Source organism: Mesorhizobium sp. NZP2298, assembly GCF_013170825.1.
Taxonomy (GTDB): Bacteria; Pseudomonadota; Alphaproteobacteria; order Rhizobiales; family Rhizobiaceae; genus Mesorhizobium.
The window spans coordinates 2,946,120-3,000,122 of sequence record NZ_CP033365.1 but is presented as its reverse complement, the minus strand read 5'-3'; the positions used below and the strand labels follow the sequence as shown (position 1 = coordinate 3,000,122).

The 54,003-nt window shown below is 64.8% G+C and carries 55 protein-coding genes (2 of these 55 running past the window's edge); 22 read left to right on the top strand and 33 right to left on the bottom strand.

Translation table 11 applies throughout. The annotated features are described in order from the left end of the window. The 4 genes from EB231_RS14490 to EB231_RS14475 all read right to left on the bottom strand — a co-directional run. Nucleotides 1–434, bottom strand: partial view of a lysozyme inhibitor LprI family protein gene (locus EB231_RS14490; RefSeq protein ID WP_172349398.1) — the 5' portion only. It extends 34 nt beyond the left edge of the window; 434 of the gene's 468 nt are visible here — the first part of the coding sequence; it begins with the start codon at nucleotides 432–434; the stop codon falls past the left edge of the window. Nucleotides 435–475: 41 nt separating this feature from the next. After that, on the bottom strand, nucleotides 476–1,492 hold the full coding sequence (locus EB231_RS14485; protein ID WP_056571062.1) for an ABC transporter permease: 1,017 nt from the start codon (nucleotides 1,490–1,492) through the stop codon (nucleotides 476–478). Beyond that, the gene (locus EB231_RS14480) at nucleotides 1,489–3,087 is read right to left on the bottom strand and encodes a sugar ABC transporter ATP-binding protein (protein WP_172349397.1); all 1,599 of its coding nucleotides are present in this window, start codon (nucleotides 3,085–3,087) and stop codon (nucleotides 1,489–1,491) included. Before EB231_RS14480 ends, EB231_RS14485 begins: the two co-directional genes overlap by 4 nt. A 216-nt stretch (nucleotides 3,088–3,303) precedes the next feature. After that, nucleotides 3,304–4,251, bottom strand: a complete 948-nt coding sequence (locus EB231_RS14475) for a substrate-binding domain-containing protein (RefSeq protein ID WP_172349396.1) — start codon at nucleotides 4,249–4,251, stop codon at nucleotides 3,304–3,306. A gap of 330 nt (nucleotides 4,252–4,581) precedes the next feature. Between EB231_RS14475 and EB231_RS14470 the strand changes: the two genes are divergently transcribed. Beyond that, complete coding sequence (locus tag EB231_RS14470) at nucleotides 4,582–5,280, top strand: RibD family protein (protein ID WP_172349395.1); 699 nt, start codon at nucleotides 4,582–4,584, stop codon at nucleotides 5,278–5,280. 340 nt (nucleotides 5,281–5,620) lie between these two features. On the opposite strand, the gene EB231_RS14465 is transcribed toward EB231_RS14470, so the two are convergent. Beyond that, nucleotides 5,621–6,505, bottom strand: a complete 885-nt coding sequence (locus EB231_RS14465; protein ID WP_172349394.1) for an SDR family oxidoreductase — start codon at nucleotides 6,503–6,505, stop codon at nucleotides 5,621–5,623. A gap of 100 nt (nucleotides 6,506–6,605) precedes the next feature. Here EB231_RS14465 and EB231_RS14460 point away from each other — a divergent pair, with 100 nt between their 5' ends. Both EB231_RS14460 and EB231_RS14455 read left to right on the top strand, forming a co-directional pair. Next, entirely contained in the window at nucleotides 6,606–7,430 is an 825-nt protein-coding gene (locus EB231_RS14460; protein ID WP_172349393.1) for a helix-turn-helix transcriptional regulator, read from the top strand. Between the two features lie 254 nt (nucleotides 7,431–7,684). After that, nucleotides 7,685–8,110 (top strand): GFA family protein, encoded by a 426-nt coding sequence (locus EB231_RS14455; protein ID WP_172349392.1) that lies wholly within the window; start codon nucleotides 7,685–7,687, stop codon nucleotides 8,108–8,110. A 6-nt stretch (nucleotides 8,111–8,116) separates the two neighbouring features. On the opposite strand, the gene EB231_RS14450 is transcribed toward EB231_RS14455, so the two are convergent. From EB231_RS14450 to EB231_RS14440, 3 genes are all read right to left on the bottom strand, one after another. Continuing rightward, the gene (locus EB231_RS14450) at nucleotides 8,117–8,566 is read right to left on the bottom strand and encodes an SRPBCC family protein (protein WP_172349391.1); all 450 of its coding nucleotides are present in this window, start codon (nucleotides 8,564–8,566) and stop codon (nucleotides 8,117–8,119) included. Next, nucleotides 8,563–9,345, bottom strand: coding sequence for an IclR family transcriptional regulator (locus EB231_RS14445; RefSeq protein ID WP_172349390.1), 783 nt, complete (start codon nucleotides 9,343–9,345; stop codon nucleotides 8,563–8,565). The genes EB231_RS14450 and EB231_RS14445 overlap by 4 nt, the downstream gene beginning before the upstream one ends. A 76-nt stretch (nucleotides 9,346–9,421) precedes the next feature. After that, complete coding sequence (locus EB231_RS14440; RefSeq protein WP_206681919.1) at nucleotides 9,422–10,591, bottom strand: adenosylhomocysteinase; 1,170 nt, start codon at nucleotides 10,589–10,591, stop codon at nucleotides 9,422–9,424. A gap of 169 nt (nucleotides 10,592–10,760) precedes the next feature. On the opposite strand from EB231_RS14440, the gene EB231_RS14435 reads away from it, so the two are divergent. From EB231_RS14435 to EB231_RS14425, 3 genes are all read left to right on the top strand, one after another. Then, a complete protein-coding gene (locus tag EB231_RS14435; protein WP_172349389.1) occupies nucleotides 10,761–12,140 on the top strand; it encodes a sodium:solute symporter family protein in 1,380 nt (459 codons plus the stop codon). An 82-nt stretch (nucleotides 12,141–12,222) separates the two neighbouring features. After that, the gene (locus tag EB231_RS14430; RefSeq protein WP_056571043.1) at nucleotides 12,223–12,666 is read left to right on the top strand and encodes a cytidine deaminase; all 444 of its coding nucleotides are present in this window, start codon (nucleotides 12,223–12,225) and stop codon (nucleotides 12,664–12,666) included. 101 nt (nucleotides 12,667–12,767) lie between these two features. Then, on the top strand, nucleotides 12,768–13,424 hold the full coding sequence (locus EB231_RS14425; RefSeq protein ID WP_246740950.1) for a class I SAM-dependent methyltransferase: 657 nt from the start codon (nucleotides 12,768–12,770) through the stop codon (nucleotides 13,422–13,424). Here EB231_RS14425 and arsK read toward each other — a convergent pair. From arsK to EB231_RS14395, 6 genes are all read right to left on the bottom strand, one after another. Further along, complete coding sequence (gene arsK, locus EB231_RS14420) at nucleotides 13,388–14,677, bottom strand: arsenite efflux MFS transporter ArsK (protein ID WP_172349388.1); 1,290 nt, start codon at nucleotides 14,675–14,677, stop codon at nucleotides 13,388–13,390. The two genes, EB231_RS14425 and arsK, sit on opposite strands and share 37 nt — an antisense overlap. Then, a complete protein-coding gene (locus tag EB231_RS14415) occupies nucleotides 14,674–16,065 on the bottom strand; it encodes an FAD-dependent oxidoreductase (protein WP_172349387.1) in 1,392 nt (463 codons plus the stop codon). Before EB231_RS14415 ends, arsK begins: the two co-directional genes overlap by 4 nt. Before the next feature lie 42 nt (nucleotides 16,066–16,107). Continuing rightward, nucleotides 16,108–16,428 (bottom strand): ArsR/SmtB family transcription factor, encoded by a 321-nt coding sequence (locus EB231_RS14410; protein WP_172349386.1) that lies wholly within the window; start codon nucleotides 16,426–16,428, stop codon nucleotides 16,108–16,110. A gap of 65 nt (nucleotides 16,429–16,493) precedes the next feature. Next, on the bottom strand, nucleotides 16,494–16,916 hold the full coding sequence (gene arsC / locus EB231_RS14405; RefSeq protein ID WP_172349385.1) for an arsenate reductase (glutaredoxin): 423 nt from the start codon (nucleotides 16,914–16,916) through the stop codon (nucleotides 16,494–16,496). Nucleotides 16,917–17,151: 235 nt separating this feature from the next. After that, complete coding sequence (locus tag EB231_RS14400) at nucleotides 17,152–19,053, bottom strand: diguanylate cyclase (RefSeq protein ID WP_172349384.1); 1,902 nt, start codon at nucleotides 19,051–19,053, stop codon at nucleotides 17,152–17,154. Nucleotides 19,054–19,202: 149 nt separating this feature from the next. Further along, complete coding sequence (locus tag EB231_RS14395; protein WP_172349383.1) at nucleotides 19,203–20,108, bottom strand: LysR family transcriptional regulator; 906 nt, start codon at nucleotides 20,106–20,108, stop codon at nucleotides 19,203–19,205. A gap of 93 nt (nucleotides 20,109–20,201) precedes the next feature. On the opposite strand from EB231_RS14395, the gene EB231_RS14390 reads away from it, so the two are divergent. Next, complete coding sequence (locus tag EB231_RS14390) at nucleotides 20,202–21,086, top strand: aldo/keto reductase family oxidoreductase (RefSeq protein ID WP_172349382.1); 885 nt, start codon at nucleotides 20,202–20,204, stop codon at nucleotides 21,084–21,086. Between the two features lie 26 nt (nucleotides 21,087–21,112). Here the strand turns inward: EB231_RS14390 and EB231_RS14385 are convergent, their stop codons facing one another. Then, entirely contained in the window at nucleotides 21,113–21,448 is a 336-nt protein-coding gene (locus EB231_RS14385) for an ArsR/SmtB family transcription factor (protein WP_172349381.1), read from the bottom strand. A 223-nt stretch (nucleotides 21,449–21,671) separates the two neighbouring features. On the opposite strand from EB231_RS14385, the gene EB231_RS14380 reads away from it, so the two are divergent. The 4 genes from EB231_RS14380 to EB231_RS14365 all read left to right on the top strand — a co-directional run bounded on the left by EB231_RS14380 (nucleotide 21,672) and on the right by EB231_RS14365 (nucleotide 27,502). Next, nucleotides 21,672–22,979, top strand: coding sequence for an NAD(P)/FAD-dependent oxidoreductase (locus EB231_RS14380; protein WP_172349380.1), 1,308 nt, complete (start codon nucleotides 21,672–21,674; stop codon nucleotides 22,977–22,979). A 154-nt stretch (nucleotides 22,980–23,133) separates the two neighbouring features. Beyond that, a complete protein-coding gene (locus EB231_RS14375; RefSeq protein WP_140685429.1) occupies nucleotides 23,134–23,334 on the top strand; it encodes a YgaP family membrane protein in 201 nt (66 codons plus the stop codon). An 11-nt stretch (nucleotides 23,335–23,345) separates the two neighbouring features. Beyond that, nucleotides 23,346–24,308, top strand: coding sequence for an efflux RND transporter periplasmic adaptor subunit (locus EB231_RS14370; RefSeq protein ID WP_246740949.1), 963 nt, complete (start codon nucleotides 23,346–23,348; stop codon nucleotides 24,306–24,308). Then, a complete protein-coding gene (locus EB231_RS14365) occupies nucleotides 24,305–27,502 on the top strand; it encodes an efflux RND transporter permease subunit (RefSeq protein WP_172349378.1) in 3,198 nt (1,065 codons plus the stop codon). Before EB231_RS14370 ends, EB231_RS14365 begins: the two co-directional genes overlap by 4 nt. A 72-nt stretch (nucleotides 27,503–27,574) precedes the next feature. Here EB231_RS14365 and EB231_RS14360 read toward each other — a convergent pair whose 3' ends face one another. Continuing rightward, nucleotides 27,575–28,147, bottom strand: coding sequence for a hypothetical protein (locus EB231_RS14360; RefSeq protein ID WP_172349377.1), 573 nt, complete (start codon nucleotides 28,145–28,147; stop codon nucleotides 27,575–27,577). Here EB231_RS14360 and EB231_RS14355 point away from each other — a divergent pair. After that, nucleotides 28,146–28,754 (top strand): Crp/Fnr family transcriptional regulator, encoded by a 609-nt coding sequence (locus EB231_RS14355; RefSeq protein WP_172349376.1) that lies wholly within the window; start codon nucleotides 28,146–28,148, stop codon nucleotides 28,752–28,754. The two genes, EB231_RS14360 and EB231_RS14355, sit on opposite strands and share 2 nt — an antisense overlap. A gap of 172 nt (nucleotides 28,755–28,926) precedes the next feature. On the opposite strand, the gene EB231_RS14350 is transcribed toward EB231_RS14355, so the two are convergent. Beyond that, nucleotides 28,927–29,409 (bottom strand): hypothetical protein, encoded by a 483-nt coding sequence (locus tag EB231_RS14350; RefSeq protein WP_246740948.1) that lies wholly within the window; start codon nucleotides 29,407–29,409, stop codon nucleotides 28,927–28,929. 324 nt (nucleotides 29,410–29,733) lie between these two features. On the opposite strand from EB231_RS14350, the gene EB231_RS14345 reads away from it, so the two are divergent. The 5 genes from EB231_RS14345 (at nucleotide 29,734) to EB231_RS14325 (ending at nucleotide 35,259) form a co-directional block, all read left to right on the top strand. Next, entirely contained in the window at nucleotides 29,734–30,447 is a 714-nt protein-coding gene (locus EB231_RS14345) for an ABC transporter ATP-binding protein (protein ID WP_172349375.1), read from the top strand. Nucleotides 30,448–30,464: 17 nt separating this feature from the next. Next, nucleotides 30,465–32,807, top strand: coding sequence for an ABC transporter permease (locus EB231_RS14340; protein WP_172349374.1), 2,343 nt, complete (start codon nucleotides 30,465–30,467; stop codon nucleotides 32,805–32,807). Nucleotides 32,808–32,809: 2 nt separating this feature from the next. After that, complete coding sequence (locus tag EB231_RS14335; RefSeq protein WP_172349373.1) at nucleotides 32,810–33,997, top strand: efflux RND transporter periplasmic adaptor subunit; 1,188 nt, start codon at nucleotides 32,810–32,812, stop codon at nucleotides 33,995–33,997. Between the two features lie 165 nt (nucleotides 33,998–34,162). Beyond that, the gene (locus EB231_RS14330; protein WP_091584909.1) at nucleotides 34,163–34,567 is read left to right on the top strand and encodes an OsmC family protein; all 405 of its coding nucleotides are present in this window, start codon (nucleotides 34,163–34,165) and stop codon (nucleotides 34,565–34,567) included. After that, entirely contained in the window at nucleotides 34,564–35,259 is a 696-nt protein-coding gene (locus EB231_RS14325; RefSeq protein ID WP_172349372.1) for a VIT1/CCC1 transporter family protein, read from the top strand. Before EB231_RS14330 ends, EB231_RS14325 begins: the two co-directional genes overlap by 4 nt. A 24-nt stretch (nucleotides 35,260–35,283) precedes the next feature. On the opposite strand, the gene EB231_RS14320 is transcribed toward EB231_RS14325, so the two are convergent. From EB231_RS14320 to EB231_RS14310, 3 genes are all read right to left on the bottom strand, one after another. Further along, nucleotides 35,284–36,411 carry an AI-2E family transporter gene (locus tag EB231_RS14320; RefSeq protein ID WP_246740947.1) on the bottom strand — a complete coding sequence of 376 codons (1,128 nt, stop codon included), beginning with the start codon at nucleotides 36,409–36,411 and terminating at the stop codon, nucleotides 35,284–35,286. 46 nt (nucleotides 36,412–36,457) lie between these two features. Further along, the gene (locus EB231_RS14315; RefSeq protein WP_172349371.1) at nucleotides 36,458–39,019 is read right to left on the bottom strand and encodes a cation-translocating P-type ATPase; all 2,562 of its coding nucleotides are present in this window, start codon (nucleotides 39,017–39,019) and stop codon (nucleotides 36,458–36,460) included. A 102-nt stretch (nucleotides 39,020–39,121) separates the two neighbouring features. Continuing rightward, nucleotides 39,122–39,958 carry a universal stress protein gene (locus tag EB231_RS14310; RefSeq protein ID WP_172349370.1) on the bottom strand — a complete coding sequence of 279 codons (837 nt, stop codon included), beginning with the start codon at nucleotides 39,956–39,958 and terminating at the stop codon, nucleotides 39,122–39,124. Between the two features lie 345 nt (nucleotides 39,959–40,303). Between EB231_RS14310 and EB231_RS14305 the strand changes: the two genes are divergently transcribed. Then, on the top strand, nucleotides 40,304–41,059 hold the full coding sequence (locus EB231_RS14305) for a pseudouridine synthase (RefSeq protein ID WP_172349369.1): 756 nt from the start codon (nucleotides 40,304–40,306) through the stop codon (nucleotides 41,057–41,059). 25 nt (nucleotides 41,060–41,084) lie between these two features. Here the strand turns inward: EB231_RS14305 and EB231_RS14300 are convergent, their stop codons facing one another. Together EB231_RS14300 and EB231_RS14295 are read right to left on the bottom strand one after the other, a co-directional pair. After that, nucleotides 41,085–41,492 carry a hypothetical protein gene (locus EB231_RS14300; protein WP_172349368.1) on the bottom strand — a complete coding sequence of 136 codons (408 nt, stop codon included), beginning with the start codon at nucleotides 41,490–41,492 and terminating at the stop codon, nucleotides 41,085–41,087. 73 nt (nucleotides 41,493–41,565) lie between these two features. After that, the gene (locus EB231_RS14295) at nucleotides 41,566–41,979 is read right to left on the bottom strand and encodes a hypothetical protein (protein ID WP_172349367.1); all 414 of its coding nucleotides are present in this window, start codon (nucleotides 41,977–41,979) and stop codon (nucleotides 41,566–41,568) included. A 550-nt stretch (nucleotides 41,980–42,529) separates the two neighbouring features. On the opposite strand from EB231_RS14295, the gene EB231_RS14290 reads away from it, so the two are divergent. After that, nucleotides 42,530–42,931: a VOC family protein gene (locus tag EB231_RS14290; RefSeq protein ID WP_172349366.1), complete on the top strand. Its 402-nt coding sequence runs from the start codon at nucleotides 42,530–42,532 to the stop codon at nucleotides 42,929–42,931. Between the two features lie 32 nt (nucleotides 42,932–42,963). On the opposite strand, the gene EB231_RS14285 is transcribed toward EB231_RS14290, so the two are convergent. Next, the gene (locus tag EB231_RS14285; RefSeq protein ID WP_172349365.1) at nucleotides 42,964–43,287 is read right to left on the bottom strand and encodes a hypothetical protein; all 324 of its coding nucleotides are present in this window, start codon (nucleotides 43,285–43,287) and stop codon (nucleotides 42,964–42,966) included. Nucleotides 43,288–43,298: 11 nt separating this feature from the next. Continuing rightward, a complete protein-coding gene (locus EB231_RS14280; protein WP_172349364.1) occupies nucleotides 43,299–43,880 on the bottom strand; it encodes a histidine phosphatase family protein in 582 nt (193 codons plus the stop codon). Nucleotides 43,881–44,163: 283 nt separating this feature from the next. Here EB231_RS14280 and EB231_RS14275 point away from each other — a divergent pair, with 283 nt between their 5' ends. Both EB231_RS14275 and EB231_RS14270 read left to right on the top strand, forming a co-directional pair. Continuing rightward, nucleotides 44,164–45,696, top strand: a complete 1,533-nt coding sequence (locus tag EB231_RS14275) for an alkaline phosphatase family protein (RefSeq protein WP_172349363.1) — start codon at nucleotides 44,164–44,166, stop codon at nucleotides 45,694–45,696. Nucleotides 45,697–45,978: 282 nt separating this feature from the next. Beyond that, nucleotides 45,979–46,428: a universal stress protein gene (locus EB231_RS14270; protein WP_140774137.1), complete on the top strand. Its 450-nt coding sequence runs from the start codon at nucleotides 45,979–45,981 to the stop codon at nucleotides 46,426–46,428. Between the two features lie 18 nt (nucleotides 46,429–46,446). Here EB231_RS14270 and EB231_RS14265 read toward each other — a convergent pair whose 3' ends face one another. Further along, complete coding sequence (locus EB231_RS14265; RefSeq protein WP_172349362.1) at nucleotides 46,447–47,196, bottom strand: sulfite exporter TauE/SafE family protein; 750 nt, start codon at nucleotides 47,194–47,196, stop codon at nucleotides 46,447–46,449. A gap of 260 nt (nucleotides 47,197–47,456) precedes the next feature. Between EB231_RS14265 and EB231_RS14260 the strand changes: the two genes are divergently transcribed. Further along, nucleotides 47,457–48,332 carry a LysR substrate-binding domain-containing protein gene (locus EB231_RS14260; RefSeq protein ID WP_172349361.1) on the top strand — a complete coding sequence of 292 codons (876 nt, stop codon included), beginning with the start codon at nucleotides 47,457–47,459 and terminating at the stop codon, nucleotides 48,330–48,332. Between the two features lie 3 nt (nucleotides 48,333–48,335). Here EB231_RS14260 and EB231_RS14255 read toward each other — a convergent pair whose 3' ends face one another. From EB231_RS14255 to EB231_RS14220, 8 genes are all read right to left on the bottom strand, one after another. After that, the gene (locus EB231_RS14255; RefSeq protein WP_172349360.1) at nucleotides 48,336–48,740 is read right to left on the bottom strand and encodes a DUF6314 family protein; all 405 of its coding nucleotides are present in this window, start codon (nucleotides 48,738–48,740) and stop codon (nucleotides 48,336–48,338) included. A 263-nt stretch (nucleotides 48,741–49,003) separates the two neighbouring features. Continuing rightward, nucleotides 49,004–50,119, bottom strand: a complete 1,116-nt coding sequence (locus EB231_RS14250) for an alkene reductase (protein WP_172349359.1) — start codon at nucleotides 50,117–50,119, stop codon at nucleotides 49,004–49,006. A 44-nt stretch (nucleotides 50,120–50,163) separates the two neighbouring features. Further along, entirely contained in the window at nucleotides 50,164–50,454 is a 291-nt protein-coding gene (locus EB231_RS14245) for an ArsR/SmtB family transcription factor (protein WP_140774151.1), read from the bottom strand. Nucleotides 50,455–50,624: 170 nt separating this feature from the next. Continuing rightward, nucleotides 50,625–51,323, bottom strand: a complete 699-nt coding sequence (locus EB231_RS14240; RefSeq protein WP_172349358.1) for an RES family NAD+ phosphorylase — start codon at nucleotides 51,321–51,323, stop codon at nucleotides 50,625–50,627. After that, complete coding sequence (locus EB231_RS14235; RefSeq protein ID WP_140611808.1) at nucleotides 51,317–51,727, bottom strand: MbcA/ParS/Xre antitoxin family protein; 411 nt, start codon at nucleotides 51,725–51,727, stop codon at nucleotides 51,317–51,319. The genes EB231_RS14240 and EB231_RS14235 overlap by 7 nt, the downstream gene beginning before the upstream one ends. Before the next feature lie 186 nt (nucleotides 51,728–51,913). Further along, the gene (locus tag EB231_RS14230) at nucleotides 51,914–53,347 is read right to left on the bottom strand and encodes an aldehyde dehydrogenase family protein (protein WP_172349357.1); all 1,434 of its coding nucleotides are present in this window, start codon (nucleotides 53,345–53,347) and stop codon (nucleotides 51,914–51,916) included. Nucleotides 53,348–53,528: 181 nt separating this feature from the next. Then, a complete protein-coding gene (locus tag EB231_RS14225) occupies nucleotides 53,529–53,912 on the bottom strand; it encodes an ACT domain-containing protein (RefSeq protein WP_172349356.1) in 384 nt (127 codons plus the stop codon). Nucleotides 53,913–53,938: 26 nt separating this feature from the next. Further along, nucleotides 53,939–54,003, bottom strand: partial view of a GNAT family N-acetyltransferase gene (locus tag EB231_RS14220; RefSeq protein WP_206681935.1) — the end only. The gene runs 403 nt beyond the window's last position; 65 of the gene's 468 nt are visible here — the last part of the coding sequence; its start codon lies off the right edge, out of view; it ends in the stop codon at nucleotides 53,939–53,941.

The window sequence follows — 54,003 nt, the reverse complement described above, 5'->3', positions numbered from 1 at the left end:
ACTCTTGCCGCTGCATGTCTGGTCTTGCACGCGCCATAGTCCATTGAGGCCCTCGTGCCGTCATAGTCTGAAATGGTGTGGCAATCGAACTCGTTCCACGCACTCCACATCGATTGCGATTTGGCTATGTCCTTCGGAGCCCCTGCCGATTTCACAAGGCGGGCATAGACATCGTCGACAACCTGGCCCCAGGCAATACCCGAATAGTAAGCACACTGGTTCTGGGCACGCTGGTTTCCGCTCCCATTGTCAAATTGCGTGACGCAAATGTCGCTTGGCTTGTATTCACACGGTTCGATCTGCCTGCTCTCGTCAAACTCGTCCAAGCACTTCACGATAATCCGCTTGGCGGACTCCGCCCCCGCTTCGTCGCTCCAATCATACGGCGCGTCCGCAGCTTGGGCTTGAGACATCAGCATCGCCACCACTGCCATGCTTCGGTACGCTCCGGCTAAAGCTATCCTCATGGCAGCCCTCACCTTCGCACCCGCGATTTCAGCCACCGGTCGAACGCCACCGCCAGGATCAGGATCAGCCCGATGACGATGCTCTGCGTGTAGGACGACACATTGTTGAACTGCAGCCCGTTCTGCAGCACGCCGATCAGCGCCGCGCCCACCACCGTGCCGCCGACCGAGCCGATGCCGCCGAACAGCGAGGTGCCGCCGATGACGACGGCTGAGATCACCGTCAGCTCATAGCCGATGCCGGCGACCGCTTCCGAGGAGTTGAGCCGTGCCGACAGCACGAAGGCGGCAAGGCCGGCGAAGAAGCCGACGATGACATAGACCGAGACCAGGATGCGGTCGACGCGCAGGCCGGACAGCCGTGCGGCCTCCGCATTGCCGCCGACGGCATAGACGGCGCGGCCATAGCGCGTGTAGCGCAGCACGATGTGGCACAGGATGGCGGCGATGGCGAAGATGATCGCCGGCACCGGCACCGGGCCGATCAGCCCCGTGCCGAACCAGCGCATCGAGGCGTCGAAGCCCGAGATCGGGCCGCCATTGGAAATGGTCAGCGTCAGCCCGCGAAACACCGTCAGCCCGCCCAGCGTGACGACGAAGGGCGGCACTTTCAGCCTGGTGATGGCAAGCCCCTGCACGCCGCCGGCGGCGGCACCGACGATGACGGCGGCGAGAAGTGCGGCGAACCAGCCATAGCCCTGCGTGCCTGATGTCGACAGCGACAGCGTGTTGGCCGCCCCGCCCTTGGCGACGACGGCCGCCACCATGCCGCAGAAGGCGAGCAGCGAGCCGACCGACAGGTCGATGCCGGCGGTGAGGATGACGAAGGTCATGCCGAGCGCGATCAGCCCGGTGATCGAGATCTGCCGCGTGATGTTGAACAGGTTGATCGGGTCGATGAAGCTCGGCTTAAGCACGGTGAAGACGATGACCAGCGCCGCCAGGAACAGCAACGGCCCGAAACTCATCAACAGCCGCGCGATCGTCGCGCCGCCGCGCTGGCTCTGCTCTTCGGCGATGCTCATCGTGCCTGTCCCTCCGCTGGCTGTCCCTGCGCGTCCTGCCCAAGCGTATCCGACTTGTCGAGCGCCATCAGTTCCATCAGTTTTTCCTCGTTTGCCTCGACGCCCGGCATCTCGCCGGTGATGCGCCCCCGGCGCATGGTGACGATGCGGTCCGACACCGCCAGAACCTCGGGCAGCTCGGACGAGATCATCATCACCGCTATGCCGCGCGCTGCCAATTGCACCAGGATCTGGTGGACCTCCGCCTTGGCGCCGACATCGACGCCGCGCGTCGGCTCGTCGACGATCAGCACTTTGGGATCGCGCGCCAGCCAGCGCGCCAGGATCACCTTCTGCTGGTTGCCGCCCGACAGGCCTTCGATCGCCTGTTCGGCCGAGGCCATGCGGATCGACAGCATTTTTCTGAAACCCGACAGCGCATCGCGCTCGCGCCGCTCGGCCATGAAGCCGAATCCGTTGCTGAATGTACCGAGCGAAGCGACGGAAAAATTCGGCAGGATGCCCAAGGCGGCAAAGATCGCCTGGTGCTTGCGGTCCTCCGGCACCAGGCCGATGCCGAGCGCGATGGCGTCGGCCGGCGATGCCGGTGCGATCGGCCTGCCATCAAGCGTGATCGTTCCCGCCGCGATGCGGTCGGCGCCGAAGATGGCCCGCGCCAGCTCCGTGCGGCCGGAGCCGACAAGCCCGGCGACGCCGAGGATCTCGCCCGCCTTGAGGTCGATGTCGACACCGTCGAGCACGATGGCATGCGGCGCTTCGGGATCGCGCACGGTGCGCAGGCCGCGCACCGACAACACGACATCGCCCGCCACCGCGCGCTGCGCGGGTCGCGCGTAAAGTTCGGAAGCCGCGCGGCCGACCATTTTCTCGATGATCCGCGGCAACTGGATCGGCCGTCCCTTGTCGCGGTCGAGATGCCCGGCCAGCCTGCCGTCGCGCAGCACCGTCATGCGGTCGCAGATGGCGGACGCTTCCTCCAGCCGGTGGGTGACGAACATGATGGCGACCTTGTCCTGGCGCAGCCGGTCCATGATCGACAAAAGCCGCTGCACCTCGGTCTCGGTCAGCGCCGAGGTCGGCTCGTCCATGATGATCAGCCGGCTCTTCAGCGACAGCGCGCGGGCAATCTCGACCAGTTGCTGTTCGGCCACCGACAGGGCCGAAACCGGCGTCATCGGATCGATGGAAAGCCCGACGCGGGCGATGATCGCGCGCGAGTCATCCTCCATCTTGCGCCAGCTCACCAGCCCGAGCGGCCCAACCGGCGCGCGGCCGATGAAAATGTTCTCCGCGACCGTCAGCGTCGGGATCAGGCTGAGTTCCTGGTAGATGGTAACGATGCCGAGCCGCTTGGCATCCTGCGGGCTGGACGGTGCGTAGTCGGCGCCGTCGAAAGTGATGCGGCCGCTGGAGGGCGGCATGACGCCCGACAGGATTTTGAGCAGCGTCGATTTGCCGGCGCCGTTTTCGCCGAGCAGGCCGAGGATTTCGCCGGCGCGGATGTCGAGCGAGACGTCGCTCAGCGCGGTGACGCCGGCGAAATGCTTGGTGACACCCTCGACGGCGAGCAGGACAGGTGCGGCTTCAGCTGGCAAGGGTGGCTCCCTGAGACACGAGACGTCTGCGCTGCCCCTCACCCTTACCCCCTCCCCGTATAGAGACAGGGAGAGGGAGGCGCCAGCGTTGGAGCGAGTCCCTTCTCCCCGTCACTATACGGGGAGAAGGTGCCGGCAGGCGGATGAGGGGCGGCGCCAACTTCGGCGATCGATCCTTGCTGGCGGAACAACGTCACACCAGCGCTGATCACAACCCTACTTCGTCTCGTTCAGCCTCTCGGCCTTGTCGAGATTGTCCTTGCCGATGACGATCGGCGTCAACAGCACCAGCTTCTCCTTCGGCTCGGTCTTGTCCTTGGCGTAGGCGACCGCGATCTGCACGGCGGTGCGCGACTGCTGGCCGGGGAACTGTTCGACCGTGCCGGCGAGCTTGCCGTCGCGGACCGCAACCAGCGCTTCCGGCAGCGCGTCGAAGCCGTAGATCTTGACGTCGGTGAAGTTGCGCGCCGCGCACGCCTCGAGCGCGCCGAGCGCCATGTCGTCATTGGCGCAGATGATGGCGTCCGGCTTGCCATTGGCGGCAAGGCCGGCTTCCGTCACCGACAGCGCTTCGGCGCGGGCGAAGTTGGCGGTCTGCTCGAAGACGATCTGGTACTTGTCCTTCAAGGGATCGAGCACGTTGTGGACGCCCTTGTTGCGGTCGATGGCCGGACCGGCGCCTGGCTGGCCCTGCAGGTGGAACAGCTTGGCGCCATTGGGGAACGCCGCCACGACCGCCTGCGCTTCCGCCTCGCCGCCCTTCACATTGTCGGCGCCGACATGGGCCAGTATGCCCTCGACACCGTCGACGCGGCGGTCGATCGTCACCACGGGAACGCCGGCCTTGACCGCTTCCTCGATCGCCGGCGCCAGCGCGTTGACGTCGAGTGGCGAGATGACGATGGCGTTGACCTTCTGCACCAGGGCGGCCTCGATGTCGGCGGTCTGCTTGGTGGCCGAGTTCTGGCCGTCGCTCTCGGTCAGGTTGACCCCTTGAGCCTGCGCCTCCGCCTTGATCTCGTTCAGCATGTGCACGAAGAACGGAAAGCCGAGATTGGGCACCGAGCCCAGTATGGTGAGCTTTTCCTCGGCGAACGCCGAACGTGCGGCCAGCACCATGGCGCCCGCGGCCACGGACGTCATCAGGAATTCACGTCTGTTCATGGTTGATCCTCCTCCACAGAGACGCATAATCCCCAAGACCGGGATCGGTCCTGGGAAGGGATCATGCGTCGGTTCAAAGTGTTGGAGCATCCTCCTTGCGCCCGGTGGCGCATGCCGCTCCAGCTGATCGCCGTTGCAAAACTGCCTCCCATCGGCATCAGCAAATGGATGCTAACCCAGGGTCAACCATTTGTGCAACATCGATATAACAGTGCCGGGCGACGAATTATCGGAATTGTCGGATTTTTGGCCGAGCCGGGCTGCCTGGCTTCCATTCTCCGGCCACGACCCTAGTTTGAACCACGCCCAAGCCCATCCCTGGAGAATTGCATGAAGCCGCACATCATCTGCCATATGCTCGCCTCGCTCGACGGCGGCCTTCATCCCAGCCGCTACACCGCCAGCCCGGACGGGACCCGGGCGGAGTGGTCAGGCCTGTATGAACAGATCCACGGCGACCTCGAAGGCGACGCCTGGATCGTCGGTCGCGTCACCATGGCCGAGATGAGCAAGGCCGGAGCGCACCCGCCGGCACATGCCGGCAAGGTCGAGCGGCCGCACCATTTCGCGCGACGCGACGCGGGAACCTATGCGGTTGCGCTCGATGCCTCGGGCAAGCTCCACTTCGCCAAGCCGGATGTCGGCGGCGACCATGTCGTGGTGCTGCTCGGGCACGGCGTCTCCGACAGCCATCTGGCGGAACTTGCCGGCGACGGCGTGTCCTATATCGTGTCGGAAACGGCCGACATCGATCTCGCCGCCATGCTCGACGTGCTCGGGCGTGAACTCGGCATCCGCCGGCTGCTGCTCGAAGGCGGCGCCGGCATCAACGGCTCCTTCTTCGCGGCCGGGCTTGTCGATGAGCTCAGCCTTCTCATCGCCCCCGCGCTCGATGCGCGGGCGGCAAACCAGGGCTTTGTCGAGTTCGGCGAAAGCGGCCTCGCCGGCAAGACGCAGCTGTCGCTGACAAGCTGCGAAGCCCTGGCGCATGGGCTTGTTCATTTGCGCTATGCCGTCAGCCCTGCGTGATCCCGAAAAGAGGAACCGTCTTCCGCCAGTAGCTTGGCACAGAAGTCTAATGGCCGGGTGTGCCTGCATTGACGAACCGCAGGCCTCCATCATTTCGTCATCCTATGGCGGAGCAAGGAGCGAAGCGACGCAGCGCAGACCCCTGGAGCTGCTCCGCAGCCCAAGGGATCCATGCCGGGACTCCTGAGCCCCGCCACGGTGCAGAACTCTGCTCCGCTGCACATTCGTTCAACGTCACGGCATGGATCCTCGGGTCTCCGCGACGGAGTTTCGCTCCTGCTTCGCCCGTGGATGACGAGGTCGGGGAGGCTTCCGCTGACCTCGAACGGTAAGAAGCCCCTCAATAGCGCATGGCGTCCAGATCGGCGATCAGCGTCGGGCCGGTCGGATGCCAGCCGAGCCGAGCCTGGGTCAGCGCGCTCGAAGCCGGCAGGTCCATCGGCGCGAACATTGCCATCCAGCCGAAATGCTCCGCCGCTTTTTCCGGCGCGATCGAAACGACCGGCAATTTCAGGCCCCGGCCAAGCGCTTCGGCGATGGCGCGCACCTCGACGCCTTCTTCGCCGACGGCGTGATAGCGCGCGCCCGGCTGGCGCTTTTCCACCGCGAGCCGGTAGAGCCGCGCCGCGTCGAGAACATGCCCCGCCGAAAAGCGGTTGCGGCCTTCGCCGACATAGGCCGAGACGCCTTTCTGCCGCGCGATCTCGATGAGCGGCGAGATGAGCCCCTGCTTGACCGGATTGTGCACCTGCGGCAGGCGCACCACCGACACATTGACGCCTGCCTCCAGCAAGGCATTGCCGGCGAGTTCCGAGGCGATGCGCGGATTGGGATGGCTGGCGTTGAAGACATCCTCGACCGCCAATTGGCCATGTCCGGGGCTGCCCATGCCGACGCCAGAGGTGATCACCAGCGGCCGGTCGGATCCGGCAAGAGCTTCGCCGAGGGCGGCGATCACATGGCTGTCCTTTTCGCAATTCTCGACAAAGCGCGAGAAATCATGGTCGAAGGCGGTGTGGATCACGGCGTCCGCCTTGGCCGCGCCACTGCGCAGGCTCTCGGGGTCTTCAAGCGTCCCGCGATGCACCTCGGCACCCGCGGCGGTGAGTGCCTCGGCACCGGCGTCGGAGCGGGTGACGCCCACGACCTGATGGCCGGCCTGGATGAGTTCGGGAACGATGGCGGAGCCGATGAAGCCGGTCGCGCCGGTCAAAAAGATACGCATGCAAAATCTCCTGCGGTTGCCTGCGTAATATCGGCGGTCTATTATTCCATTAAAGTAGTGATCTTATCATGGTATAATTGCTAACAGGGTGCCTGACAAAATGCCTTCCCCCGGTTCGCTCGCAGCCTTCCTGAAAGACCGGCGCACCCGGCTCGATCCCGCCTCGTTCGGCTTTTCCGGGCGCAGGCGCACGCCGGGGCTGCGCCGCGAAGAAGTCGCCCAGCGCGCCAACATCAGCCCCACCTGGTACACATGGCTGGAACAGGGCCGCGGCGGCGCGCCCTCGGCCGATGTGCTGAACCGCATCGCCAAGGGGCTGCTTTTGACCGAGGCGGAGCGCGAACATCTCTTCATGCTCGGGCTCGGCCGCCCGCCCGAGGTCCGCTACCGGGGCGACGAGGGCGTCAGCCCCCGGCTGCAGCGCCTCATCGACACGCTCGATGCCAGCCCGGCTCTGGTCAAGACCGCGACCTGGGACGTCGTTGCCTGGAACCGCGCCGCGGAGGTCGTGCTGACCGACTACAGCACCATCCCCGCCGGCCGGCGCAACATCCTGCGCTTCATGTTCCTCACGCCCCACATCCGCGCCAAGCAGCATGATTGGCAAGACCTCGCCCGTTTCGTGGTGGGAGCGTTCCGGGCCGACGCGGCGCGTGCCGGCGCGGTCTCCGAGGTCACCCAGCTGGTGGACGAACTGTGCAAGGGCAGCCCCGAATTCGCCACCCTGTGGCGGGAGAACGACGTGCTCGCCCATGGCGACGGAACAAAGCGCCTGAAGCACCTGGAACTGGGGGACATCGAACTGGAATACTCGTCCTTCGCGGTCGACGGCAGGCCGGATTTGAACCTGACCGTCTACAACCCGATCGACGGCAAGGTCGCCGACCGCATCCGCGCGCTGGCCCGGCACCCCAAAGCGGCTTGAAGCTCTAACTTCATCGCCTAAACTATTACCTTGGCAAGAAAATCCCGGGTCTCGGCAACCACGCGATCTTGGAATTGCGGGTCACGGGCAAGCCTCGAGGCGAGCATGGGCTCACCAAGCTCATCGTAATAGACGCCGGTCGCCCCTGATGGATTGAGCAAGGCCTTGGTTATGACGCGGGCCGCGCGCTTTGGCGTGCTCCAGTATTTGATATAGGGGGACGTAGAAGTGACCGAACAGGAGACACAGGCAACATGGTGGGCGACACGAACCTTCGGGCTGGCCAGTGCCATTGCGGCGCGGTGCGTTTCGAGGCCACGCTCAGCGACGGCTTCAATTCGATCCGCCGCTGCACCTGTTCCTACTGCCGGATGCGAGGCGCCGTCGTCGTGATGGCTGAAATGGGCGGGGTCAAGATCCTGCAGGGAGAGGATGCCCTGACGACATATCGCTTCCATACCGGATCGGCGCAGCACTTCTTCTGTTCCCGCTGCGGAATATACACACATCATCAACGACGCTCGAACCAGAACCTGTATGCCGTGAACGTGGCTTGCCTGGACGGGGTAAGCCCATTCGATTTCCCGGAGGTACCTGTCATGGATGGCGTCAATCATACGAACGACACCGGCAGGCCGACGCGCCGAGCAGGCACCCTGCGCTTCATCCCGACTGACTGACCGCCGTCATGAGCGCCGCTCGCAGACCGCCTTCAGGATCTGCAAGGTCGGCCCCCAATAGAGATTGGCGTGCGGACGGATCGCCGGTTCGGCGAAGTTGCTGAGCGTCAGCGTCAGCAGCGTTCCCCCATTCGCCGACGCCAGGGCGAAACTGACCACGGTGTGGTTCTCAGGCAAGTCCGCCAGGCGCGGGGCCGACAGCGTGCTCCAGTAGCTGTAGGCGAACCGCCTCTCCGGCTCGAACGCCCGCACTGTGCCGTGGTTTTCGAATGACATTCCATGCAGCACGCCGCGTATCACGATCGTACCGCCTTCATGTCCCTCCAGGCTGACGGTCAGATCCTCGTCCGACATCCATTGCGGGATCATTTGAGGCGTCGTCAGCACCCGCCAGACCTCAGCCGGCTCGGCATCGATGGCGATGGTCTTGACGACCGGCGCGGAGGGATCGGTCACGGCACGCCTGGGCCTGCCGGCTCGGGCGCCAGCACCAGCGCGATCTCCCGCGCCGCCTGCGCGGCGTGGCGGCGCACGGTGGCAAGGTCGAGCATGCTGTAGGTGGTCGCCACATAGGGCACGGTGAGCGCCGCGACCGACTGGCCGAACGGCCCGATGACCGGAAAGGCAAGATCGATGACGCCCGGCTGCAGCCCGTCAGCCACCTCCTCATGGCCGGCGGCACGGATGCGGGCAAGCGCATCGCGCATTTCGGCCTTTTCGTCAGGGATACCCGAGGCTTGCAGCCATTGGCTGACTCTGTCTTGCGGCTGGAACGCCATCAGCGTGCGGCCTGTCGCGGTGCCGAACAGCGGAAACTCGGCGCCGACACGGACACGGAAGCCGAACGCCGCCGGGCTTTCCACCTGCGCCAGGATCAGCACCCTTCCGGCATTGTGGACGCCGAGATTGCAGGATTGCTGGATGGCGTCGGAAAGCCGCCGCATCGACGGCAGCGCCGCCTGGACGAGGCCACGCAACGGCTCGTGCCGGTGCGCCAGTTCGAAGAGGCGCGGCGACAGGAAATAGAGCCCGGCCGGGCGGTCGCGGAAGATGTAGCCGCGCCGCTCCAGCGCCTGCAGCACGCGGTAGATCTGGTGGATGGAGCGGCCGACCGCTTCGGAAATCTGCCCCTGGTTCAGCCCGTCCTTCTGCTCGGCCAGCAGTTCGATGATGTCGAACGCCTTTTCCAGGGCCGGTACCGAATAATCAGGCGCTTCCGCGGTCTTGCCAGCCATGCCCCACAACCCTTCCCGGATCATCCAGAATCAGGGGCCTACTATAGTTACAAGGCAGCCCCCATCGTAGCCACCATCAGCCGGGCGATGCGCCGGTTGATGTCGTCGGGCACCGGCTGCGCGCCCCCCGCCAATCCTCCCCCCTGACCACCCGCTCCAGCGACAGCGCCTGCAGCATGAAACCGATATCCATGGATTCGATCGAATTGCCCTTCGGCTCGACGCCGGCAAGGTTGAACATGCGCCCTTCGGCAACGAGGATGACATGGCGTCCATTGGCAAGGTCGATGCGCTGCAACGTGCCGTCCAGGTCCGTGGCGGACGTGGTCATGGCCTTGAGACCTTCGGTGTCGATCTCCCACGGGAAATGCCCGGAATTGGCCAGCACCGCGCCATCCTGCATGACGGCGATCGCTTGCGCCGGCAGCACGCCGGCGCGGCCGGTGGCGGTGATGAACACTTCCGCCCACGGCGCGAGGTCGGCGAGCGGCGCCACGCGGTAGCCGTCGAGTGCCGCCTCCAGCGCCTTGATCTCGTCGATTTCGATGATGGCCACGCGGCCGCCCAGTGCCCGCAAATATTGCGCGATGCCGCGCCCGCACCAGCCATAGCCGATGACGCAGAAGCGCCGGCCGGGGATCATCAGATTGGTGATGCGCATGAAGCTTTCCACCACGGACTGGCCGACCGCGTGCTTGTTCTCGCCGATCGCCTTCAGTGGGCTGTCATTGATGACGATGGAGGGGAACGGCACCTTGCCAGCCAGTTCGCCGCGCAGCCGGTCGCCACCCGAGGTCGTCTCCTCGGTGCCGCCCAGTATGGACGCCGCCCTGCCCCGCTCGACGATGCCGGCGGCAAGGTCGGCGCCATTGTCGAGCAGCATGTCGGGCTGCGCGTCCAGCACCCGCGCCAGATTGGCGTGATGGTCGGCGAGTGAGTCGGCGCGGCGGCCGAAAATGCCGATGCCCTGGCTCTGCAGGAAGGCGACGACATCATCCTGCGTCGAGCCATGATTGCCGGTGCCGACGATCTCGGCGCCGCCTTCGGCCAGCACCTCGAGCAGCACCGCCGTCTTGGGCTCGACATGCAGCGACACGCCGATGCGCCGGCCGGCGAAGGGCCGCGTTCGGCGGAATTCCCCGCGCAGTCCGGCCAGCAACGCCATGCGCGAGCGGATCCAGGCGATGCGGGCGCCACCGCGCTCGACCAGCTCGGGGGGCGCCGGATTGGCCTGGGCTTGGGTCATTCGAAGTCTCCGATCGCGATCCAGATTCAGCACTTGCAAAAAAGTTTTTTGCATGTGACAAATCTTGCAGAGGGTCGTCAAGCCCCCACGAGAAGGGGCAACGGACAGCAGCGCGGCGCCCCCCAAGGCGTACGGCGCGCCATCGGCTTTGCACGTGAAGGGGTACGAAATGGGAAATCTGGATATAGCTGTCGTCGCCATCTATCTCGTGGCGGTCACCGGCATCGGGCTGTTCTTCGCCCGCTCGATCAAAACCGAGGAAGACTACATCGTCGCCGGCCGGCGCATGGGGCCGCTATGGCTGACCATCTCCGCCTTCGCCTCCTGGACGGGCCTGGCCGGCCTGTTCGGCACGCCCGAAATGGTCGTGCGCTACGGCATATCGGGAACCTGGTGGTGGTTCACCTTCCCGATCGGCCTGCTGTTGATGGGCATCTTCCTGGCCAAGATCGTGCGCCAGCGCATGCATGTGACGACGCCCGACATCGTCGCTCAGGATTATCCCGATTCAGTGCGCGTCGCCGCCTCGCTGGTGACGAGCTGGAACTATCTCGCCTGGGCGGCGGCTCAGGTGTTCGGCATCTCCATGGTGTTCACCCTGTTCTCCGGCATGGATCCGAGGACCGGCGCCATCGTCGCCTTCCTCGTCGTCATCGTCTACACCATGCTCGGCGGCTTCCTCGCCGTGGTGGCGACCGACGTGCTGCAGGCCGTCATCTTCCTCATCGTCATCGGCGTGGTGGCGCCGTTGTTCGTCATCTTCGGACCCGGCGTGCCGCACATCTATGAAGCGACCAAGGACATTCCCGGCTTCTACAACCTGTTCGCCAACGTGCCGCCGGCGACGCTGTTCGTCTGGTTCCTGCTCCTGCCCGCCGGCTTCATCGACACGATCGGCTTCCAGCGCGTCTTTTCCGCCAATTCGCCCGAAACGGCGCGCCGGGGCATGATCAACGGCTTCCTCCTCATGGCCGTGTTCGGCGTCATCCTCACCTTCCTCGGCGTCGCCGCCAAGGCGCTGCTGCCGGCCGACACCAACCCGGTCAACGCCATGCCCGACCTGATGGTGCAGCTTCTGCCGCATGGCGTCATCGGCGTGCTGGTCGCCGCCTTCCTGGCGGTGGCGATGTCGACGGCGAGCACGACGCTGCTGGTGACAGCCACCACGCTGCAGCGCGACGTGATCTCGCGGCTGCGCCCCGATGCCAGCGACCGGGAGAGGCTGTGGACCAGCCGCATCCTGCTGCTCGTGCTCGGCCTCGTCGCCCTGGTCGTGGCGCTCAGCGTGCCCGGCATCGTCACCATCCTGATGCTCGGCTTCTCGGTCTATGTGCCGGGCCTGCTGCTGCCGGTGCTGTCGGCCACCTTCGGCTGGCGCATTCCGTCCTGGTCGATGCTGGCGACCATCGTCATCGGCTCCGGCTCGACGGCGATCCTGGTGCTGCTGGGCGAACCGGGCGGCATTCCAGCCTCGCTGGTCGGCTTCATCCTCTCGGTCATTCCTTTCGTCGCGGGACTTGTCATGCGATCGGAACGGCAGCCGGCCTGAGCCAGCGAAAGACCCGGTAAAGCAATGAGATAAAGCTCCATCCTGAATCAGTGCGGGATGGAGCCCGGATGCGGAGAAACCAATGCTGAAGACCACTTTCGACAGGCTTTCGAGTGCCGACCAGGCGCTCGTCACCGCCGCCGCGCAAGCGCGCGACAAGGCCTACACGCCCTACTCCAACCACAAGGTCGGCTCGGCCGTGCGCACCGCATCGGGCCGGCTTTTCGCCGCCTGCAATGTCGAGGTCGTCACCCTCCAGCAATCGGTCCATGCCGAGCGCAACGCCGTGATGCAGATGGCGGCGGCGGGCGAGCGCCAGATCGAGGCCATCGTCTGCCACGGTCCCTATTCGGGCGTGCCCTGCGCCGAATGCCGGCAAGTGATCTGGGAGTTCTGCTGCGACGATCCCGAGGTGAAGATCATCGGTTCGACGCTCGACGGCGAGATCGAACTGATGACCATCGGCGAGATCTATCCCAGCCCCTACGGCCCGGGCACCAAGGGCATCGACCCGCGCAAGTTCTGAGGCGGGCCCGCCCGCCCCGTCGGTTCGATCATTCTTGACCGGAAGCAGTCGTGCTTCCCACAAATTGACCACGGGCTCATCGCCTGCGACTGATATGGTGAATGGAGAAACCTGAGACGAAAGCCGAGCCGATGGAGAAAGAGGCATCGCGGTTGCACTGGAATGCCACATATGAATCGAAACGGGAGGACGGCGTCAGTTGGTTCCAGGATAGTCCCGAGCCCTCCCTTTCGTTGATCAACGAGATTGCACATCCTGGGTCGGCGATCGTTGATGTAGGGGGCGGCGCTTCGCGACTGGTGGACAATCTTCAAGAACAACACTTTGAGGATGTCGCCGTCCTGGATCTGTCCACGGCCGCGATCGCGGCTGCTCGCAGTCGACTGGCTGAGGCAGGCGAGCAAGTCGATTGGATCGTGGCTGACATTCGCACGTGGTCGCCGACGCGGCTTTACGATGTCTGGCATGACAGGGCCGCCTTTCATTTCATGGTCGAAAAAGCGGATCGTGACGCTTACCTCTTCACACTTAGGCAGGCACTCGCACCAGATGGCTACGCGATTATCGCTACTTTCGCGCTCGACGGGCCAGAAAAATGCAGCGGCTTGCCCGTTCAACGATACGATGCAAACAGTCTCGCCCAAGCCCTCGGACCTGGCTTTGCATTTGTTCGCACACTCGACCATCTACATCTGACGCCATGGGGCTCTTCTCAGTCCTTTCAGTTCAGCGTTTTCAGACGAGCACCAGCGATGTGACGCTGTTGGTAGCCATCCGCGTCGGGCGCTGCCGGTTCGGCCGTGCCACTCTTTTGAGGGCTGCGCGATTGCCGGCTGATCAGCGCGACGGCGGCGAAGGCGGCGATGCCGAACAGGCCGACCGCGACGTTGAGCCACAAGGCCGGGAAAACGCCGAGGCCCGATATCATCAAGGTGAGGCCGAACGGGGCGAAGGCGGAACTGAACTGGCGCGCCGCCGTGATCCAGCCGACATAGGAGCCGTAGCGCTCCTGGCCGAACAATTCGAGCGGCAGCGTGCCGCCGACAATGCTCATCAGGCCCGAGCCGAAGCCAAAGAGCACGGCAAACAGCATGGCGCCGGGAACGGAGGGCGCCACCAGCAGCAGCACCGCGAGGCCGCCGGCCAGCGCGGCGGTCGCGCCGAGCGCCAGCGATGTCTGCGACAGGCCCCGGCCGAACAGCATGTTGACCAGCCGGCTCGCCACTTGCGACGGCCCAAACAGGCTTGCGACCAGCACCGAGGCCCCGCCGAGCCCGACCAGTGTGAGCAGCGGCACCATCTGCACGAGAACGGCCGAAAGCACGAACCCCTCTATGGCAAATCCGGCCAGCACCAGGATGAACAGAGGTGACCATCGCCGGCCGGGCACAGGCGCCGACAGGCCTGATATCACTGGGACGATCCTCTCCCGCGCCTTGCCCGCACCGCCCGGAAGCCGGGCCAGCCACCAATGGATCGGCAGGCAGACAAAGGCGTTGAGCGCGGCAAAGAGAACCAGCACCTCGCGCCAGCCGAGATGCTGGTGCAGCAGCGTCGTCAAGGGCCAGAACAAGGTCGAGGCGAAGCCGGCGATCAAGGTGAGATGGGTGATGCCGCGCCCCGCGCCGCCGAGCTGCACGATGGCGACGAAGGCCGTGCTGTAGAGGACGAAGCAGGAGGCGAGTTCCATGGCCAGCACGCCAAGCGCAAAGCCGGCGCGCCCCGGCGCCAGCGCGCACAACAGCAATGCGCCCGCCGCCGCCAGCGATCCCGGCACCATCAGGCGCCCTGCCCCGACCCTGTCCGCAAGGCTGCCCGCGAACGGCGACAGGATGGCGCTCGCCAGCAGCGACACCGACAGCACGGCGAACACCCATTGCTGCGACCAGGCGAGCTCCACCGCCACCGCCGGCGCCAGGATGCTGTAGCTGTAATAGAGCGTGCCATAGCCGATGATCTGGGTGGCACCCAGCGCCCAGATGGCCGAGGCAGGGATCTTGCTATCGCTCACTCGGCCGCTTCCATCTTGCCGGCACAGCCGCAACCGCCTTTGCCGGTCGCCTTGGCGTCGGCATCCGCCACGCAGCAGGCATCGACCTCGGCCGGTGCCGGTCCGCCGCAACAGCCCTGCGACGCGCGGCCCGCCGGCACGGTGCAGACGCCGGTTTCGGGCAGCACCAGTTGCACCGCGTCGGCCGCCGCCATGTCGCCGGCGATCGCCGCCGCGACCGAGCGGACCTGTTCGTAGCCGGTCAACAGCAGGAAGGTCGGCGCGCGGCCATAGCTCTTGATGCCGACCGTGTAGAAACCGGGCTCGGGATGGCTGAGCTCACGGTGGCCGTGCGGCGGCACGTCGCCGCAGGAATGCTCGTTGGGATCGATGAGCGGACCGAGCGCCTTGACGCTTTCCAGCCAAGGGTCGAGATCGAGCCTGAGCTCCCTGGTCAGCGACAGGTCCGGGCGCTGTCCCGTCGCGGCGATGATGCGGTCGACGGGGCCGAGTTGCACCAGGCCTTCCTCGCCTTGCCCCTCGACCACCAGCCGGCCGTCATGCTCGCGGATCGCAAGCGTCGCAAAGCCGGTCACCAGCTGGACGCCGCCGCTTTCGGCCAACTCGCGCACATCGGCGCCGAGTTCGCCGCGCGCCGGCAACTGGTCGGCATCGCCGCCGCCATAGATGCGCACGAGGTCGGTTCCCCGCACCGCCCAGATGAAAGCCGTGCCGGGCTCGGCATCCGCAAGCCTGGCAAGGTCGAGCAAGGCGTTGGCCGCCGAGTGGCCAGAACCGGCAACCAGCGTCGTGCGGCCGGCATAGAGCGCGCGGTCGCGGTCGAGAATATCGGGGATGCCGTAGGCGATGCGGTCGGCAAACTCCGCCTCGCCCTCCGCCTCGATGCCGCCGGCACCGAGAGGATTGGGCGTGCGCCATGTTCCGGAGGCGTCGATGACGGCCCGCGCGCTGTCGCGCCTGGTGCCATCGGCGGTCTCGACGACGAGCATGAAGGGCCGTGTCCCGCGCTCGCTGCCGCGCACCTTGTCGGCGCCCCAGCGTGATATGGCCACGACACGCGCATTGGTCTCGATCGCCGGCGCAAGTTCCGGAAGCCTGGCGAGCGGCTCGAGATAGCGCGCGACGAGGTCATCGGCGGTGGGAAAGGCTTCCGGGTCAGGCATCCGCCAGCCATGGCTTTCGAGCAGCCGGCCGGCCGCCTCATCGACGCAATAGCGCCACGGCGTGAACACCCGGACATGGCCCCAATCGCGCAGGCTGGCCGCGACATCGCCGCCGGCTTCGTAGAGCTTCACCGGCAGGCCCCGGGCCATGAGATGCACGGCGGCCGCCAGCCCAACCGGACCGGCGCCGATGACGGCGATTGGCAAATCGTTGCGCGTGACCATAGTTTCCATCCTTCCGGTACTATCGAAATAAAAGGCAAAAAATCAGGCGGCCGCGTCATCCGCCGCGGGATTGCAAGCCGCATCGGCGCAGCATTCATCGGCCAGGAAGCCGATGAGATCGTTCATCACGGGATAGTTGGCGCGGCAGATCAGCGTCGTCGCCTGCCGCTCCTGGCTGACCAGCCCGGTCAGGATCAGCCGGTGCAGATGGTGCGACAGCGTCGAGGCGGCAATGCCGAGGCTTTCCTGCAGGAAGCCCACCGGCCGGCCCGCCTCGCCGGCCCTCACCAGGATACGATAGAGGTTCAGCCGCGTCGGATTGCCGAGCGCTTCCAGTTGCTTCGCTGCTTGTTCGAGTTTCATGGAAATAGCATGAGGCCAGCGACGAAAACCGTCAAGTCCTATTTCGAAAAATATCGAAACAGCAATCAGACGACCCGCTTGCCGCCGGCATCGACGACGACCTCGCCGTCCTCCTTGGTGAACGGGCCGATGTCGGGATTGGGCAGGATATCGAGCACCTTTTCGGACGGCCGGGCCAGTACGACGCCGAGCGGGCTCACCACGATCGGCCGGTTGATCAGGATCGGATGCGCCAGCATGAAATCGAGGATCTCGTCGTCGCTCCATTTGGGATCGCCAAGGCCGAGTTCCGCATAGGGCGTGCCCTTCTCGCGCAGCAGCGCGCGCGGCGTCATTCCCATTGCCGCGATCAGCTCGACAAGCTTTTCGCGCGACGGCGGGTTCTTCAGATACTCGATCACCTCCGGCTCCTCGCCGGACTGGCGGATGATCGCCAGCGTGTTGCGCGAGGTGCCACAGGCCGGGTTGTGATAGATGGTGATGGTCATTGCGGGGTCCTCTCGCTGGATGCGGCGCGGCGGACGGCGGCCCCCGCTCGCCTGCCGGCACACCCTCGGCCCCGGCCCGAACCAACAGCCGGAACACCTCCAGCCTTGTTTCCTGACCGAGCGCGGCGAGCGCCAGCAATGCTGTTGTCTTGTCCATGAATCCATATGTCCGGATTCATGGATCAATAGCAACCGACGATGACATCGATATGACAGCCACCACTCACGCTTTGCGCTAGGAACCCGTTGCGCGTGGTTCGCTGAGATGCGGGCGCCAGCCATGCACGCGGTCGCGACCGGCCGCCTTGGCGCCGTAGAGCGCCTCGTCGGCGCGCCGAAGGAGATCGGCGATCTCGATATCCGCGCTGCCGTCGAACGTACCGACCCCGATGCTGACGGTGACAATGCCCTTTTCGCTGCCGGCATGCGCGAGCCCGAGGTCGCGCACCTTGCCCCGCAGCGTTTCGGCGATGATGAAGGCGCCTCGCGCGTCGGTTTCGGGCAGGATGAGCGCGAACTCCTCGCCGCCATAGCGGGCCGCCGAGTCCCCCGGCCGACGGGCCGTGGCGTCGATGCAGCGGCTGACGGCGCGCAGGCATTCATCGCCCGCCGGATGGCCATATTGGTCGTTGAACCGCTTGAACCGGTCGACATCGATGATGAGCAGGCTGAGCGGCGCCATGGTGCGCCGGCCGCGGCCGAATTCGCGCGCCAGCGCGTCGTCGAAGGCCCGCCGCGTCAACAGTTCGGTCAGCCCGTCGCGGTGCGCCAGAAGGTTCAGCTTCTCGTTGGCCGCCAGCAGTTCGGCCTCGACCTGCTTGGCCTCCGTGATGTCGGAAAACACGCTCAGGCTGCCGCCATCGCCAGTCGGCCGGGTCCGCACGTCGAGCCAGCGGCCGTCGGCGAACCGGACCTGGCGATGATTGGCAACCGTCTGCATGGCCATGACGTCGGCGATCCACTCCTCGACCGCATCGGGCGGCGTGACACTTTCGCCGCGCGCCGCCGAGGCGCGCAGTATGTCGCGGTGGTTGGCGCCCGGCACCCTGATATCGGCCGTCTTCGGAAACAGGGCGCGGTACTGGGCGTTGCACAGCACCAGCCTGTCCTCGGGGTCGAACATCACCAGGCCGTCGGCCATTTGCGTCAGCGCGTCTCCGAGCCTGGCCTGGCTTTCCGCCAGTTCGGTCTCCAGCTGCTTGCGCTGGGTGATATCGCGATTGTGCGTGATCAGGCCGATGATGGCGCCGGTCCTGTCGCGAAACGGCGCCTTCAGCGTCGCCAGCCAGGCATCGGTGCCATCCTCATGGTGCAGGCGCTGTTCGATGGTGGAGGAGACGCCGGACGCCAGCACCGCAAGCTCGTCCTCGCGGAATTCCTGCGCCGTTTCAGCCGGATAGAAGTCGAAATCCGTCTTGCCGATGAGTGCCTTGGCATCAGCCGCCTGCATCAGTTCGGCCGTTGCGGGATTGGCCGCGATGAACCGTCCATCGAGGTCCTTGACATTGAGGCAGTCGGGCAAGGTCTCGACCACCGCCTTGAAGATGCGCCTCGACTGCAGCGCTTCGAGGCGCCGCCGCTCCTGGTAGATCGCAAGCCCGGACATCGCCACGGAGACAAAGATGAGCAATGTGGAGGGAAACACCACTTTCGGCAGAACCGTCTGCACGACAGGCTGCGGCAGGACGCTGAGGCCAAGCAGCGATCCGCATGCGGTGGCAGCACCCAGGATCATGATATCGCCCATGCCGGGCGAACGGCCCCTGAGCGCAAGGTTGCCGGCAATACCGACCAGCATGGTGGCCGCGATGCCGACCGCGCCCGCCAAGGCGCCGACACCGCCCTCGAAAGAGCGGAAGGCCCCGGCCATCACCCCCGCGACGATACCGGCGACAGGACCGCCGAAGAAGCCGGCAACGGCAATCATCGTCGCCCTGAGATCGACCAGGACGCCCGGCTGCAACTGCATGGGCGTCAGCATCAGGATGATGGCGCCGGCGCCCATCAGCAGGCCGAAGGCCGCCGCCTTTATCGCGGCCGGGCTGCGGTCCAGCCACACATGCGTGTGGATCCAGACCGAAACGAACATCGCAACGACCGCGAGATTGGCCAGCAGTTCGGACCAGGGCGAACCCATTTTCCTGCGCGTCCCCCTTCTTTCATGCGTCGAGGGTGCGTCCGCCATTGGCGACGCTGCCCCCGTGGATACGGCGGGCAAGGAAACAAAGTGTTACGGTTCGCGTTTGGATTGTCCGGATGTGCCAGCAAGTTGCATAGGCGCGGGCCTCACCCCCAGCGCATCGTGCCGACGAAATCGATGAAGGCGCGCAGCGGTGCCGGCGTGAGGCGGCGGCCGGGATAGTAGAGGAACGGCCCGGAAAATTCCTGCCACCAGGGCTCCAGCACAGGCTCCAGCCGGCCATCGTCGAAATAGGGCCGCAGCCAGTCCTCGAACAGCGAGACAATGCCGCCGCCGGCAACCGACACTTCAAGCGCAAGGGCCATTGCCGTGCCGGTGCTGACCAGCAGCGGCCCGGTCGGTTCGACGCTCACCACCTCGCCGTCGCGTTCGAATTCCCAGGCCGGCGTCAGGCCGCTGGTGAAGCGGCCGCGCAGGCAGGCATGGTCGAGCAGGTCGCGCGGGTGCCCGGGCCGGCCGTGCCTGTCGAGATAGGCCGGAGCGGCGGCGGTGGCGAAGCGCTGCCGGCGCGGACCGATCGGCACGGCGATCATGTCCTGCTCCAGCCGCTCGTCATAGCGGATGCCGGCGTCGCAGCCGCTCGCCAGTATGTCGACGAAACTGTCCTCGGCGGTCACTTCCATGCGGATCTCGGGATAGGCGGCGAGGAACGGCGGCAACAGGCGCGGCAGCACCAGTTTCGCCGCGACGACGGGCACGTTGAGCCGCAGTGTGCCGGCCGGGCGTCCGCGAAAGCCGTTGACCACGTCGAGCGCAGCCTCGACCTCGCCGAGCGCGGGGCCGAGCCGCTCGAGCAGCCGGGCCCCGGCCTCGGTGGGCGCCACACTGCGCGTGGTGCGGTTGAACAGCCGCACGCCGAGCCCGCTCTCCAGCCGCCGCACCGTTTCGCTGAGGCTGGAGGCGCTGACGCCGCCCACCCGTGCCGCTTCGCGAAAGCCGCCGGCGCGCGCCACCGCCATGAACGCCTGGAGGTCGCCGAGATCCGTCGCCATTGTTCGCCTTTCCGCACAGGGTGTGCCGATTGCACCATATTATCGTGCAGGCGCGCTTTGTCTACATTGGGCCGATCCAAAGGAGATGAGACAATGACAGACATCAGCAAGGCCGGAACCTTCAAACTCGGCGGCCGCACCGTGAAGCGCCTCGGCTACGGCGCCATGCAACTGGCGGGACCGGGCGTCTTCGGTCCGCCGAAAGACCACGATGGCGCCCTCGCCGTGCTGCGCGAGGCGATCGCCAGCGGCGTCGACCATATCGACACATCGGATTTCTATGGCCCGCATGTCACCAACCAGATCATCCGTGAGGCGCTGCACCCCTACCCCGCCAACCTCACCATCGTCACCAAGATCAGTGCCCGGCGCGGCGCCGATGCATCGTGGCTCCCCGCAATGTCGCCGCCGGAGCTGACGCAGGCCGTGCATGACAATCTGCGCAATCTTGGCCTGGACGTGATCGAGGTGGTGAACCTGCGCTCCATGCATGGCATCCACGGCCCCGCCGAAGGATCGCTGGAGCCGCAATTGAACACGCTCGCCGAATTGCAGCGCCAGGGCCTGGTGCGCCATATCGGCATGAGCAATGTCACCCGCGCCCAGATCGCTCAGGGGCGCGGCATCGCCGATATCGTCTGCGTGCAGAACCAGTACAACATCGCGCATCGCGAGGATGACGCGCTGATCGACGAGCTGGCCGCCGACGGCATCGCCTATGTGCCCTTCTTCCCGCTCGGCGGCTTCACGCCGCTGCAGTCGGACACGCTGGCCAATGTCGCCCGCAAACTTGGCGCGACCCCCATGCAGGTGGCGCTCGCCTGGCTGTTGCAGCGCTCGCCCAACATCCTGCTCATCCCCGGCACCTCCTCGGTCGGCCATCTCCGCGAGAACCTGGCGGCGGCCGAACTCGACCTGCCGCGCGAGGCGATCGATGTGCTGAACGGGATCGGCAGTGAAGCCGAGCAAGCGGCATAAGGCGGTTCCTGCTGCCGATCGGTAGCCTACCGGCTGCCGATCTTGGCGATCCTTGTCCGCGGATCGCAATAGATGCCGTAGAGCGTCTGCAGGATTCGCTCGACCTCAACCGAAGCCAACCGGTAGTAGACCTGCTGGGCGTCGCGCCTCGTGTCCACGAGCTTGAGCGCGCGCAACTTTGAAAGTTGCTGCGACAGCGCCGACTGGTTCATCGCAACCAGTTCGGCCAGTTCGTTCACACTCGTCTCGCCGTCCAGCAGATGGCACAGGATCATCAGCCGTTTTTCATTTGCCATCGCGGCGAGCAGTTCGGACGCTTCGCGCGCTCGCTTGTCCAGTTCGGCTATTTTTATGTTGCGCATATGAACACATTATCATATTAAGAGTTACAAATAATATTAGCCTGACGCCGGCGCCTGTCAAGCCGATGGATCGATACGCTGGAGATTCACGCCAGCGCGCTCGTTTGATCCGCATCAAGTCGCGGCCGGCCATAATGGCGCAGGATCAGCCAATGCCGCTCCCTACGCGGGAATCGCAATGTCGGCGTTGCGCCAAAGGCCGCGCCGCGAAGGAGGAAAGAGCATGGCGCATGTTGTCGTCCTTGGTGCCGGACTGGGGGGCACCATCATGGCCTATGAGCTTCGCGACGAACTGGCCGGGGAACACAAGGTCTCCGTAATCAACAATGGCAGCCACTATTCATTCGTGCCATCCAACCCTTGGGTCGCCGTGGGCTGGCGCGACAGGCAGGCGGTCGAGATCGACCTTGCTCCGGTGCTCGCTCGGCGCAACATCGGTTTTCATCCGCAAGGAGCCAAGCGCGTCCACCCGGCCGAACGCACGGTGGAACTCAACGACGGCTCATCCGTCTCCTATGACTATCTGGTGATCGCCACCGGCCCCGAACTCGCTTTCGACGAGATCGAGGGCCTCGGGCCGGAGCACAACACCCAGTCGGTCTGCCACATCGATCACGCCCTCAAGGCCAAGACGGCCTTCGACGCGCTCGTCGCCAAGCCGGGTCCGGTCGTCATCGGCGCGGTCCAGGGCGCGTCCTGCTTCGGACCGGCCTACGAATTCACCTTCATCCTCGACAAGGCGTTGCGCGACGCCAGGGTGCGCGACCGCGTGCCCATGACCTTCGTCACCTCGGAACCCTATATCGGCCATCTCGGCCTCGACGGCGTCGGCGACACCAAGGGCCTGCTCGAGAGCGAGATGCGCCAGCATCACATCAAGTGGATCTGCAACGCCAGGGTCGACAAGGTCGAGCCGGGCAAGATGTTCGTCCAGGAAATCGCCGACGATGGGTCGGTCAGGCAGGCGCATGAATTGCCGCACGCCTTTGCGATGATGCTGCCGGCCTTCCGTGGCGTGGCGGCGGTGCTCGGCATCGAGGGGCTCACCAATCCGCGCGGCTTCATCGTCGTCGACAAGCACCAGCGCAACCCGGCCTTCCCCGAAATATTCGCGGTCGGCGTCTGCGTCGCCATCCCGCCGATCGGCAAGACACCGGTTCCGGTGGGCGTGCCCAAGACCGGCTTCATGATCGAATCCATGGTCACGGCGACGGCGCGCAACATCGGCCGGCTGGTGAAGGGCGAGGAGCCCGATGCCCAGGGCACGTGGAATGCGGTCTGCCTCGCCGATTTCGGCGATTCCGGCGTCGCCTTCGTGGCGCAGCCGCAGATCCCGCCGCGCAACGTCAACTGGTCGTCCTCCGGCAAATGGGTGCACACCGCCAAGGTCGGCTTCGAGAAGTATTTCCTGCACAAGATCAGGACCGGCAAGTCCGAGCCCTTCTACGAGCGCCTCGCACTGCAGGCATTGGGCATCGACAAGCTCAAGCAGGTCAAGGTCGAGGCGGCGCCGGATGTACCGGTTGCCTGACCGGGGCAAGCCACCGCGGCTGGCCCTCGGGCGGACGGGGGCTGGCGGCCCAATCGAAGGCCCGCGACCGCCGGCGGCAAAGTCGGCGCCACCCCTTGCAGTCAACGATAACATTCATATATCTAAATATGATCATATACAAATGGAGATGACGATGTCCCTCGACCGTTCCGTTCTCGCCTTCGCCGGCACCATGGTGCTTTTGTCGGTGGTGCTTACCGCCTTTGTCTCGCCGCTGTTTGTCTGGCTGACGGTCTTCGTCGGCTTGAACATGCTGCAATCGGCGTTCACCGGCTTCTGTCCGGCGGCGATGGTCTTCCGCAAGCTCGGCGTCAAGCCGGGATGCGCATTCTAAGGATGACCCGCATGCGCATGCCCCTCTTGGTCGCCGCGTTGCTGGCAACCTCTCCAGTGTTTGCCGGCACGCTGACGCTGGCGCCGACGACGGTGACCGAATGGAAAGCGGTCTATGGCCGTGTCGAGGCGCGCGACACCGTTCCGGCGCGCGCCCGCATCGGCGGCCTCATCGTCGACCTGGCCGTCACCGAGGGTGAACTGGTCAAGGCTGGGCAGAAGATCGCCACCGTCCAGGACGACAAGATCGCCTTCCAGGTCGCGGCGCTGGACGCCCAGTTGCGCGCGCTGCAGGCACAGCTGGACACCGCGCAATCAGAACTCACCCGCGGCCAGACGCTGGTCGACAAGGGTGTCATGACCGCGCAGCGTCTTGACCAGTTGCGCACCGAGGTCGACGTCGCGCGCAACCAGCTTGCCGCGACCGAGGCCCAGCGTTCGGTCATCGTGCAGCAGGGCGCCGAAGGCGATGTCTTTGCTCCCGGCGACGGTCGCGTGCTGACCGTTCCGGTGACGCGCGGCGCCGTCATCATGGCCGGTGAAGTGGTCGCCACCATCGGTGGTGGCGGCGTGTTCCTGCGGCTGGCCGTTCCGGAGCGTTACGCTGCGTCGCTGAGAGAGGGAGCCGCCATCCGCATCAATGCCGGCGGCAAGGGAGCCACCGGCCGCCTCGCCAAGATCTATCCGCAGATCGACAACGGCCGCGTCATCGCCGACGTCGAGGTCGACAATCTCGATACCAATTTCATCGATGCCCGAGTCCTGGTCGAGCTGCCGGTCGCCGAGCGCTCCGCGTTGCTGGTGCCGGCGTCGGCGATCGCAACCCGCTCGGGCATCGATTTCGTCCGCGTCACCGTCGGCGGCACACAGGCCGAACGGGCGGTGGTCACCGGCGAGCGGACCAAGCGCGCCGACGGCGACTATGTCGAGATCCTGACAGGCCTCGCGGCCGGCGATGTCGTGATCGCGCCATGAAGGGTCCTGCCTCGCTCGGTATCGCCGGCGCGCTGACGCGGGCTTTCATCGCTTCGCCGCTGACGCCGCTGTTCCTGGCCGCCGCCTTCGTCTTCGGGCTGGTGGCGCTGCTCACGCTGCCGCGCGAGGAGGAACCGCAGATCTCGGTGCCGATGGTCGACATCTTCGTGAGCGCCGACGGGCTGAAGGCCGACGATGCCGTCAAGCTCATCACCGAGCCGCTGGAGACGATCGTCAAGGGCATCGACGGCGTCGAGCATGTCTATTCGCAGACGCGCGACGACCAGGTGATGGTCACCGCCCGCTTCGTCGTCGGCACCTCGTCGGACGCCGCCGTGCTGCGCGTCCACGACAAGGTGCGCGCCAACATGGATCGCATTCCCGTCGGCGTGCCCGAGCCGCTGATCGTCGGCCGCGGCATCGACGACGTCGCGATCGTCACGCTGACACTGTCGCCGAAGCCGGAAGCGGCCGCGCGCATGACGCCGAACGACCTGACCCGCATCGCGCGCGAACTGCGCACCGAGATCGCCAAGATCGACAATGTCGGCCTGACCTACCTGGTCGGCGACACCGGAGAGATCATCCGCGTCGATCCGAACCCGGAAAAGCTCGCCCTTTACGGCGTCACCTTGCAGCAGCTCGCCGCCAAGGTGTCAGGCGCCAACAAGGCCTTTCCGGCCGGACGCGTGCGCGACCGGGGCGAGCAGATCGACATCGTCGCCGGCGAAACGCTGGCCTCGCCGGACCAGATCGGCAACCTGCTCCTGACCTCGCGCGACAACCGCCCCGTCTATGTTCGCGACGTCGCCGACGTCGCCTTCGCCACCGACACCGGTGATGCGCTGGTGTCCACGGTCACCAGGGCTGGCGCCGGCGTGGAGCGCGTGCCGTCGGTCACGCTCGCCATCGCCAAGCGCGCCGGATCGAACGCGGTCGCGGTCGCCGACGCCATCCTGCACCGGGTCACCCTGCTCCAGGGCGAGCTGATCCCGGGCGATATCGCGATCGACGTGACGCGCAACTACGGCGAGACCGCCAACGACAAGGCCAACGAGCTTCTTTATCATCTCGGCCTGGCGACGATCTCGATCATCCTGCTGGTCTGGGTCGCCATCGGCCGCCGCGAAGCCATGGTCGTGGCCGTCGTCATTCCGGTGACCATCCTGCTCACGCTGTTTGCCTCGCGCGTCATGGGCTACACGCTGAACCGCGTCTCGCTGTTCGCGCTGATCTTTTCCATCGGCATCCTCGTCGACGATGCTATCGTGGTGATCGAGAACATCTCGCGCCACTGGGCCATGGGCGGCGGGCGCGACCGCCGGCAGGCGGCGATCGAGGCGGTGGCCGAAGTCGGCAACCCGACCATCGTCGCCACCTTGACCGTGGTCGCCGCACTGCTGCCGATGCTGTTCGTCTCGGGAATGATGGGCCCCTATATGAGCCCGATCCCGGCCAACGCCTCGGCGGCGATGATCTTCTCCTTCTTCGTCGCGGTGATGGTGACGCCGTGGCTGATGCTCAAACTCGCCGGGCGCGCGCCGGTGCATGCCCATGGGGACCATGGCAATGGCGGTCCGCTCGGCCGCGCCTACACAGCCGTCGCCCGGCCTATCCTGGCCTCGAAGAAGGCGAGCTGGGCCTTCCTGCTCGCGGTCGGTCTGCTGACGCTCGGCTCGCTCGCGCTGTTCTACACCGAGCACGTCACGGTCAAGCTCCTGCCCTTCGACAACAAGTCCGAATTGTCGGTCACCATCGACCTGCCGGAAGGGTCTTCCGTCGAGGCGACCGATGCGGTTGCACAGGCCGTCGCCGCCAGGGTTCTCGAGCTGAAGGAGGTTCGATCGGTCCAGACACATGCCGCGACGGCGGCGCCCTTCAATTTCAACGGCCTCGTGCGCCATGCCGTCCTGCGCACCGAGCCGCAGCAGGGAGACGTGGCGCTCAACCTGCTGCCGAAAGCGAACCGTACCCGGTCCAGCCACGAGATCGCGCTCGACGTGCGCCAGCGCATCGCCACGATCCCGGTGCCGCAAGGCACCAGCCTGAAGGTGGTCGAGCCGCCGCCCGGTCCGCCCGTGATGGCAACGCTGCTGGCGGAGGTCTACGGACCCGACGGCGAGACGCGCCGCAAGGTCGCCGAAAAGATCGAGACGGCGTTCCGCTCCGTGCCCTTCATCGTCGACGTCGACAATTCCTGGGGACAGCCGGCACGCCGGCTGCGCGCCACGATTTCCACCGACGATGCGGAGTTCTTCCATGTCGAGGAAAGCGACGTCTTCGACACGCTCGCCATCCTCAATGGCGGCAAGACCGTCGGCTATTCGCATCGCGGCGGTGGCCGCCAGCCGATCCCGATCCGCATCGAGCGGCCGAAGGGCGAAAGGACGCTCGACGAGCGCTTCCTGACCACGCCCATTCCGACCAACGTCCTGCCCGGCGACCGCGGCGTGGTCGAACTCGGAGATGTTGTGCGGGTGACGCCGGAGCGCGCCTCATTCCCGGTGTTCAGGCACAATGGCCGCGCCGCCGAAATGGTGACGGCCGAGCTTGCCGGCAGCTTCGAGGCGCCACTTTACGGCATGCTCGCCGTCAGCAAGGCCATCGACGCGCAGGACTGGACCGGACTGCAAAAGCCCGCGATCTCGCTGCATGGCCAGCCGGAGGATGAAAGCCGGCCGACGCTTCTGTGGGACGGCGAATGGGAAGTCACCTGGGTGACCTTCCGCGATATGGGGGCGGCCTTCGGCGTCGCCCTGCTCGGCATCTACATCCTGGTCGTCGCCCAGTTCGGCTCGTTCAAGGTGCCGCTGGTGATCCTGACGCCGATCCCGCTGACCTTCATCGGCATCCTCGGCGGACACTGGCTGTTCGGAGCGCCGTTCACCGCCACCTCGATGATCGGCTTCATCGCGCTGGCCGGCATCATCGTGCGCAATTCGATCCTGCTGGTCGACTTCATACGTCACGCCGCCTCGCCCGACAGGCCGTTGAGCGAGGTTCTGATCGAGGCCGGCGCGATCCGGTTCAAGCCGATCCTGCTCACCGCACTTGCCGCCATGATCGGCGCCGCGGTGATCCTGACCGATCCGATCTTCCAGGGCCTGGCGATCTCGCTGCTGTTCGGCCTCGCCTCCTCGACGCTGCTGACGGTGCTGGTCATCCCCGCGATCTACCGGGTGCTGCGCACGTGAAGGTGTCGGAGGGCCGGATTATGACCTGGATCACGCGAAAATATTCAGGTGAAGAATTCTCCAGCTCCCGTTTCAGAGATGAGGGTCTTCGCCTCGCGCGATCATCATGTGGTGGTGCTGATGGTGCATCCCCTGAGCCATGAGCCCGAAGAACCCGAGGCCGCGCAGTTTGGCGGCATCCGCCGCCGGGGGCCACACGGTCAGGGATGCGCCGCCGTCGATATCGGAAGCGTCGAAACGCCAACCGTCCACCCCGTTCATCGTCGCCGCATGGGCCTTCACCATCCGGCGCACGGAATCCCGAACGGCTCCCGAACCCGTGACCAGGAAGCGGGTTCCGCCCGCGACCGGCTCGCTCTTCACATCGGCGGCCAAAGTAACCGCGTTCATGTCGACGAGATGCGCGCGCAGGGCGTCGATGTCCACTTTGGACCAATCCGTGTGAGGATCAGCCTCAAGGATCGCCACGATCTCCTGGATCGCCGCGAACGCACCTTGGCCGGGCTCCGTCGGAACCTCGGCGCCCGTGGCTTGCCCGCTCATCATCCGCATATGCATCTTATGGTCCATTCCGCCTGACTGGGCTTGCTGGGCACAGGCTGCGGAAGAAACCAGGCAGGCGGCGACTGCGAGGGCGCGTATCATGGCAATTGCTCCGTTGACCAGCCATGCTTGCCACAGCCTCAAGCAACGCTACATGATAGAAATCATGTCGCCCCCGCTAATTGCCTTGCTCGACCGTCTGGAAGGCCGCGAGATCGAGTTCGCGGCGGGAGCACCGGTGTTTCATCTGGGTGATCCCGTCCGGTTCATTCACGTCGTGCGTTCGGGCGTCGTTCATCTGGTCAGGCATCAGGACAATGGGACGGCCCTGATCCTTCAACGTGCGGGTCCAAATTCTATCCTGGCCGAAGCCTCGTTGTATTCAGCCTCTTACCATTGCGCGGCCCGAACGGAGGTTGCTGCCGTGACCTGGGCCATTCCGCGCGCCGGCCTGCTCACCCGGATCGAGGAAGACACGGAGCTGGCGAGCGCGTGGGCGCGCCATCTCGCCCACGAGGTCCAGCAGGCGCGACTGCAGTCGGAGATCTTGTCCTTCAAGACAGTCGCGGCCCGCCTCGATGCGTGGGTGTCCTGGCATGGGAGCCTTCCGGCCAGGGGACACTGGTCAACGTTGGCCCGTGAAGTGGGTGTCAGTCCCGAGGCACCTTATCGTGAAATCGCCTGGCGCCGAAGGCGTGACACGATTTGATTTCCGCGGACGACCGCTTCTTCCAGAACTCCACACAGGTTGCCGCCCGTACACCGGCGGCGCGATCCTGAGTGCAAGCAGGGAGGCGATGCAGGGCAGTTTCGACCATAAGGTCAACTTCAGACAAAGTCCTTCACCTTGATGTCGACGCCAATCTCGCCCCTTGCCGACATCAAAGCGCGTCACGCAATCGTTCAATCAGGCGTCGAGGACCAGACAACGGATGCTCGAGCAATGGATGTGCCTGGGCATCCGGAACGACTTCAGGCATCGGCGCGCCGGGGCAGCCGTCCTGAACCTTGGTCCAGGACGAGGCATTGAGCACGGTGTCGCAGCGCGCGAGGTGCGCGCCGCCGGCCACCACGAGGCAGGCAAACCCGCCCTCCGGGATGAACTGGCCGTTGGCACGGCAGACGGATGTAGCCGGCGCGGGCCCCGGCGCCGGATCGCCCGGGCAATGGTCAAGAACCTCGTTCCAGGACAAGATATTGAGGTTCATCTCGCAGCGGGCCAGGTGGCTCGCCCCGCCGGCCCTCAGGCAGGCATATTGCCCGGGTTCAAACCGCCCGAAGTTAGCCATGCATACCGCATCGGCCCACGCCGGCACCGTCATGCCGGCGAGTAGCACGGCGGCAGGAAATACGGCGCTCTTCACTTTAGCGTCCCCATCACTGATACCTGCTCCATCGCATTGTCCGATTGTGGCAACATAAGGTCCAGACAGGGCTTGGCCATACATGCACAGGGACCAAGCGACCGGATTCTGATCTGGATCAACACCAGGTTCACAGACAGAGCTAGGTCGACGCGGAAAATGGGATGCCGCGCTCGGCATCGGGGATTTGCGGTTTGCTCACCACGGTTCCGAACTTGACAAGAGTCAAGGCGATCAGGCCGTCGAGGCTTTAGGACCTGTCCGGCGTGGGCCGGAACCGGAGTCCGCATGCCAGTCCAGAGACCAGACGTAGAGAGTTCAGCCATGCAGCCCCTGGCCCCGGTATTCGTCGCCCGGGGATTGACCAAGGTCTATGGCGCGGGCGATTCACGTGTCGTGGCGCTGAAGGACGTCGACCTCGATATCCGACAAGGCGAATTCATCGTACTTCTCGGCCCTTCCGGGTCAGGCAAATCGACCCTGCTCAACATCCTCGGCGGATTGGACGCGCCAACGTCAGGCACGGCGACCTGGCGAGATCACGAACTGACCGGAGCCAGCGACGAGCAGCTGACGACATACAGGCGCGAGCATGTCGGCTTCGTGTTTCAATTCTACAACCTGATACCGAGCCTCACTGTCGATGAGAACGTGCGGCTGGTCGCGCAGATCGCCAGCAATCCGATGACACCAGCCGAAGCGCTCGAACTCGTCGGACTGTCACATCGCGCTGGTCACTTTCCTTCACAATTGTCCGGTGGAGAACAGCAGCGCGTCGCGGTGGCACGCGCAATCGTGAAACGGCCGGATATCCTGCTCTGCGACGAGCCGACCGGCGCGCTCGACGTCGACACTGGCAGGCTGGTTCTGGCGGCAATCGCCAAGGTCAATGCGGAGCTGAACACGACGACCGCCGTGATCACTCACAACTCGGCAATCGCGGGGATGGCTCATCGCGTGTTGCGGCTGAGCGGCGGGCGCATCGTCAAGGAAGAACCGAATCCGCGGCGCATCCGGGCCGAGGATGTGACATGGTGAACGTCCTTGACATCAAGGTGGCGCGCGACCTCTGGTCGATGCGGCTTCAGGTCCTCAGCATCGCGCTGCTCGTCGCGGCCGGCGTGGCCGTCTTCGTGATGTCGGTGTCGAACTACCAGGCGCTGATCGGCGCCATGGAGGCACACTACCGCAACGAACGTTTCGCCGACATCTTCGTGGGCATGACGCGCGCGCCGCTCTCGATCGTGGATCGGCTGCGCGAAATCAACGGCATTGGCATCGTGGAGCCGCGCGTCGCCGAGCCAGTGCGCGTGATCCGAGAGGACACCAACCTCCCGATCTCGGGGCGCGTCATTTCGCTCCCTGCCGCGGGTCAGCCGTTGCTCAACCGCCTGCATCTCGTGCAGGGACGCTGGCCCGATCCGCTGCATCCGGAAGAAGTCATCATCAACGCGGCGTATGCCGAGGCGCGCGCCGTGCGGAGCGGAGAAACCATCGAGGTGGTACTCAACGGCCGGCTGCAAGGCTTCCGCGTCGTGGGCACCGCCCTGTCACCCGAATTCATCTTTGCCACCCGCGCCGCGGTGCCGCTTCCGGACGATCGGAATTTCGTGGTGGTGTGGGCAAACGAGGATGCGGTGGCAAGCGCATTCGACATGAAAGGCGCCTTCAACGACGCGCTGATGACTCTGGCGCCCGGCGCGGGATCACAACATGTCCTGGAAGAGGTCGATCGGTTGCTGGCGCCATACGGCGGCACCGGAGCCTATGGCCGGAGCGATCAGCCGTCGCACCGTTTTCTCAAGGACGAATTGGCGGAGCAGGAAACCCTGAGCATCGTCATGCCATCGGTCTTCTTCGGCATCGCGGCGTTCCTGCTCAACGTCGTCATTGGCAGGATGGTGGAGGCACAACGGGGGCAGATCGCTTCGCTGAAGGCGTTGGGGTTTGCGAACCGCACCATCGCCTTCCACTACTTCAAGCTGGTCACCGCCATCGCATTGCTGGGATCGGCGATGGGTCTGGTCGTGGGGCGCTGGTTCGCGATCGGGGTTGTCGGGAGCTATGCCGCCTTCTTCCGGTTTCCATCGCTGGAGGCGCCACTGGAGCCATGGCTGCTCGTTGCGGCGACCCTTGTCAGCGTCGGCGCGGCGAACCTTGCCGCGGCATCGGCGGTATACCGGATTGCCATGCTTGCTCCCGCCGAAGCCATGCGTCCCGAGACGCCGCCCGCGTTGCACACATTCAACTGGCTGCAGACGATCGGAAGTCAGCGAATTCCGCTCCAGTACGTGATAGCGGCGCGCACGATCCTCGGGCGGCCCGTGAGGACGCTGTTGACGACCGTCGGAATCGCGCTGGCCATTCCGCTCATTCTGTTCGGGCTCTACTGGTTCGACGCCATCGACTACATGATCGATGTAAGTTTTGGACGCATCGAGCGCGGTGACGCGTTTGTTACTTTCACGGAACCGGTCTCGGCGGATGCACTCTACGAGTTGCGGGCGATACCTGGCGTGCTTGAGGCTGAAGTCCAGCGAGTCGTGCCGATCATATTGCGAGCTGGGCATCGCGCCTATCGCACCTCGGCGACTGGTCTGGATTCCGGTTCCGAGCTCAAGGTGCTGAGAGACAGCGCGCTACGGCCGATTGCCGTACCCTCCGATGGCATCATGCTCAGCCGGACGATCGCGAGGCAGCTCGATCTCAACGTCGGTGACGGTGTCACGATCGAGGTGCTCGAAGGCAGCCGAGCCGTGAGAGAAGTCACCGTCCGCAGGATTTCGGACGATATTTTGGGGGCGTCCGTGACGATGGAGCGCACCGCACTCAATCGCCTGATGCGGGAGGGTTCCGTTGCGAATGTCGCGACCTTCAGGATCGATCCGGGTCAATCTGAACTGCTCTGGTCCAGGATAAGGTCAATGCCGAAGATCGAGGGAAGCTCGGTCAAGGCCCTGTGGTTTGCGTTGTTCAACGAAACGATCGGCGGAATGGTGGTTATCGGCGCGCTGGTCCTCTCGGGGTTTGGAATGCTGATCGCCATAGGCGTGGTCTACAACAGTGCCCGCATCGCCCTGCAGGAGCGCGCCTGGGAATTGGCCAGCCTGCGCATCATCGGACTGACGCGGCGTGAGGTATCTGCCGTCATTATCAGCGAGCTTGCCGTGGAGCTGATTGTGGCCATCCCCGCGGGGCTCCTGATCGGACGGTACCTGATCGAGTTGATCGCGTCGGCGCGTGCGAGCGAGTCGTTTCAGATCCCCGCTGTGATCGATCGGAGCAGTTATGCCATCGCCGCGCTCCTGGTCATCGGCGCGGCCATCGCCAGTTTCATCACAATCCGCCGCAGGATCGACAGGCTCGATCTCGTGGCTGTCCTGAAGACGAGGGACTGAACATGAAGCGTCGAACAATTTCGATCGCGGGCGCACTGGGGCTGGCGCTTGCGGCACTGGGTTTCTACTGGCTCCTGATGCCGCAACCGATCCTTGTCGAAACCGCCGGGGTGATGACCTCGCGCTTCCAGGACATTGTTGAAGAGGACGGACGCACGCGCGTGCGGGATCGCTACCTGGTTTCGGCGCCTTTGTCCGGGCGGATCCAGAGGTTGGCACTCAAGGCCGGCGATATCGTGCGGAAGGGACAAAAGCTGGCGACCATTACGCCGCCAGTTTCGCCGCTTCTCGACCCCCGCGTGCGGCTGGAGCTCGAGGCCCAGGTTGGTGCCGCCGAGGCGGCAGTCGAGGAGTCGGCATCGCTTCACGAGCAGGCCAAGGTGCTGCTGGCCCAAGCCAGTGCCGATCTCGAACGCACGAGAGAGCTCGTCAAGCGCAAGGTGGCGGCGGCGGCTCAACTGGAGCGTGAGGAATTCCTGTTCCGCTCCACGCAGCGACAAACCGATGCCGCCGAGCGGCGCTGGCACGCGGCCACCCATCTTCTGGAACAGGCGCGCGCGGCACTGAACTCCGCCGACAATTCCGAGGCCAGCGAGAGTTTCCCGGTATCCTCCCCCATCGACGGCCGCGTTCTCAGGGTCATGCAGGAGAGCGAGACCATTGTCGCGCAGGCAGCCCCGTTGCTCGAGTTGGGTGATCCTGGCGATCTCGAAATTGCCGTCGACGTTTTGACGACCGATGCCGCCCGAATAAGGGAGGGCGACAAGGTGATCATCGAGCGCTGGGGCGGCCCCACGGATTTGCATGGGGCCGTGCGGCGTGTCGAGCCCTCCGGCTTCACCAAAATATCGGCGCTCGGCGTCGAGGAACAGCGCGTCTGGGTCATCGTCGACATAACCTCGCCACGAGAGACGTGGGCCAGCTTGGGGGATGGCTACCGCGTCGAGGTCAAGATCGTGGTTGACGAGAACGACCAGGCAATCGTCGTGCCGATCGGAGCCCTGTTCCGGCGCGGCGATGCCTGGAGCGTCTTCGTTGTCGAGGCCGACCGCGTTCATCTCCGAGAAATCCAGGTTGCGCGCCTCTCGGCTCGCATCGCCGCCGTTGCGCAGGGCTTGCACCCTGGCGAGATCGTCGTCGTCTATCCACCTGCTAGCCTTGCCGAGGGGCGCAAGGTCAAGCTCCAGTAAGGGCAATCAGCCGCACGCCATTTCGCCGCCGCAGGATCATGGCTGGCCCTCGTCAGCGCTTTAACATCCAATCCGGACCTGACGTGGATCAAGATCATACTCCCGATGCGGTGCTAAAAGGGTTCACTTCACCGAGGTGACAGGGCAGACAAGGCAAGCAGCACCATGTTCGAATACAGCGTTGAAGCCAGACGGACCGATGCACGAGGCAGCGTCGCCACCACCAAGAACGCCACGCTTGTTCTCGACACCTGTCTCGAGGGCCGGGCCGATGCCTTCAATCCGGCCGAACTGCTTCTGGCGGCGATCGCCGCCTGCATGATCAAGGGCATCGAGCGCGTCACCCCGATGCTCGGTTTCAAGCTGCGCGGCGTCAGGGTCGCGTTGCATGCCGTTCGGCGCGACAGCCCGCCGGGGATTGCCTCGATCGACTACGAGCTTGTCGTCGACACCGATGAAACCGACCAGCGGCTGGAGCTGCTGCACAAGAACGTCCGCAAGTACGGCACGATTTCCAACACAGTCGCCGCCGCCACCAAACTCGAAGGCACGATCAGGAGAAAAGCATGAGCCGCCTGCATGTCGAAAACCACCTCGTGTCGCGCATCGGCTGGCTGCGCGCCGCCGTGCTGGGCGCCAATGACGGCATCGTCTCGACGGCGAGCCTGATCGTCGGCGTGGCGTCGGCCGCCGCGCCGACTTCGCAGGTTCTGGTCGCCGGGATAGCCGGGCTGGTCGCCGGCGCCATGTCGATGGCTGCCGGCGAATATGTCTCGGTCAGCTCCCAATCGGACACCGAGAATGCCGACCTCGCCCGGGAGCGCGAGGAACTCAGGACGCAGCCGGAATTCGAGCGCGAGGAACTCGCCAACATCTACGTCAAGCGCGGGCTCGATAAGGGCCTGGCGCGGCAGGTCGCCGATCAGCTGATGGCCAGGGACGCGCTGGCCGCGCATGCCCACGACGAACTCGGCATTTCGGAAATGACCACGGCGCGGCCGATCCAGGCGGCGCTGACCTCCGCGGCGACCTTCAGCGTGGGCGCGGCGATGCCGCTGCTCATGGTGCTGGTCGCGCCGGCCTCCATGCTGGTGCTGGCGGTCTCGCTTGCGTCCCTGCTCTTCCTTGCCTTGCTGGGCGCCATCGGCGCCAGGGCCGGCGGCGCCAACATCCTTCGCGCAACGCTGCGCGTGACCTTCTGGGGCGCCTTCGCCATGGCGCTCACCGCCGGCATCGGCGCGCTGGTCGGCACCGCGGTATAGACGCCCGACCCCAAGATCCAGAGGTCATTCCTGTTTCTTGCCGCTGCTGATCTTATCGCGCGCGGCCCATACCTCGATGAGCAGCATCGTCACCGTGACAGCCAGGGGTCCCAGTATGAATCCTGGAGCCCCGAACAGGGCGAGCCCACCTATCATCGATATGAAAGCGGGAATTGTATGAAGCCTCAGCTGGTTTCCGACCAACATCGGACGAAGGACGTTGTCGATGCCGCCTACAACAATACCGCCCCAGCCCGAGAGGATTAGGGCCTTGCCCCAATCACCATCAAGCAAGAGGAGGATTGCTGCCGGTATCCACACGACGAACGAACCCAACACTGGCACGACGGAAAGCAGACTCATCACCACGCCCCAAAGAAGGGGCGTCGGCAACCCGAGGATCCAGAACATCAGCCCGCCCAAGGAACCCTGAACTGCCGCCACGGCGAGCGTCCCGTATACCGTGGCATGGACGGTATCGAACACCCGCAGAAACAGTCGCTCGGTGTCTGCGTTCTCCAGCGGTATCCAATCGCGAAACAGGCGCGCGATTGCGTTCCGATCACGCAAGAAATAGAATAGCATGTAGAACGTCAGGAGGACTTCCGCCACCTGCAACACGGAACCCTTGACGAACGTCGCACCGGCGTTGCTCAGCCATGTTGCGAGGCTCGCCATAATCGACGGCAGATCGATCTGTTGATTGATCCACCTTCCAATGGGTGCGATGCCGGGATGGGCGTCCAGGAGACGTTGGAGCTCTCCATCGGCCACCCGGGTTCGGACGGAGGCTGCCCCGGAAGCAGCTTCCTCCACCAAGCGCTCTACCAGGAAAGCCGCCGGGACAACGACGAGCAGTACTATCGTCAAGACCGAAACCATCGCCGCAACGTTGGGGTGTTTCAACTTCGTCTCGATCCAGGCATGGAAACGGACAAAGAGGATTGCCAGGGCCAACGCCCATGTGATCGCGCCCAAGAATGGCTCGGCCAAAAGCACGCAGACGACAATCCCGCCGATCGCGGCGGCGGCCAGTACAAGTGTGCCCACGTGGCTTCCACGAACTCGTGGATTGTCGGCGTTCATCTTGCCAACACCGAAACGGTTCGTCCGGGAATTTCCTTCACGTATCCAACCCTTGTTGACATCCAACTCTTCTCCAACCGACGACTCGTGGATCGGCTCATTGAATCCGCGGCTAGGCCTTCAGCCGCTCCCCCCAGAATGGCTTCAGCAACTCCAAGCATGCCAGCACGGCGGATCCCGCGGCAAGCGTTACCGCCAGATCGTCGAGGTGTAGCGGTCCGAAGCGGAAGAGACTGGTGGCAAACGGCCACAGAAGGGTACCGCCCAGCATTGAAGCAACGGCCACGACAACGATCATGAGCGACCGGTTCGGCCTGATGAGCGCGGTCAAGAGCGACGCGCTGAAGGAGCGGTTGACAAAAATCAGCCCCACGATTGTCAGCACCAGCGAGAAAAAAATCAGGGCGCGGACTTCGTTCTCAGCCATGCCCTGTCTCAGGGCGACAAGGTAAATGGCCGCGAGAAGCGCGAAGGCGAGCGCCCCCTGGATCAGGCCCCACCCGATCAACGCCCCGGAGAACAGTGGCGAGTCCGGATTGCGAGGCGGACGGCGCATGACATCGTCTTCTTCGCTTTCAGCCTCGAAGACCAGCGAGCACACGGGATCGATCACCATCTCCAGAAAGGCGATATGTATCGGCCCGAACAGGATCGGCAGGCCAAACAGCAACGGCAGCAGCGAGAGACCCGCGATCGGCACATGGACCGCGAAGATGAACCCCATGGCCTTGCGCAGATTGTCGAAGATGCGGCGGCCAAGCCGAACGGCTTTGACGATCGAACCGAAATCGTCGTCGAGCAGCACGATCGACGACGCCTCGCGCGCGACGTCGGTGCCGCGGCCACCCATGGCAATCCCGATATTGGCTGCCTTGAGGGACGGCGCGTCATTGACCCCGTCCCCAGTCATGGCGACGATTTCACCACTCGCCTTCAGCGCGTTGACGATGCGAAGCTTCTGCTCGGGCATGATGCGCGCGAACACGGTCGCACTTTTCACACGCAGTGCCAGCTCGTCGTCACTGAGCGCTTGCATCTCACTGCCGGTCACGACGCTTTCGGCATCGAGGCCCGCCTGACGCGCGATCATTTTGGCGGTTGCCGGGTAGTCGCCGGTGATCATCATCACCCTGATGCCGGCGGAACGGCAGTCGCTCACGGCTTCAGGAACGCGCGCGCGCAGGGGGTCCGTCAGGCCGACCAGCCCGAGAAATTCGAATTTGAAATCGTGTTGCGTCTTCGGCAAGTCGGTGCCGTGATGAGACCCGTGGGCCACGCCGAGCACACGCAGCCCCTCGGCCGCCATGGCCTCGACCGAGCTCTTCAGGGCCTTGAAGTCCCTTGCGTTCAGATGGCACAGCGCCCCGATCGCCTCTGGCGCGCCTTTTGCCGCAACCAGCGAATTGCCATCGCCACGTGTCGATTGCCAGACATTCGACATCGCCAGCAGTCCGGGTCGAAGCGGATATGCGTGGACCAGTTCCCAATCCGGTTTGTCCAGAATCCTGTGCTCGGACAGCCGTTCCTTGCCGAGTTTGTGAAATGCGATCTCCATGGGGTCGAAAGGAATCTGGGCGCTGGCAAGCACACCCGTCTCGACCAGATCGGCGAATGCCGCCGGCAGGTCGGTGCCCGGCTTGTCCGCCATCCGAAACGACATTCCATCCGCCGACCGAAGTTCGGCGATCGTCATCCGGTTCTCGGTGAGCGTGCCTGTCTTGTCGGTGCAGAGGATCGTCGCCGAGCCAAGCGTTTCGATCGCGGCGGCCCTGCGGGTCAGGACGCGCGCCTGCGATATGCGCCACGCACCCATGGCCATGAAGATCGTCAGCACGACGGGAAACTCTTCCGGCAGCATCGACATGCCGAGCGCGATGCCCGCGAGCACGGCGTCAAGCCATCCGCCCCGCAGAAGCCCATAAAGCAGGACCGCGACGAGGCTGACCGCGCCGCCGACCATTGCGAAAATGCGTACGACGCGCCGCATCTGTGCCTGCAATCGCGGCGGTTCCGTCTCCATTGAACTCAGCGAGTGCCCTATCTTGCCGATTTCACTTCGTGGCCCCGTCGCCAGGACTTCGCCAATGCCTGAACCACGAACGATCAGCGAACCCGAGAATATGAAAGGCAGGTCGTCACCGCCTGGTCGGCATTCGCTCAGTGGCGGGGCGCCGTCGGCGGCAATCTTTCGGACCGGTACGGATTCGCCGGTGAGCAGGGATTCGTCGCTCTGCAGATCCTGGCTCTGGAGAAGCCTGGCATCGGCCGGTACCCGGTCACCCTCGCCGAGCACGACGAGATCCCCCCGAACAACCTCGCGACCGGCAATGCGCTTGCGTTCACCACCGCGTATGACCAGGGCGCGAGGGCTGGTGAGATCACGCAACGCTTCCAGGACACGCTCGGTGCGTGTCTCCTGTATGATGGTTATGCCGATTGACATCGTGGCAAAGGCCAGCAGGATCAGCGCTTCCTCCAGATTGCCCAGAATGAGATAGACAACGCCGCCGCCAAGCAGGAGCGCCAGCATCGGCTCGCGAATGACCTCGAAGGCAATCCGCAACGGCGTGCGTTGGTTGGACCTCGGCAGTTCGTTGTACCCTTCGGCGGCAAGCCTGGCTTGCGCCTCGGCCTCCGAAAGGCCTGGAAAGGGATCTGTCGGCACCTCGGCCATGTCAGCTATCCTTGATGGCCTGTTCGACGCAAGTCGGCTCGTGGAAGGACCTACCTGCTTCGCGGCGCTGATAAAGGATCATCATGAAGCGAGGTAGAGGGCTCAGTGTGACAGGAGGATGGGGAGCCGCAAATCCGCAAGAACACCCTCGGTTGCACCGCCGAGCACGAAGTCCCTGACCCGCGAATGACCGTATCCACCCATGACCAGCAGCTTGCCACCAATCTTTACGGCATGCTCCTGGAGAGCGGCGCCTATCGAACGGTCGCCCGCTCGGATCGCAGCGCTTTCGACGGTCAGTCCCCGCATCCGCAGGCCCTCGGCAAGGCGTTCGCCGATGTCCTTTCCGGGAAGCGGCTTTTCGTCGACCACGCTGATGACCGTGATCCTGGCGGCGCGTTCCAGGAACGGCCGCGCGTCGGCGACGGCCCGTGCCGCCACGCGGCTTCCATCCCAGGCGATGACGACATGGTCGAGCACACCAACATCCGTCGCTTCGGGAAAAAGGAGCGTCGGCCGGCCTGCGCCGAACAGTATGGCCTCGGCAGTCATGCGCGCCGTCGGATTGTCCGCGGCCAGGCCGACCAGTGAGAGATCGAAATAGCGGCTTTGTTCCGCGGCAGCATCACCCATCAGGGCCGGCGGCGCCGCGATCTCCTGCGTGGTCAGGGTCACCGCGCCCTGTGAGGCCTCCTTGGCAACCGCCTCCAGCAAGATCTTGCCGCACTTGCGGCTGGTCGCCTCGACCTCTCGAATCTTGCTTGGAAGATCGAGCAGATAGCTCGAAAGCGCGTTCGAAACGTCGGGAATGTCGACATCGACAACGACCGCATGAAGCGCTGCCCCCACCTGCCTGGCGAGCGCCACTGCATTCGAGGCGACCTTCGCCGTATTCGCTTCGGGATATGTAGCCAGCGCGAGACATGCCATGAGTTTCATCGGATTTCGCCTCTATTCGATCGGCGGCCAGATGGCCAACGGCATCTTTAGCCCAATGGATGGGTCAGGCTTTGATTCAACGCAAAACCTCCAGATGCCGAGGCTCCGATGATTGCCTCTCAGCGCATCTGCCAGCGATGCCCCCAAAATCGGGCTCCGTTGGATCGCCATGAACAGGCGACGTGGCCTTCACTATAATCTGTTCGCCAACCAGCGAAGTGCCTTGGCCATGGTGCTCACCGCCGATATCGGCGAATGGCAGTGTAAGCGGCGGCCAGCCGGCCGCGTGCGATGCCGGCATCACCCGTGCCATCTGTCCGGTTCAACGGACAGACCCGCGGCAGCATGGCAGCACGACCACCCACCGGGAAACCACCAGCCGGCAAGCCGCCGGGCGTCAGCCTCAATCGCGCGCTGTCGAAGCTTGGCCTGTGCTCGCGCACGCAGGCCGAGCTGCTGATTGCCGAGGGCCGTGTGCGCGTCGGCGGCAAGGTGGTGCGCGATGCCGCGCTGCGCGTCGACCTGAACCGCGACCGCATCGTCGTCGATGGCGAAAAGGTGATTGCCGAGCACAAGGTCTATGTCATGCTCAACAAACCGCGCGGGCTGGTTACCACACGCGACGACCCACAACAGCGCGACACCGTCTATGCTTGCCTCGAAGGGCTCGACCTGCCCTTCGTCTCGCCGGTCGGCCGCCTCGACAAGGCGAGCGAAGGCCTGCTGTTGATGACCAACGACACGCATTTCGCCAACCGGCTGATGGACCCGGCCTCGCATCTGCCCAAGACCTATCATGTGCAGATCGGCACGGTGCCCGATACCGGGATGCTGGGCAAACTCCGCGCGGGCGTCACCGTCGACGGCGAGGCCCTGACCGCCAATTCGATCGCGCTTTTGCGCAGCGGCGGCCGCACCGCCTGGCTGGAGATCGTGCTCGACGAGGGCCGCAACCGCCACATCCGCCGGCTGCTCGCCGCGCACGGCATCGAGGTCAAGCGCCTCATCCGCATCGCCATCGGCCGGCTGCCGCTGGGCGACCTCGCCAAGGGCTCGGCGCGGCATCTGACGCCGGAGGAGCTGGCGCTGCTGGCGGGCTGAGCAGCGAGGTTGCGCGCGCGAAGCGCTATTCGACGTCGATGCTCACGACCGTCTTATGGGCATTTCCCATATAGGTATGGGTCGAAAACGTGACCTCGTCGTGTCCCTTGAACCCGGGATTCGACCGGTAGAGCCCCTTGATGCCGTTGACCTTGTGCGTGTTGCATTTCCAGCGCTCATTCGATTTGGGGAAACCGGAATAGAGCTTTGCGTGCACAAGCCTGACCTTGCCGTGGCTTGGGCCGGCGATGACCCTGACATCGTTGGCGCCCGCGCTCGAACAGTCCTCGTTGAGGCTCACATCCCTGAGGATATAGATCTCCTGTCCGGACAGCGCCGTCTTTCGATAGCTCTCCGTCCCCGCGGCCGCCGGCCAGGCCGCCAATCCCAGAACCGTCAATGCCGCGACGAAGCCTGCCGTTTTATGCACCATTTTTCAGCGATCTCCTGGCTGCATGAAGTCTCCCCCCGGCCGAGAGGCGGGCGATTGCGGCACCGCTTTCCCGCTACTCGACCTTGATGTTGGCGACAAATCTGAAGGCATTGCCCTCATAGGTGTGGACCGAGAACGTGACCTGGTCCCAACCCGTGAATCCGGATTTCGACCGGTAAAGCGCCTTGACGCCATCCACCATGCGGGCATTGCATTTCGAACGCTCGTTCGATTTGGAATAAGACGGATGCACCTTGCCATGAACGAGTTTTACATTTCCATGGCTCGGGCCGGAGACCACTCGCACGTCATCCTTGCCGGCGCTGGAACAGTCCGGGTTCAGGGTCGTACCACCGAAGACATAGATTTCCTGGCCCGAAAGCGCAGTCTTCTGGTAGGTGGATGAGTGGGTGTAGGCAGCCGCCGGAAAGGCGGTAAACCCCAGAAGCGCAAGCCCCGATATGACACTTGTCGCGCGGCAATTCATGCCAGCTCCCCCAACCCGTGAATTCTCCCACCGACGGTTTTATGACAGCCACAGGAAAGCGGCCAATCACGGAAGCAGTCGCATCAATCAATTCATGGTTATCAGCACAGGATCGAGACAAGCTCCGTCGGCACCCATCCAGGACAGGGCTGGGAAGACTTCCGTCGAATTGGGGGACGGACGTCAGGGCCTCGTTCCTGTTCCGCAGGGCCGGCTCTCCAAGGCCGGCCACCGCGCCGTGGCCACGCGGGCCGACCGCCAGCCGGCCGTCGCGATCCATGCGCGGCGCCACCAGGACCCGGAATGGCGCGCGCAATCGCTGCACGTCATCGAGCCGGCCGCTGGCGGCATCGCCTCGCTGACGGTCTATGTCGGCCCGCTCGCGGCAGGCTGTTCGCCGCCTTCGGCCTGCCGCCAATGGTGCAGGAGAGCTGGTCCGAACCGGAAGCGTGAAACTCACGTCTCTCTCCTGACAGAAAGCTGGCAGGAGGCCTGGCCTATAGAGCGATTGGGAGCCCGACCGCGGCTTCGACGATCAAGGAGCCCTGCGATGAATTTCGTCTCTGTCCGCATCATCACGTCTGATGTCCAGCGCCTCGTGCGCTTCTACGGCGAGATCACCGGCATGCCGGTGACGGTCTACACGGAGGACTTCGCCGAACTGGCGACGCCTTCCTGCACGCTGGCGATCGGCAGCACGCGCACCTTGATGCTGTTCGGCGGCGACATCGCCCGCCCCGCCGACAACCACACCGCCATCCTCGAATTCCGCGTCGGCGACGTCGATGCCGAATTCGCCAGGCTGTCCGACTTGATCAGGAACGTGACCGTGCAGCAGCCGACCACCATGCCCTGGGGCAACCGCTCGCTGCTGTTCCGCGACCCCGACGGCAACCTGGTGAACTTCTTCACACCCGTGACGGCGGAAGCGATCCGGAAGTTCGACAGATAGAATGCTGATTTCTGGCCACCACCGCCAATCGTTCAGTCGGGATTTCCTGTCACCGTAGCGCTCTCCTTGCGCCGAAATGCCCAAAGCGCGAGCGCGCCTGGGCGCAGATCATCGGGATAGTCCAGTCGAGCGATGTCCTCGTCCACGGTCCAGGGTGCCGGGAAGTCGGCGGCCACTTCGGCTGCAACGATCCCGGCATCTTCAGAATCCTGATCGGTGGGCTCGCCGTCAAACACAAAGCGAAGCGTGATCTCTACCCCTTCCCAGGCACAGGTAACCGCCCGAAGCCTGCGCGAAACGGCGCCGAGCAGCGCACGTTGCACGGAAAGCAGCAGTTTCGCTTGAATGTCATGCATGGGCGTACGCCCTACTTCAGGTTCCACCTGCGCACCACCGGCTCGCTGAGGTCATGCTCATAGCCGAGCACGCTGATGCTGGCCGTATCGAGCACGAACAGCGCGCCGCCTTCCGGCGGCAGGCCGAGCCAGCGGGCGGCGAGCACGCGCAGGAAATGCGCGCTGGAGAAGATCAGGATCGAGCCACCGGCTTCACGAAGCTGTTTGATGATCCTGTCGGCGCGGGCGCCGACATCGGCCGCCGTCTCGCCTTGCGGGCAGCCGTCGCGAAAGACGGTCCAGCCCGGCCGCTCGGCCAGGATCTCCTTGGTCGTGCGCCCCTCATAGGCGCCGTAGTCCCACTCCTGCAGATCATCGTTTCTGACGCTTGTCGCACCAAAGCCGGCCAGCACGCTGGTGTTGTAGGCGCGCTGCGAGGGGCTCGACCACACCGCCGAGAACGAAAGGCCCTTGAGCCGCTCCGCCACGCCCCGCGCGGCCGCTTCGCCCGCCGGCGTCAGCGGCATGTCGGTGCGGCCGGTGTGCTGCCCCGAAAGGCTCCACGCCGTCTCGCCATGCCGGACCAGATGGATTTGCGGATACGCGTTGCTCATGGGCTGCCTTTCGTTGATGTCAGGCCAAGCTGTAGCGGTCGGCACAACACAGCGAAAGACCCGGCGGCTAACGCAGCACTTCGGCGCCGCTTCGCCACGTGCGCCTCGCGCCGCTTGGATGGCGGCGGTCCCGGCCGGACCTCCAGCCGCGGGCTGGCCGCCTTACCAATCCGTAAGGTCCTTTGCCAACGAGTTTCATGAACCTGTCATGTGCCCGCACCTATCCTTGATCCATCGCGCCTATTTCTGATCCATCGCGGGCCGCGACATGAGGGACACTTCAATGAAAATGCTATCTCTGGCGCTGGCCGCCGGCACGCTTACGACGGCGTTGGCGGGCGCGCTGTCTGTTTCCAGCGCCAACGCCGCACCCTACAAGCACGTACTGCTCATCAGTATCGACGGGCTCCATGCACTCGATCTGGCAAACTATGTCACCGCAAATCCGAAAAGCTCGTTCGCCGCGCTCGCCCATACGGGGATTTTCTATCCCAACGCGCTGACCAGCGCCCCGTCCGACTCGTTCCCTGGCTTTGTCGCACAGGTGACCGGCGGCACGCCCAAATCGACGGGCGTGTTCTACGACGACAGCTACGACCGCACCTATTTCGCGCCGGCCTCGGATTGCAAGGGCGAGCCGGGTGCCGAAGTGGCCTTCGCCGAGAACATCGACGTCGATTCGAAGCGCCTTGATGGTGGCGGCAAGCCGGGCGATTTCCGCAGCCAGATCGATCCGGCAAAGTTGCCGATGACGCTGGTCAAAGGCAAGTGCTCGGTGGTCTATCCGCATGATTTCGTGCGGGTCAACAACGTCTTCGAGATCGTGAAAGCTCATGGTGGCCGCACAGCCTGGTCCGACAAGCACCCGGCCTACGAATGGTTGAACGGACCTTCAGGCAAGGGCGTCGACGACCTCTACGCGTTGGAACAGGACAGCCTGATCCCCGGCACGAAGGTCAAGACGACGGGCAGCTTCAAGGCAGAACGTGACTTTGACGAAGCGCGGGTCCAGGCGGTGATCAACGAAATCAAGGGCCTCGACAGCACCGGCACGCATCACGTTGCGGTTCCCGCGCTTTTCGGCATGAATTTCCAGGCGGTCAGCGTGGGGCAGAAGCTTCCCAAGGCCGGTCCTGGCGACGAGGTCGGTCTGGTCGGCGGCTATGTGGATGCCAGCGGCGCGCCGAGCAATGGTCTTGCGGGGCAGCTCGCCTATGTCGACGGCGCCCTCGGCGAACTGATGGCCGCACTCAAGGGCAATCATCTCGCCGACTCGACCCTGATCATACTGGCCTCGAAGCATGGCCAGTCGCCTATCGACCCGGCGACGTTCCAGCCACTGGACGATGATCCATACACGAAGACACCGGGCTACGCCTTCCACATCGCCGACGACGCCGCGCTGATCTGGCTCAAGCCGCAAGACAGGGTGAAGAACCTCGCGGCGGCGCGGGATTATCTCGAGAAATCGAGCAAGGCTGAAGGCATCGCCCAGATCCAGCCGCCGAATGCACTGGCTCTCGCCTATCAGGATCCGGCCACCGACAGCCGTACGCCGGACTTCATAGCCACGGTCAATCCGGGTGTGGTCTACACATCTGGTTCAAAGATTGCCGAGCACGGTGGCGCCAATGCGAATGATCGCAACGTGGCGCTCCTCATCAGCGGTCCTTCGCTCAAGCCGAGGTCGGTGCCAGCCCTGGTGCAGACGACGCAGGTAGCGCCCACCATCCTGCGGGCCCTTGGCTATGACGCGAACGAGCTCCAGGCCGTGAAGCTCGAAGGCACCCAGGAGCTGCCGGCGACGCCGTTCTAAGCCTGGAACGGGATCATACGGTTTCACAATTGGCCGCCGGGCATGCCCGGCGGCCAATTGTTTGGGACCGGCATTGTTTGCGGAAAGGCGGCCGCATCGCCAATGGCAGGCTGCATCGGACCGGCCTTACGCCGGTTTCAGGTCCCACCCTCCTCGCCTGGCCCTGATCCACATAGGGCTGGCCCTGTGAGGAGGCCCGCCGCGCAACTATATCAGGGTAAGCCGCTCCAAGGCTCCCGCCACCCCAAGGGCATCGGCCCTTGCACAACAGGTCAGATCACCATGTACAAACATCTGCTCATCGCCACCGACGGATCGGAACTGGCGGACAAGGGCGTCGCCCATGGCCTCACATTGGCCAAGGGCATCGGCGCCGCCGTCACCTTCGTCACCGTCTCGGAACAATTCCCGATCTTCGCCTGGGGCGGTGCCATGGCCGGCTACGCCGCCGGCGATGAACTGGCCGTCTACCAGGAAGAATCGCGCAAATACGGCAAGGAGGTTCTGGCCAAGTGCAAGGCTTCGGCCGATGCGGCCGGCGTCTCCGCCGAGGTGGTCCATGTCGAGGACAAAAGGCCCGCCGAGGCGATCCTGGAACTGTCGCAGGCGCTGGGCTGCGACCTGATCGTGATGGCCTCGCATGGCCGCCGCGGACTGGGCAAGCTGCTTCTGGGCAGCCAGACGGCGGAAGTGCTGTCCTACACCGCAATCCCGGTGCTGGTCGTGCGATAGAGCGCGCCGCAAGCGCGGCTAGTGCAGCGCCTCTCCCGCGAGGTAGGCGCCCAGCATCAGCAGGCCGATCAGGAACACCGTGCGGAAAGTTTCGACGCTCATTGTCCGGCGCAGTGCCTGGCCGATGAACATGCCGGCCAGTGCCGGCGCCAGCGTCAGGACCGAGCCCGTCAGTTGCGTCGCCGGCGACGCCAGGGCGCCTGTCCGGAGCAAGCCGATGGCAAGCGCAACCGTCGATATGGTGAAGGACAGGCCGAGCGCCTGGATCAGGTCTTCCTTCTCCAGCCGCAGCGATTGCAGATAGGGCACCGCCGGAATGACGAAGACGCCGGTGGCGCCGGTGACCAGCCCTGTCGCCACGCCGATCAGCGGTGACATCAAGGCCTCGTGGCGCGCCGGCGCAGTGACGCCGAACTTGAACAGGCCGAGCAGGGCATAGAGCATCAGCGCCGCGCCGAGCCCTGCCGAGGCAGCGCCCGAATGCGCGCCGGTGAGCACCCCCGCCCCGGCGACAGTGCCAAGCACGATACCGGCCATCATCGTCCACAGCCGCCTGATGAGCCCGCCGAAGGAAGGGCCGGTGAACAACTGCCACAGATTGGTGACCAGCGACGGAATCAACAGCAGGGCGGCGGCCTCGGCCGGCGGCATGGTTACCGCCAGCAGCCCCATCGCCACGGTCGGCAGCCCCATGCCGACAACGCCCTTGACGAAGCCGGCGGCGAGGAAGACGGCGGCGATCCACGCGATGACGTCGGCGCTCAGCACGGCCGCACCGTCTCCACGGGATCAGTCATGCGGCAGCATGTCCGTCGCGTCGGCATCAAGGCCGGGTCTTGGCGCGGCATCGCGGCTGCCGGCCTGAGGTCTCGTCACTCATCGCACATCTCCATGGCGAATGATTTGACTGACATATGGACCGCGCACAATGTGGAAGTTGCGCTGCCAGCCTTCGGCTGTGGCGAAGGCTGATCGTCGGGGTCAGCCGGCTTTCCGAACCGCCAGACTGTTTTGCAGGGAACAAAAGGATGCGCTTCGACCTCACCGATCTCCGGCTGTTCCTGCTGGTGGCCGAGCGCGGCAGCATCACCCATGGCGCCGAACTCGCCGGGCTGGCGCTGGCTTCGGCGAGTGCCCGCATCAAGGGCATGGAGGAGCGGCTCGGCGCGCCGCTTTTGGAGCGCCGCCGCCGTGGCGTGGTGCCGACGGCGGCCGGCCAGGCGTTGCTGCATCATGCGCGCGCCGTGCAGAACCAGATCGAGGCGATGGCCGGCGACCTCGGCGTCTATGCCGGCGGCCTGCGGGCGCGCGTGCGGCTGATGGCCAACACCGCCGCCACGGCCGAGCTGCTGCGCGACATCCTGCCGGCCTTCCTGGTGGCGCATTCCGGCATCGACGTCGATCTCGATGAACGCCCCAGCCATGAGATCGTCGAGGCGGTGGCCAGCGGTGCGGCCGATCTCGGCATCGCCGCGACATGGGCCGGCCTGTCGCATCTCGAGCAGAAACCGTTCTTCATCGACCGGCTGATGGTGATCGCCGCGCGCGACTGGCCCGGCCTCCCCAGCCTGCATGCCGTCAGCCTCGCCGGCATCCTGGGCGAATCCTTTGTCGGCCTCGGCCTCGGCCACGCGCTGCAGGAGCACATCACCCGCCAGGCCGCTCGTCTTGGCGGCCACCTGCATATTCGCATCCGCGTGCCCGGCCTCGACAATGTCTGCCGGCTGGTCGCGCAAGGCGCCGGCATCGCCATCGTGCCGGAAAGCGCCGCGCGCCGTTCGGCCCGCCGGCTACGCAGCCTGCGGCTGACCGACGACTGGGCGACGCGCCAGCTCAATCTCTGCGCCCGCGGCTTCGACCAACTGACACCGCAAGCGAAACTGCTGGCGGCGGCGCTGGCCTGAGGACTATGGACCGGTGTTGTCGATGCGAAAGAACCGCCCAAGGCTCGCATAGTTCTTGCGCGGCCCTTTGACCCGCCAGACCTCCACCCATTCGTCCCGTCCGCGAAAGAAGAAACGCCCGACATAGAGATCGGCGCCGCAGAGATGGCGGACGGTCTGCGCCGCCTCCGGCCCAAGCTCGATGAAGTCGCGGCCATCGGCGTGCAGAATGCGCGTCGAATGGTCGAGCTGCTCGAGCCGGTAGCGCCGGCTTGCCGGCATTTCTTGGGATCCGATCCGCATGGTTCCATGCTCGGTGAAGGCATCTTCCGTGACCACGGCGTCGCCGGCGAAGCGGTGGGTCGCGCCGGCCAGGAAATCGATCATGGTGCGGCGGACTTTCCAGTCGCCAACGAGGTTGTCTGCCATTGCTCCCTTTCGTCACAAGGGTCAACCGCGCTTCTCTGGGCGAATGCGACAGGGCACGATGTCGACTTGATCAGGCAAATTCTCTATCGCCGCAAGTCACCGTAAAAAAAGAAATCCGGTCAAGCCAGGCCCAGTTCAATGCCCGTGCCTCTCGGCCGAATGTCAATCCGGCCGCGCATCGGCGCGATGGCGGAGCGGCTCCCCGCATGGGGAGCCGCTACTCTTCTGTTGTGGGCCGGCGAAAGGCCATTGGGATGGGCGGCTCAGGCCGCCGTCGGATAGTCCGTATAGCCCTTGGCATCACCGCCATAGAACGTCGCCTTGTCCGGGGTGTTCAAGTCGGCATTGCGCTTCAGCCGGCTGACGAGGTCGGGATTGGCGATGAACAGCTTGCCGAACGCGACAAGGTCGGCATAGCCGTCGGCGACAGCCTTTTCGGCCAACTCCTTGTCGTAGCCATTGTTCACCAGCCAAGCGCCCGTGCCGCCGGCCTTGCGATAGCTGGCCTTGAGTTCTGCGTAGTCGAACGGCTTGTCGCCCTGGCTGAAATCGCGCGCGCCGCCGGTCGCGCCTTCGACGATATGGACATAGGCCAGGCCGCGGCCGCCCAGGCCTGCCACCGCGTGGTTGAAAAGCGGCTGCGGATCAGCATCCGAAGTGTCGTTGGCGGGCGTCACCGGCGACAGCCTGATCCCGGTCCTGCCGGCACCGACAGCGCCCGTTACCGCGTCGACCACCTCGAACAGGAAGCGCGTCCGGTTCTCGATGGAGCCGCCATAGTCATCGGTGCGATGGTTGGTGCCGGAGCGCAGGAACTGGTCGATGAGATAGCCATTGGCGCCATGAATCTCGACGCCGTCAAAACCCGCCACCTCGATCGCCGCCTTGGCGGCGCGGCGAAAATCATCGACGATGCCGGGGAGTTCGGCCGCATCGAGCGCGCGCGGCTCGGAGGTCTCGACGAACTCACCGCTGCCATCGGGCTTGACCAGGAAAGTCTTGGAGTTCGCCCTGATCGCGGACGGCGCCACCGGTTTGCCGCCGCCGGGCTGCAACGCGGTGTGCGAGATGCGTCCCACATGCCAGAGCTGGACCACGATCTTGCCGCCGGCTCTATGGACGGCATCGGTGACGCGCTTCCAGCCGGCAAGCTGATCCGCGCCATAGAGGCCGGGCACGTCGGCGTACCCCTGGCCCTGATGGCTGATGGCGGTGGCCTCCGTCACGATCAGGCCGGCCGTGGCGCGCTGGCTGTAGTAGGTCACCGACAGGTCGCCGGGCACCGCATTGGGCGAGCGATTGCGCGTCAGCGGCGCCATGACGATGCGGTTCGCCAGCGCCAGGTCGCCGACCCGCAGGGGATCAAAAAGGGTAGCCATGAGAAATGCCTTTCATGCATTCGGGGAGGAAGCGGGGAGGATCGTCAGAGATCGGACAAGGCGGCCTGAAAGGCGGCGATGGTTTCTTCGTTGCGCTTGTAGAACACCCATTGGCCGACCCGCCGCGTGGTGACGAGGCCGGCCGACGCAAGCGTCGCCAGATGCGCCGACACGGTGGACTGCGCCAGGCCGCAACGTTCGAACTGGCTGGCGCAGACGCCCATTTCGAGCGGATGCTCCTGCGCGGTGAAGTGCTTTTCAGGCTCCTTCAGCCACGCCAGGACATCGCGTCGAACCGGATGCGCCAGCGCCTTCAATATGATGTCGCGGTCCATCTTCACCTCGCATCGATCTCCACCGATATATAGATCGGGTGGAGGCGATATGGCAGGAAATCCATGCCATTATTTGCTGCAATCACAGCATGTTGATCTCCGGCCAGGGCACGAAACCGGAAATGGCGCCGCCGGGCGCCGGCCGCCGCGGCGAACGCGCCGCCATCCCATCAGGTGACCGCCAGCACCTTGCCCGTATCGTGCTGGCGCACGAAATCCACACGCTTGCCATCCCAGTGGTAGCTGTAGTGCCGGCCCTGCACCGGGACCGGAATGACGTCGGGCCAGAAAATGCCGATGCATTGCCCGTCCGGCATGCGCACGCTGTTCCACACCAGCCCGTCGCTGCCTTGCGCCCGCAGCGCCTGCCCTTCCGCCTGCGAGGCGGTGTAATCGTCCGGGTCGAGCACGCCGGGCACGGCGTTGACGTCATCGAGGTCGCGGTCGACGCTGCCGATCAGCACGCGAAAGTCAGCCGTCCAGCCCGGATCCTCCTTGGTGGCGCGCATGAAATTCTGGTGATGGTGGATGGTTTCGGCCAGCGCCACATCCTCGCTGTCGCCGGCATAATAGAGGCCATAGCTGCCATCGGAGAAGCGGCCCGGCCGCAGCGTCGAACAATGCACGAAGGGCGCCATGACGAAGCTGGCGCCGGGACCGGACACCCGCCTGGCCGCCGCCACCTTGCCGAGGTCGCCGATCTCCAGCCGGATGCGCGGGTTGGTCTTCTCCTCGACGGACGCCAGCGCCTCCCAATCGCGCGGATCGGCAATGTCCTCGAACAGGTCGATCGGCGGATGGATGGAGCGGATGATGCGAAAAGTCTGGTGCCAGTGGACGCGGCGCCGGACCGCGAACCCACTCACCATGCACCACGCTCCGCATCGAGCCATTCGCGCATGGCGGCAAGGTCGGAGATTTCGCCGCGCAGCATCAGGTCGAGCGCCGACTGGCCGCCGAAAGTGGCATTGGGCTTTCGGATCCAGGCATAACCGCGCGCCGGCTCGGTGAAGAGATAGCGCAAGCCTTTGTGGATGCCCATCAGATGCGCCATGCGGGTGCGCAGGTCGCGGTCGATCCGCCCGATGCCGCCTTCCTTCCAGCGTGCCCAGGTGCGTGCGGACATCCCGCCGAGCAGGATGCAGGCCTCCAGATCGGTCAGGTTCCACGCTTTGAACAGATTGACCGTGGTGCGCGCCAGGGCGCCCGCCTCCTCATCCGAGATGGCGCTGCCGACCGTGGCCGGCGTTGTGACGATGGACTGAAGCTGCATGTTGCTCACCCTGCTATTGGCAGAGATATAGCATGCATTTGCCAATTGGCAAGAAGAAGAGAGAGATACGCCACGCAATCGCTTCGTTTCGAACGCGTGACGAGAACCTAAATTGCCACGGCAATCAACTCCACCGCACCATGTAGGAAGGTCAGCGCGCCGCATAAGCGGCGCGCTGGCTCGGCGTTATTCCGCCGCCTCGTACCCCGCGATGCCCTTGATCTCGAGGAAATCCTCAAGTCCGTATTCGGCGTATTCGCGGCCATTGCCCGACTGCTTGTAGCCGCCGAAGGGCAGGCCGGCGTCCCAGGTCGGGTAGTTGATGTAGACGTTGCCGGAACGCATGCGCGCCGCCACGTCGCGGGCCTTCTGGATGTCCTTGGCCTGGATGTAGGAGGCAAGGCCGTAGACGGTGTCGTTGGCCTGCTCGACCGCCTGTTCGACCGTGTCATAGGGCAGGATCGCCAGCACCGGGCCGAAGATCTCTTCGCGCGCGATGCGCATGTCGTGGGTGACGTCGGCGAACACGGTCGGCCTGATATAGTAGCCGCGGTTGAGTTCGGCCGGGCGGCCGGGGCCGCCGGCGACCAGCGTCGCGCCCTCGTCGATGCCGCTCTGGATCAGGTCCTGGATCTTGTCGAACTGGACCTGGCTGACGACAGGGCCAAGCTTGGTGTTGGCGCCGTCGGCCGGGCCGACCACGAACTTTTCGGCTGCCGCCTTGGCATAGCCCGCCGCCTCGTCGTGACGCTCGCGCGGCACGAACATGCGGGTCGGCGCGTTGCAGGACTGGCCGCTGTTGCCGAAGCAGCCGGCGACGCCCTTGGTGACCGCGGTGGCGAGGTCGACATCCGGAAACAGGATGTTGGCCGACTTGCCGCCAAGCTCCTGGTGCACGCGCTTGACCGTGTCGGCGGCGGCCTTGGCCACCAATATGCCGGCCCGGGTCGAACCGGTGAACGACATCATGTCCACGTCGGGGTGGCTGGACAGTGCCTGGCCAACGCCAGGGCCATCGCCGTTGACGAGGTTGAACACGCCCTTCGGCACGCCCGCCTCGTCGATGATCTCGGCGAAGATGATGGCGTCGAGCGGCGCGATTTCGGACGGCTTCAGCACCATGGTGCAGCCTGCGGCGAGCGCGGGGCCGACCTTGCAGGTGATCTGGTTCAGCGGCCAGTTCCACGGCGTGATCAGGCCGACGACGCCGATAGGCTCCTTGACGATCAGCGCGCTGCCCTTGACGTGGCGAAACTGGAAGGTCTTCAGCGTCTCGGCCATCTTCTGCAGATGTGCAAGGCCAACGCCAACCTGGCTGTCGAGCGCCATCTGGCGCGGCGCGCCCATCTCGCGCGATACGGCGAGCGCCAGGTCCTTGGAGCGCTTCTTGTAGACCTCGATGACGCGGTTCAGGATGTCGAGCCGCTCTTCGACCGAGGTGAAGCCGAATGTATTGAAGGCGCGCTTGGCGGCGGCCACCGCCTTGTCGACATCGGCCTTGGAGCCGAGCGAGATCTGCGCGAAGGCATCCTCGTTCGAGGGATCGATGACATCGAGCGTCTTGGGCACGACAGGATCGACCCACGCGCCGTCGATATAGAACTGCAGATTGTGTGACATGGTTTTCTCCTTGGGGGTGCCGCAGGGCCGTTCCGGCCGTGATATCCAGCTAGAAATAACGATGCACAAACGCCGCTGTCAAACGCAACCCCCGAAGCGGTTGAGCCAGCACGCCAGTGATTGAGCCAGACGCTTTGGCGCAGCGGACCTGACCGTTTTCGATGGCAGAGGTCGGGATGAATTACAGCAGCGTATGTCCCGCCTCGCCCAACAGCCTTCTCGCCGCTTCCTGATCCGCCGCTTTCACCAGCAGATGATCGCCGTCGAAGGTGGATACCACGAAGATGCCCAGCCCGTTTTCCGACAGCGGCCGGATGACCGACAACACGATGCCGGTTTCGTCGAAAGCAAAGGGCCCCTGCAATTTGATGGCGACCCATTCTCCGTCCTGCCTGACACTATCCGGAACGCGATCTTGCAGGCAGACGACCGAGAGCTCGTCGTCGGTCCTGGTGATGCTGACGAAGCCCGGTCCGTCCGCCCAAGCGGGAATGCCGTCGCCCGCCTCGAGCCGCGAGATCACGTAAAGCCCGGGAAGTTGCTTCAATTTGATCCTGGCAGCCATTGTCGGTCTCGTTCTTCCGATCGCCGCTATCGTATCAATTTCTTGCTCATATAGACCGTCATGCCGCCCATGAATGGCTCCTCCCGGTCGA

What these genes read in the sequence shown, in the direction of transcription:
- EB231_RS14485 (WP_056571062.1), bottom strand. Translation starts at nt 1,492, where the DNA reads ATGAGCATCGCCGAAGAGCAGAGCCAGCGCGGCGGCGCGACGATCGCG.
- EB231_RS14475 (WP_172349396.1), bottom strand. Translation starts at nt 4,251, where the DNA reads ATGAACAGACGTGAATTCCTGATGACGTCCGTGGCCGCGGGCGCCATG.
- EB231_RS14470 (WP_172349395.1), top strand. Translation starts at nt 4,582, where the DNA reads ATGAAGCCGCACATCATCTGCCATATGCTCGCCTCGCTCGACGGCGGC.
- EB231_RS14465 (WP_172349394.1), bottom strand. Translation starts at nt 6,505, where the DNA reads ATGCGTATCTTTTTGACCGGCGCGACCGGCTTCATCGGCTCCGCCATC.
- EB231_RS14460 (WP_172349393.1), top strand. Translation starts at nt 6,606, where the DNA reads ATGCCTTCCCCCGGTTCGCTCGCAGCCTTCCTGAAAGACCGGCGCACC.
- EB231_RS14455 (WP_172349392.1), top strand. Translation starts at nt 7,685, where the DNA reads ATGGTGGGCGACACGAACCTTCGGGCTGGCCAGTGCCATTGCGGCGCG.
- EB231_RS14445 (WP_172349390.1), bottom strand. Translation starts at nt 9,345, where the DNA reads ATGGCTGGCAAGACCGCGGAAGCGCCTGATTATTCGGTACCGGCCCTG.
- EB231_RS14440 (WP_206681919.1), bottom strand. Translation starts at nt 10,591, where the DNA reads ATGACCCAAGCCCAGGCCAATCCGGCGCCCCCCGAGCTGGTCGAGCGC.
- EB231_RS14435 (WP_172349389.1), top strand. Translation starts at nt 10,761, where the DNA reads ATGGGAAATCTGGATATAGCTGTCGTCGCCATCTATCTCGTGGCGGTC.
- EB231_RS14430 (WP_056571043.1), top strand. Translation starts at nt 12,223, where the DNA reads ATGCTGAAGACCACTTTCGACAGGCTTTCGAGTGCCGACCAGGCGCTC.
- EB231_RS14425 (WP_246740950.1), top strand. Translation starts at nt 12,768, where the DNA reads ATGGAGAAACCTGAGACGAAAGCCGAGCCGATGGAGAAAGAGGCATCG.
- EB231_RS14415 (WP_172349387.1), bottom strand. Translation starts at nt 16,065, where the DNA reads ATGGTCACGCGCAACGATTTGCCAATCGCCGTCATCGGCGCCGGTCCG.
- EB231_RS14410 (WP_172349386.1), bottom strand. Translation starts at nt 16,428, where the DNA reads ATGAAACTCGAACAAGCAGCGAAGCAACTGGAAGCGCTCGGCAATCCG.
- arsC (WP_172349385.1), bottom strand. Translation starts at nt 16,916, where the DNA reads ATGACCATCACCATCTATCACAACCCGGCCTGTGGCACCTCGCGCAAC.
- EB231_RS14400 (WP_172349384.1), bottom strand. Translation starts at nt 19,053, where the DNA reads ATGGGTTCGCCCTGGTCCGAACTGCTGGCCAATCTCGCGGTCGTTGCG.
- EB231_RS14395 (WP_172349383.1), bottom strand. Translation starts at nt 20,108, where the DNA reads ATGGCGACGGATCTCGGCGACCTCCAGGCGTTCATGGCGGTGGCGCGC.
- EB231_RS14390 (WP_172349382.1), top strand. Translation starts at nt 20,202, where the DNA reads ATGACAGACATCAGCAAGGCCGGAACCTTCAAACTCGGCGGCCGCACC.
- EB231_RS14385 (WP_172349381.1), bottom strand. Translation starts at nt 21,448, where the DNA reads ATGCGCAACATAAAAATAGCCGAACTGGACAAGCGAGCGCGCGAAGCG.
- EB231_RS14380 (WP_172349380.1), top strand. Translation starts at nt 21,672, where the DNA reads ATGGCGCATGTTGTCGTCCTTGGTGCCGGACTGGGGGGCACCATCATG.
- EB231_RS14375 (WP_140685429.1), top strand. Translation starts at nt 23,134, where the DNA reads ATGTCCCTCGACCGTTCCGTTCTCGCCTTCGCCGGCACCATGGTGCTT.
- EB231_RS14370 (WP_246740949.1), top strand. Translation starts at nt 23,346, where the DNA reads ATGCGCATGCCCCTCTTGGTCGCCGCGTTGCTGGCAACCTCTCCAGTG.
- EB231_RS14365 (WP_172349378.1), top strand. Translation starts at nt 24,305, where the DNA reads ATGAAGGGTCCTGCCTCGCTCGGTATCGCCGGCGCGCTGACGCGGGCT.
- EB231_RS14355 (WP_172349376.1), top strand. Translation starts at nt 28,146, where the DNA reads ATGGCAATTGCTCCGTTGACCAGCCATGCTTGCCACAGCCTCAAGCAA.
- EB231_RS14360 (WP_172349377.1), bottom strand. Translation starts at nt 28,147, where the DNA reads ATGATACGCGCCCTCGCAGTCGCCGCCTGCCTGGTTTCTTCCGCAGCC.
- EB231_RS14345 (WP_172349375.1), top strand. Translation starts at nt 29,734, where the DNA reads ATGCAGCCCCTGGCCCCGGTATTCGTCGCCCGGGGATTGACCAAGGTC.
- EB231_RS14335 (WP_172349373.1), top strand. Translation starts at nt 32,810, where the DNA reads ATGAAGCGTCGAACAATTTCGATCGCGGGCGCACTGGGGCTGGCGCTT.
- EB231_RS14330 (WP_091584909.1), top strand. Translation starts at nt 34,163, where the DNA reads ATGTTCGAATACAGCGTTGAAGCCAGACGGACCGATGCACGAGGCAGC.
- EB231_RS14325 (WP_172349372.1), top strand. Translation starts at nt 34,564, where the DNA reads ATGAGCCGCCTGCATGTCGAAAACCACCTCGTGTCGCGCATCGGCTGG.
- EB231_RS14315 (WP_172349371.1), bottom strand. Translation starts at nt 39,019, where the DNA reads ATGGCCGAGGTGCCGACAGATCCCTTTCCAGGCCTTTCGGAGGCCGAG.
- EB231_RS14310 (WP_172349370.1), bottom strand. Translation starts at nt 39,958, where the DNA reads ATGAAACTCATGGCATGTCTCGCGCTGGCTACATATCCCGAAGCGAAT.
- EB231_RS14305 (WP_172349369.1), top strand. Translation starts at nt 40,304, where the DNA reads ATGGCAGCACGACCACCCACCGGGAAACCACCAGCCGGCAAGCCGCCG.
- EB231_RS14300 (WP_172349368.1), bottom strand. Translation starts at nt 41,492, where the DNA reads ATGGTGCATAAAACGGCAGGCTTCGTCGCGGCATTGACGGTTCTGGGA.
- EB231_RS14295 (WP_172349367.1), bottom strand. Translation starts at nt 41,979, where the DNA reads ATGAATTGCCGCGCGACAAGTGTCATATCGGGGCTTGCGCTTCTGGGG.
- EB231_RS14290 (WP_172349366.1), top strand. Translation starts at nt 42,530, where the DNA reads ATGAATTTCGTCTCTGTCCGCATCATCACGTCTGATGTCCAGCGCCTC.
- EB231_RS14285 (WP_172349365.1), bottom strand. Translation starts at nt 43,287, where the DNA reads ATGCATGACATTCAAGCGAAACTGCTGCTTTCCGTGCAACGTGCGCTG.
- EB231_RS14280 (WP_172349364.1), bottom strand. Translation starts at nt 43,880, where the DNA reads ATGAGCAACGCGTATCCGCAAATCCATCTGGTCCGGCATGGCGAGACG.
- EB231_RS14275 (WP_172349363.1), top strand. Translation starts at nt 44,164, where the DNA reads ATGAAAATGCTATCTCTGGCGCTGGCCGCCGGCACGCTTACGACGGCG.
- EB231_RS14270 (WP_140774137.1), top strand. Translation starts at nt 45,979, where the DNA reads ATGTACAAACATCTGCTCATCGCCACCGACGGATCGGAACTGGCGGAC.
- EB231_RS14260 (WP_172349361.1), top strand. Translation starts at nt 47,457, where the DNA reads ATGCGCTTCGACCTCACCGATCTCCGGCTGTTCCTGCTGGTGGCCGAG.
- EB231_RS14255 (WP_172349360.1), bottom strand. Translation starts at nt 48,740, where the DNA reads ATGGCAGACAACCTCGTTGGCGACTGGAAAGTCCGCCGCACCATGATC.
- EB231_RS14250 (WP_172349359.1), bottom strand. Translation starts at nt 50,119, where the DNA reads ATGGCTACCCTTTTTGATCCCCTGCGGGTCGGCGACCTGGCGCTGGCG.
- EB231_RS14245 (WP_140774151.1), bottom strand. Translation starts at nt 50,454, where the DNA reads ATGGACCGCGACATCATATTGAAGGCGCTGGCGCATCCGGTTCGACGC.
- EB231_RS14240 (WP_172349358.1), bottom strand. Translation starts at nt 51,323, where the DNA reads ATGGTGAGTGGGTTCGCGGTCCGGCGCCGCGTCCACTGGCACCAGACT.
- EB231_RS14235 (WP_140611808.1), bottom strand. Translation starts at nt 51,727, where the DNA reads ATGCAGCTTCAGTCCATCGTCACAACGCCGGCCACGGTCGGCAGCGCC.
- EB231_RS14230 (WP_172349357.1), bottom strand. Translation starts at nt 53,347, where the DNA reads ATGTCACACAATCTGCAGTTCTATATCGACGGCGCGTGGGTCGATCCT.
- EB231_RS14225 (WP_172349356.1), bottom strand. Translation starts at nt 53,912, where the DNA reads ATGGCTGCCAGGATCAAATTGAAGCAACTTCCCGGGCTTTACGTGATC.